Here is a 54,825-nt window from a genome sequence, read left to right as displayed (position 1 = left end):
TGAGCGAAGAAAGTTCCCCATGTAGCTTCCGATTCTGTATCTCCAATCTCCAGCCCTAATACCTCCCTGACTCCATCCTGACGGATACCTGTCGCAACGAGAACACCTCTAGAGCGAACTCTGCCATGCTCACGTACTTTCACATACATCGCATCGACAATGACGAAAGGATAGATGGCAGTAAGTGAGCGATGATTCCAGTCTTGAACGATCGGATCTAACGTTTTGCATAGCTCACTTACCGTAGATTTTGAAAAGGATGTGCCGCACAATTCTTCGGTGATTTTGGTGACTTTACGTGTGGATACCCCCTGCACCACCATTTCCATCAAAGAAAGGACAAGTGCTTGCTCACTTCGTTGATGCCGTTGAAATAACTCCGTAGAAAAACTTCCGTCTCTGTGTCGAGGAACCTGAAGCGTTAATTTTCCTAAACGAGTAGTTAATGTACGGGAATAAGAGCCGTTGCGCATGCCTGTACGTTCTTCATTTCGCTCATATTTTTCAGCACCTAGCTGATCTGCAGACTGCGCTTTTAATACTTGATTGAGTACTGTTTCCAACAAGGCAGCGATACCAGCATTCCTAGCATCTCCAATAAACAATTGGTGCAAAAGTTCTTCATTTAGTGTAATCTGATATTGAGTCATGATGAATCCCTCCATGGAATGTTGTCTCGACAACTTCATTCTAAAGGAAATAATTCATCATGGCTCTTCTTATTTTCTTCCAGATGCATTTTACACAATTATATGGACTTTACTGTTGGGGTCTAAGCTTTGTACGAATTATCGTATAAACAGACTGGGTAGAGGTTTGTAGTGAAGCTTGATACGAAAACAGTCATGCCTTCCTTTGTCAGGCAAAAAACTATAAACGAGCTTCGGCTTGGAATGACAGTTGGAACGTAAACTGTGAATGAGATATTGTAGTAGGACGGAAAAAACGCCACGTTTCTTTGTCCTACTTTTAGTTTAGCGACTTATTGAAAAGCCTATTTCCCTATATTCCAATTATTCATTCCAGACATATTTACGCAACGCTTTAGCTGCTCCGTCATTGTTATTCGTATCCGTTACATAATCTGCAAGCTCCTTCACTTCATCTGGCGAGTTCCCCATTGCGACTCCAAGACCAGCAAACTGTAACATAGATACATCATTAAAATAATTGCCTATGGCAATAACCTGTGAGCGATCGATTTGTTTTAATTTGGCATATGCCTCTAGCGCGTTTCCTTTTGAAGCTGTTTTGCTCTGAATGTCGAGGAATTGTTCTCCGCTTCGAATTAATTGTAGTTGTTCTGGCAGATCCCAGGTTGCCCATATTGCTTCTACTTCACTTATAATAGATTCTTCAGCAAATACCGTCATTTTGACTACTTGTTGTTCCAACCTATCTAAGTCGGAGCAGAGCACTGGACTTTCTTCGTAATCAATATACATCTGCGTAAGTTCAGGCGTCGTTGTTTCAATCATCATTTGCAGCGCAGTATTGACATCAAAGTTAATATCATGTTGCCGGCAATACGTAATAAATGGAAATAATTCCACAATCGAAAACCCATTTTCGTATAATACCTGCTTCGTTCCTGCTTCAATGACGACCGAGCCATTATGAACAATAGCACTGCCAGTTAATGACAGCTTATTTAATATCGGAATCGTACTAGTCGGACCTCGTCCTGTACATAGCACAACATCCGCTCCTGCCCCTAACAATGCTGCTATCGTAGACTGCATTTCCTCCGTTATTTCATGCTGATCATTGATTAACGTACCGTCGATATCTAATGCAATTAAATTATATTTTAATGTTTGTAATAGGTTTTGATTAGTCAAAGTCACTTCTCCCCTTCTTATGTCTTCGTAAGTGGCACTCCAATCGCTTGTAAATCTGCCAATTCTTGCTCCGTTAGCTCTCTATATGTTCCTTCCGGCAAGCTTTCATCTAAATGCAGCGTCCCCATCGTTATCCGCTTCAGATGTAACACCTTTTTTCCTACCGCCAAAAACATCCGTTTTACTTGGTGAAACTTCCCTTCATGTATCGTCAAATGGATCAAGGAGCATCGACCTTCCGCTGCTGTAAAACGATCTAATATAGTTAACTGAGCTGGTAATGTAACATATCCATCATCCAAAGTAACACCTTGCATAAAAGCCGTTTGATCTTCCTGATTAACTGTGCCAAGTACTATAGCTTCGTATGTTTTGGGTACCTGCTTTTTCGGAGATAACAACTGATGAGCAAGTTGTCCGTCATTAGTCAGTAATAATAAGCCTACAGTATCTTTATCTAATCTTCCAACTGGAAACGGAGCAAAATGCTTTTCACTATCAGCCAATAAATCAAGAACAGTCCGATCACGCACATCTTCGGTAGCCGAGACGACTCCTGCCGGTTTGTTCATTAACAAATAGATGTTTTCTTTGTAAAGCACTGGAGTTCCTCCAAACGCAATCGTGCTATTATCACTCCGGACAATTAAGCCGGGATCTTTTACAATCTCACCTGCTACAGTAATTAATCCTTGTTTCATTGCTTTTTTTATTTCACTACGCGTTCCAAACCCTGCATGAGCAAGTAATTTGTCGATTCGCATTTTTTCACTCATCATAACACCCCAACATTACACTTTATTAGTTTAATAGTTTATTAGTTTATCTATGACTATATCACGCTTCTACTGTTTTCAACAAAGTTGTAGTATAATAATGACGGAACACAAATCAAAATAAGAGAATACTATAATTATGCGGAGGTCGTAATTGTCAATGAAAAAAAAGTCTAACTCAAAAATGATTTATTTGTATCTAGGTATTATTGTCGTCTTAATTGCAGGAATCTTTGCTTTCACTAAATTAGAGCCAAAAAATAGTTTATACGATATGCCTACATCCAAATTAAACCCAGCAACTCGTGACCAGCTAAAAGATTCTAACTACCAGAATATCATATTACCAGCAGCACTGGACAAAAAAATTACAGATAAAGAAGATTTCTTCGTTTACTATTTTTCTCCAACTTGTGGGTATTGCCAACTAACTACACCTGAGTTGATGCCACTTGCGAAAGAGCTGAGTGTACCAATTCATCAATTAAATGTACTAGAATTTAGAAATTATCAAAGTAAAATGAGTATCGAGCATACACCTACGCTTGTTTATTATGAAGATGGTGTTGAAGTAGAACGTATGGAAGGTGGAATTAAAACTCCGGAAGCGCCAACTGGACATCCACTTGATGACTATAAACAATTTCTAACGAAACATCATGGTAGTAACTAATGAAAACAAAGTATTGGATCGTATATAGCTTTATGATGGTATTCGGTTTTGCGACGATACTGACCGCTTGTTCCACTGCTCAAGAGCAATTATCTTACAAAAAAGCACAATTAGTTGGAAGTGAAACGTGGCAAAGTACGAATAGTGTTGATATGCTCCCTTCCTTTTTGGATGAAAGTACCGAGTACAATCGCTCATTGTATGCAAATGTTGGTGCTCACGCCCATATTATGCAAGAGATGAATTGTTACTGTGGCTGTATGAAGGGAACAAAGTATGATGAGGCACATGATTCTTTGTTGCGCTGCTACTGGGCAAAAACACCAGATAATACGACGGAACAAGCCGAAATTGTTTGGACAGATCACAGTACAACATGTGGTATTTGTAAATTAGAATTGCAAAAGGTTATCGAAATGCAAGCAGACGGTAAAAGTGTGGAAGAAATTAAAACAACTATCGATCAGGAATATACCGGACAACACTAATTTCCAATACTATTTTAATTAAACAATAAAATGCAAATACAAAAAGACTAATAAGAGCTTGGTGGTTAACCACATTCTTATTAGCCTTTTTTCTTTTCATAACATTATTGCATTATTTCATTTGTGGTAATAGTTATTTGTTGCCCGATTGTTTTGCCTTCGCAATTTCTTCTTGAATCGTGGCTGCTAGCTGCCATAATCCTAAATAGTCAGATGCAGCATATAGTTCATTAAACCGTTGTTGATATTGCGCAGCATGACGTACTAAATGACGGGCATACAATTCATGAATGCCATTCAATATAGTCGCTACTACACTTGCTTCCTCTTCAAAATTAATTTGCGCATCTAATATTTCTCGTCGAATGCTTGCCATCTCTCGATCAAGCGCATAAGCCGCTTCTGCTGCTTTTTTCAAACGTAGACGTACATCATCTGGCAAACTTTCTTTAAATTTATAATTTAGAGAGTGCTCGATCGTCGCCCAAAAATTCATTGCGAGCGTTCTAATTTGAATTTCAGCTAGTACCTCTGTATAACCAAGCGCGGTTTGTACAGGATATTGTACGATAATATGATAGCTACGATAGCCACTTTCTTTGAAATTAGTAATATAGTCCTTTTCATAAACGAATGTAAAATCTTTTCTAGTTCGTATTAATTCAGCAACACGATGTATGTCATCTACAAATTGACACATAATTCTAATTCCTGCTATGTCTTCGATCCCGCTATCTAATTGATCCATCGGTATACTTAACCGTTTGGCTTTGTCCAATATGCTCGATATTCGTTTAACACGTCCAGTAACAAATTCAATCGGAGCATACGCTTCACGCATTTTCAATTCACTGCGCATCGTTTTAAACTTTACTTTTAATTCTTCTACCGCTTGCTCGTATGGCTGTAAAAAAAAATTCCAATCTCTACCGTCCATCCGGCCGCCTCCTGTATTAGCGATGATCTGCGCCCACTGCTTCAGCTATGTTACGGTAACCGTCTTTACGCAAACATTCTACTAAACCAGCTGTTAGTTCTTTCATAATCCCTGGTCCTTTGTATATTAACGCTGAGTAAATTTCAACTAAAGAAGCACCTGCACGAATTTTATCGTATGCATCTTGCGAAGAAAAAATGCCTCCTGAACCAATAATAGGTATTTTTCCTGCCGTTTGCTTGAACACTTCACGAATTACTTCAGTTGATCTTTCACGTAGAGGTACACCGCTCATTCCTCCAGTTTCTTTTGCATTGGCATGAGTAAGCCCATCGCGAGATAATGTAGTGTTAGTAGCAATTATACCCGAAACACCACTATTTTTAATCGTTTCTACCGTATTTGCCAATTGCTCATCCGTCATATCTGGAGCTATTTTCACCAATACCGGTTTCGTACGACTACCAAGCCGCTGACTTTGACTATTCATTTCAGTCGTAACAGCTGTAAGTAAATTCCGCAAGTCATCACCATGTTGTAGGTCTCTTAATCCTTGTGTATTCGGAGAACTAATGTTGACCACAAAAAAATCGCCATATCCATATAGCGCTCGAATACATGCTTCATAATCTTCATGTGCTAATTCATTCGCTGTGTCTTTGTTCTTTCCAATATTAATAGCTACAGGTATATGATGCAATTTACGTTTTTTCAAGTAGCCTGCCATCGCAGCAGTACCTTCGTTATTAAATCCCATTCTATTGATCAACGCTTCATCTTCAGGCAAGCGAAACAAACGAGGTTGTTCATTACCTGGCTGCCCCTCTGGTGTAACTGTTCCCACTTCTATAAAACCAAACCCGATGCTTGAAAATCCATCTGCACTCTTTCCGTTCTTATCAAGACCTGCTGCTAGTCCTACTGGATGAGGAAAAGATATGCCAAACACCTCTGTTTGCAGTTCTGGCATCGGTTTAATTCCATACATTGTATCCAGCATCCGAGTTACGCCCGGTACTTTTCCTGTCATTGCCAGTCCATCAACAACGAGATGATGCGCTTTTTCTGGATCCATTTTGAAAAATACAGGCTTTAATATAGTTCTATAAAGCAAGCCTCTCACTCCCGCACTAGTTATTTACTCCAACGAACAGTTTAACTTCTTTCTGAAAAAAAGAAAAGAGGTTTAGTCAGTAAATTTGTGTGAATACGATTGTGAGCAACTTGCGACAAACCGATAAAACGATTAAAATGCTCATATATGCAGCTATTAATAATATGATAAGAAAGGTTGATAGATGATGAGCGCAGCTAAACGGAAACCAGCTCCAATGAAAACTAAACCAAAAGAAGAAGTGAATAAAAAAGCAATTATATGGACGGTTTCGCTCGCAGCGGTACTTATTGTAATTATTGCACTACTTCTCATTTTAAGTTAATTATACCTGTTTAATTTAACCATTGATATAGCTGATCGCTGTTAGTTTCCTCTTGCTTCGGTGTTAACTTGAAACGATCATCCGATAACGCTGGAGCAAGTGGATCTAATTTAGGTAAACTACCATGTGCTATTTTGACAGATGTTCCAAGTGGAATAAGATCATATAGTTCCTCGATATCTTCATTGCTCAGACGTATACAACCTAACGATTCATCCGCACCGATACTATCCTCATTCCAAGTACCATGAATAGCAAATAATGTATCTGACAGCACCATGCCACGTGTTCCAAATATATCTGGCTGCTCCCCTGTAGGATGCTTCACTTTTTCACTAATTTCAAACTCACCTTCAGGTGTTCGCTCCCCACCAAGCCCTACCTCATAGCTCCGTATAATAATCTGTTGATAAACAACTGCCAAGCTATAATTTGTAGGATCAATTATAATTTCTAACGGTTGTTCTTTATCACCATCCCACCCGCTCGCATCTAGCAAAGTTGTCTTTTGAAAATCATTGTTATGAGGTCTAGCATTTTCTTTCTCTTTTACTTGAACTGGTTTCTTTTTTTCTGTTTTTTGCAGTTGCTGTAAAGTAGATGTGAAACTAGCGGCCATATGTGGGCTGTCTCCAGCTAATATATTTTCTGGATATGGTTTTACAAGATCATCTAGTTGCTCCGGCCACACATCGTTTCGGTTCTTGTATTGCATTATGGCACTAACTAACGTCCATTGATGCAGCTGATTCTGTTGCCATGTATTTAAACGATTACTCATTTGCTGGTTATCTGCTGGTTTACATTGACATAACGCTTCATTAAAAAATATAACTTCCCATGATCCATTTTGTTCCGCTTGCTGATTAATGACAAATTGCGGCTGCATCACATCTGGCCAAATGTGAAAGTTTTGTTTCTGCTCTAATGCTACTGCAACATACATAGCTGGCGTTTCAGAACTGGCAGTCGCGATAGACTTCATTGCATCGCCTACTAGATTGGGTTGTTCTTCAGACAACAGTAAAACGCCAAGCTCCCCAGTTTCTTCCTCTGCCACATCTGCCACTTGCGATACGACTAGTGATTGATCTCCTTCAGCTGCTAGCTGTTTAGAAGTTAGCTTTCCATCCTTCGACATAAGCAAAATCATCGTTAAAGGAATAATTAACATCCACAACCACTTTCTTTTTTGCGTTCGTTCGTGCTGTGTTTGTGATTGCTGTAGCTGCTCCATTTGTAATAACACTAGCGGATGATGTTCATCCTCAAATGCTTCATAAATATCACCAGCTTGCACAAAACAATAATTAGCCTTTTCATGTTTACCAGCATTGGCATAATGTTTTCCGAGTAAATACCATCCCATTTGGTTATCTGGATGTTGTTTAACAAATTTTTTTAAATGAGTAATATCTGGCTTCTCGTGCAATAATGTCCCTCCTTCACCCGAAAATAGGACAATCTACATTTGACCATTCTTCCTAGTCCATATTTATCTTCATTATATACAAAAATCCTTTTTTAGTTTCTCGTAAATGGTACGATAGACTGAAAAAAGGATACTTTCTATATCAACCTTCTTTATTAAACGGTTCATCTTCTATTTTTATGGAATCCGTCGGACAGCCATCGAGCGCATCGTACATATCTTCATGCAATTCTTCAGGAATTTCTGTATTACCGCGATTACAATCGTTCTTGTATACGACTTCAGCTACTCCCTCATCATCGTAATCATATATATCGGGTGCTGACGCTCCGCACGCTCCGCATGCAATACATGTGTCCTTCTCCACCCAAGTATATTTCGCCACACTATTTCCCTCCCAAGTTTACACCATATGGCACTAGCTTCACTCATCAATATATAACAAACTATCATCTTTTTGCAAGGACGTCCCACGAATCCTTTTGTTACGTATTAGTGTCGACGGATCATCACCTAACATACCAGCCGTTAATACAGCTGATTCGCCATACTTGTTACGAATTTGGTCCATCGCTTTGGTTAAAGCTTGTTTTTTGGGCTGTTCTTCGTACTGAAACAAATCTAATTGCTCTACTGCATGCGATGCACTAGTTAAGTTTTGCAGCGTAACACCAAGTAATCGGATGGGATCTCCTTCTTGCCAATTACGATCCAACAACTGACAAGCTTGATGATAGATTGTAAAAGTGTCTTCTGTTGCTGTAGATAACGTTTGTGAACGGGTAATCGTCGACATGTCCGGTTTTCTAATGGTAACTTGAACAGTAGATGCAAATAATTGTTGTTTACGAAGCCGTCTACCCGTTTGATCAGCCAGATTTAGTAATATGCGATGCACCTGTGTCCGTTTTGTTACATCTGCTGGTAACGTTGTCGTATGCCCTATAGATTTGTTCGGCTCTTGTTGATTGGTTACTTCTGTATGATCAATGCCATAAGCAGCAGATTTTAACCAACTGCCCATTACTCCAAATTGTTTAATCAGTAATTGTTCATCCGTCTTAGCTAACTGCTCGATCGTCATAATATTCATCTTAGCTAATTTCATCGCTGTTTTAGAGCCAACACCAAATAATTCACGACATGGTTTAGGCCATAATATACGTGGAACGTCTCGCAATCGAAGAACAGTTATTCCATTCGGTTTTTTCATATCCGATGCCATTTTTGCTAGTAACTTATTAGGCGCTAATCCTATTGAACATGGTAATGACCATTCCTCATGGATTCTTTGCTGCAATTCAGTAGCAATATCGAGTGGCGTACCGAATATTTTGGAGCCAGTAATATCTAAATAGCATTCATCAATAGATACTCGTTCGACAAGTGGAGTATATTGTTCAGCTATGTGCATAAACCCACGAGCATACTGACGATACAAATTAAAATCTGGAGCAATTAGTATTAATGAAGGATAGATTTTTAAAGCTTGACGAACATTCATCCCCGTCTTAATTCCCAAAGCTCTTGCTTCATAAGAACATGTAACGATAATACCTTTGCGAGCTTCTACACTACCAGATACAGCCGTTGCTTTCCCTGCATACTTGCCCGGCTCTTCAGCCGCATGAACTGAACAATAGAAAGCATTCATATCCAAATGGATAATTACTCGACCTTTTTCTGGATACATCGATTCAACGTGACGGCTTGGCTTTTTAGGTTCGCTCATGACGACTTCACCCCTTTTCAAATTACCAAACATACATTCTATTTTTACCATATATTTTGCTTTATCGATAGCTATATTTAAAAATATTAACGTAATGGTTACTTTTTCATGACTAACTTACGATTATCACTCTACTTTACTCGTGCAAAGTGATATAATAAGAAATTATTTGTGCTGTAGGTATAGTGAAGGAGGTTTTATAATGATGAATGATAACATCTTTATTTTGGACACTACTTTGCGTGATGGTACGCAAGGGGAAGGAATTAGTCTATCAGCGGATGACAAACTAAAAATAGCTCTCAAACTGGATGCTTTGGGAGTTCACTATATTGAAGGCGGCAATCCAGGTAGCAATAGTAAAGATATTGAATTTTTTCAACGAATTAAAGATTATAACTTAAATGCTAAAATTACTGCTTTTGGCAGTACACGTCGCAAAAATAGTAATGCAGAAACCGATGCTAATCTACTCAAAATCGTCACTTCCGGAGTGCAAGCTGCTACATTAGTCGGGAAATCATGGGATTTTCATGTACATACCGCCTTGCAAACAACACTGGAAGAAAATTTGGCGATGATCTATGACTCGATTGCTTTTCTAAAACAACATGAAATTGAAGCGATGTATGATGCGGAACACTTTTTTGACGGATTTAAAAATAATCAAGATTATGCACTCGCTGCACTACGTAAAGCACAAGACGCTGGCGCTAACTGGCTAGTACTTTGTGATACGAACGGTGGAACATTGCCTGACGAAATTCAAGAAATTGTTACCTATGTAAAAGAACAGCTACATGTGCCTATCGGTATTCATACGCATAATGATTGTGAACTAGCAGTCGCCAATACACTTGCTGCGATCAAAGCAGGGGCTAGACAAGTACAAGGAACGATTAATGGCTATGGAGAACGTTGTGGTAATGCCAATCTTTGTTCGATTATTCCAAACTTGCAATTAAAAATGAACTACAACTGTCTGCCTGAAAATAATTTAGCTGCTTTAACTAGTACCGCTCGTTATATTAGTGAAATTGCTAATGTTCATATGCCAGTGGGACAACCTTATGTTGGCAACGCTGCCTTTGCGCACAAAGGTGGTATTCACGTCTCAGCTATTTTAAAAGATGCAAAAACATATGAACATATTGCTCCAGAGTTAGTCGGCAATAAACAACGAATATTAGTTTCCGAGCTAGCAGGGCAAAGCAACATTATTTCCAAAGCAGTAGAAATGGGATTAGATATTAATACGAACAATGAAAAAACGAAAACTATTATCGAAAAAATAAAAGATTTGGAACATCAAGGGTATCAATTTGAAGGTGCTGATGCTTCACTAGAGTTATTGCTACGAGAAGCGTTTGAAGAAGTAAAAACATTGTTTACAATTGAATCTGTTAAAATGCATATCGAGAAAACAAATGGCAGTATGATTTCCGAAGCGATTGTCAAAATCAATATCGATGGACAACAAGTGTACACCGCAGCAGAAGGTAATGGACCGGTGAACGCACTGGACAATGCTCTACGCAAAGCTTTAGTTCAGTTCTATCCTAACATCGAAAAAATTCATTTATCCGATTACAAAGTACGTGTCATTGACGAGAAGGATGCCACGGCTGCCAAGGTACGAGTATTGGTGGAGTCAACAGGACTAAATAATACGTGGAGTACTGTTGGTGTCTCCAGCAACGTTATTGAAGCTAGTTGGGAAGCGTTAGTCGATAGTATACGTTACGCCTTGCTTCATATGGAAAAAGTAGATTTGAAAATCGAAACAACTGATCGTATAGGGCTTATTAATCATTAATTTAAAACTCCTGTTAGAAAGTAATGACTGGCCATTGCCAACCACTTTCTTAACAGGAGTTTTTTTCTTTTATTTTTCGAGCCACTTTTCAATTCTACGTTCCCAATCTTCGTATGTAATAACGCCAGGTATTCTTTCGCGAATAACACCATTGCTATCGACTAAAAAATTGGTCGGATAAGACTGTATTTTAAATAATTTCGTAATATCTCCTTCGCGATCAAACACGACAGGAAAAGTAAATTTATAATCTTCTACAAATTGACGCGCAGCTCTTTCTTTATCATTTTTCGTAGAATTAATACCATAAATAGTCATAACATCACCATACTTCTCATGAAGCTTCTGCAAGTCAGGCGCTTCTAACTCACACGGTCCACACCATGATGCCCAAAAGTTAAGAAAAATAAGTTTTTTCTCGCCACTTTTTATCCATACAGACTCTTCCTCCATATCAGGCAGCTGAAAAGGTACCATTTCGTGCCCTACTGTCGGACTAAATCCAGCATTAACCTTTAGAATAGAGCCATTTTCATCTGCTGCACGATTATATTCTACAACGGAAAACCCTGCTAATACGAATGCAGCAATAAATAACATCATTACCTTTCTCATCGATGTCCCCTCCTAATCCCATATATCGACCTCTACATGTCGGTGACCCGTGTTCCATCGTATCATGATCATCCACTTCGCTCAAGCAATCTAAGTTGATTTTCATGAAACCACCACTCCATTCCAAATAATATCTATAATCAGAACACAGCATATGCTATACTGTTCCCTCGTCCACTTAATTCATTCCAATGATATGTAACTAATGACACATTAATTACAAAGTAGCGAATCGTTTGACGACAGCCTTTCTAACTATTATCATTAGAGTTAGAAGACGCTTGTATAGAAGGCAGGTGAAGCAATGTCAGATGTACCACAAATGTATAAAATCGGAGAATTAGCTAATCTTGCTAATATAAACACCAGAACAATTGATTACTATACTACTATAGGTTTAATTGCACCAATTGAACGCTCAACAAGCAATTATCGCCTATATTCTGATGAAACTTTGGCTACGTTACATCGTATAGAACAATTGAAAAGAAACAAACTGACATTGGAAGAAATTAAAGCCATTTTACACAAACGAGATAGTGATCTGACAGAGGAGAGTGTTACACAGCGATTAAACGAATTAGAACTACAATTATCGAATATTGAACGAGAAGTAAAAGCGTTAGAACCAGTATTAAAACAAATGAAACCACGACAAGCGCGACAACTATTTACTAAGCTTACACCTCAAACAGCTGCTTGTATTGAAGCCTTAATGTTACTTATGAACAAAAACACTTTTATGTAACATCCAATAGTTAAAAATTACTAAAAATAATGTTAAGTATGAATAGGAGGTTTTCCAATGGGATTTCATCCAATTGATTTTTTAATCTTTATCGCTTTTGGTATTTCTATTTGGGCACAATTTCGTGTAAAAGGAACATTTAATCGCTGGGCTCAAGTCGAAGCCTCCAGTGGGCTAACCGGTTATCAAGCTGCGCGCCGGATGCTCGACAATAACGGATTGCACGATATACCTATCGAACCTGTTCCAGGCGCACTTAGCGACCATTACGACCCCGTTAGCCGTGTAGTAAGGTTATCAGAGCCTGTCTATTATGAACGCTCTATATCAGCAATCTCAGTCGCTTGTCACGAAGTCGGTCATGCGATCCAACATGCAGAATCTTATTCGATGCTTGTGCTTAGACATCGCATTTTCCCAGTCGTTAACTTTGCATCATCGATTGCCCCAATATTGCTAATTGCTGGATTTTTATTAAGTATGAATAATACATTAATCGGGCTAGGAATTATCTTTTTCTCCGTAGCCGTTGCCTTCCAGCTTATTACATTGCCTGTTGAATTTAACGCTAGTAGTAGAGCTCGCGATCTAATGGTTGCTGATGGCTTTATTACAAATAACGAAGAACGTGGAGTCGCTAAAGTATTAAACGCCGCAGCACTCACTTACGTTGCAGCAACACTTATTTCCTTATTGCAATTGTTTAAGTTTATTGCAATATTCCTTAATAATCGAGATTAAAAAAAACGGTATCGGATCTCATTTGCCTAACAGATTACACTGTTAGCAATGATCCAATACCGTTTTTCAATCTGTATTAACTGGCTCATCAAAATATTGAAGTAAAAAAGTATGGAATAGATTAGACACATGTGGCAACTTCTCGTGAGTTCGATGGATAAGCCCAATCGTCCGCGATACTTGTGGATAGCTTAGTGTCACCTTTACCGCTTGCAACGGTCCCGTATAGTGTAATGCCATCTCTGGTAATATACTAACTCCCATTCCAGCTGCAACGAGTCCACGTATCGTATCAGTTTCTTCTCCTTCAAAACCAATCTTCGGTACGAAGCCAGCTTCTTTGCATGCATTCATTACAATAGGTCTTAATGAATAGCCTTCACTAAACACAACGAATGTTTCTTCTGCAAGTTGTTGCAATTCAATTTCTGTTTCATTGGCAAGCCGATGATTAGGCGGCAATATGGCATACAATTGCTCTGTCAATATCACTTGTCCACTTACATCATCATGATCATTAGGAAAAGGAGAAATGAAAGCCAAATCGATATCTCCCTGCACTAATTCTCGAATAAGTAATGGGTACATTCCTTGCCGAAAACGAAACTTGACATTAGGATACTTTTTACGAAAAGCAGCTACAACTTGTGGAACGAGTGAAATACCAAGACTATGCGGAAATCCTAACCTGATTTCGCCACGTTCTGGGTCCAAAAACTCATGCACTTCTGTTACTGCTCGTTCCAAGTCTAACAATATCGCTTCTATTCGTTTTTTAAACAAATGTCCCGCTGGTGTAAGCTGAACATTACGCCCTTTTTGTACAAATAGATTAACGCCAAGCTCTTGTTCTAGCTGATGAATTTGACGACTTACCGCAGACTGAGCAACATGTAATTCCTCTGCCGCCTGCGTTACATGTTCTTTCTGTGCTACTTTAACAAAATAATGAAGCTGACGAAGTTCCATTGCGGATTCAATCTCTCCTGTATAAGCATATTTATATTATTTGTTACGAAGCTTCGACATCCTCAATCGATCAAACAAACTGTATAACAAAAACCCAGCTATTGCTCCACCAACATGTCCCCAAAAGTCAATACGTGTAATGATAATGGAATATACTACACCAAATCCTAGTATAATATAAATTGTTTTGATTGAGCTGACATCAAGCATCGTTTTCCGGAACAATGCTATAAATAGAAACGCACCATACACACCATATATCGCTCCAGATGCCCCTACTGCCACTCGTAACACTTGCGGATCGCCAAACCATGTCGTAGCCGCTGCACTTGCTAAGCCCCCGCCTATACCGCTTAAAAAATAAAAAATCAGATAGCGAGAAGTTTTAAGTAAATGCTCAAGTGGCGGAGCAAACACGATCAAAGCAAACATATTATAAAGCAGATGATCGAATCCACTGTGCATAAACATAGCAGTAAAAAAACGCCACGGCTCTAGCATACCATAAGGTGCTACTTCTGGATTCGAGATCAACCCGCCAAACTCTTTCAAATGGGTGGGATCATTCGTATTGCCTTGTAAAGCTAGAACGATAAAGTAAATCACATTAATGACTACGAGTAATGTCGTACCTGGGTATTGACGTACATACGATCGAAAACTTTCATATCTTAAAAATATCATCTGTTTCCTCCTTCTGGCTATCCAGTTATTGGACAACAATTGCAGTTTATGATTATAATGAATGTCGTACAACAAATACTTTTAATCAAGGAGGATTTATTCATGGCTCAAGAACGTACAGGTGTTGCAACTTTTAAAGGCAACCCATTAACATTAGTTGGACCAGAGCTGCAAGTAGGCGATCAAGCTCCTGATTTTACTTTACACTCATCTTTATTAGATACTGCATCATTAAGCAATTTTGATGGTAAAGTAAAATTAATCAGTGTTATCCCATCTATCGATACAGGTGTGTGTGACTTGCAAACACGCCGTTTTAACGAAGTGGCAAGCGAACTAGGAGACAATGCAGCCGTACTTACTGTAAGTGTGGACACACCTTTCGCACAAGCTCGTTGGTGTGGTGCAGCCGGTGCAGAAAAAGTTACGATGCTGTCCGATTACAGAAACCAAAACTTCTCTTACGCTTACGGCGTTTATATCAAAGAATTTGGACTAGCTATGCGTTCAATCTTTGTAATCGACCAAAACAACAAGGTACAATACGTAGAATATGTAGCCGAAATGTCGGAGCATCCTAACTACGATCAAGCAATTGCTGCAGCAAAAGCACTTCTCTAAAACGTTGTGACGGCAAACAAAGCGAGCAAGGGATACCTTTGCTCGCTTTTATTTATTTAGCTTTTAACTTTATAAGAGGCTAGTTTTTTATCAAGCGCGCGATACAAATCGAGTATCACTCTATAATTAGATCCCAAATCACCTAAAGAGCCACGGGAAGCAGAATAAATATCGACTGCTGATGTAAGCGGGTTAACACCAATTACGGAAACTGTAATATCCATCGTCCTACCAAACATAGTCCTTTTTTCTAACACAATTTCCCCAACAGATTGTACCTCATGCAATAATTTATATCCTTGCATTTTTTTTATAACAGAAATCACTTCATCCCAAGCCTTGTCCTTTGAAAGTTTATAAAAATGTGATTTCAACAATGGATCTTTGGCTTTGTCGCCAGTTTGTTCATGACTTCGAATTACTCCGACCAATGTCCGCTTCAACAACTTTCGCTCTCCCCCTCTAGCTTCTGTATACGTTACTTTATATGATAACATGATTTGTCCTATGAAAAAAGAGCATTCGCAGTAATTAACCGCTGAAAGCTCTAGTTTAAATGATTATAAATTGAAAACCCGCCAATGCCGTCCGACTCCAAAGTTTCTGAACCCGCTCTCGCAGGTGGGTGTCCGCAGAAATAAGTTTGTGATCCTCACGAGTGAGGCGTGACATCGTTATTCCAATATTAGACTCCCGTGAAACAGCCATTGGTTCAAAACAGCGTAAAGCCGCAACGCACACAGCAGGAGTTTCAATTACTGTATTGTTATTATAGACCGTAACATCATAAAAGTAAACGTCAAACGTCTATCCTAATAATGTTATTTATTAAAATCGTGTTTATCATCTTCTTTTCTTGTCTCTTCTGGCAATGATTTAACACTATTTTCTTGCTCATATTCATCTTTAATTACATCATCCGGATCTATTTCTACAATATCATCATCTTCTTCTGCCAGTTTAGCGTACTTTTCAGCTTTCTCTGCTACTTTTGCATAAGCTAAATTGAAATTCCAAAAAGCTAAAAAAGCTACAATGCTTCCCATAAAAAATGGAATCAAAAATTGAAATTTAAAAAAGCTTAAGTAAATAACAAATCCACACATTATAGCAGTAGATAACGAACGTAGCGGTGTTCCAATTGTAAATAAAATAGACCGTTTCAATAATTGAAATGTTTTTATTTCAAAATGAACAATTACCGAGAAAAAGTTAAACAAAGAAATAAAAATCAAAACAAGAAAAGCAATAAACACATATGCTAACAATGCCAGCTTTTCTTTGTAGACGATAAAATCAACAATCATAATAAAGATAAGTAGGGTGTAAATAATTCCGCCAATCATACTTTGCTTGTAATTTTCTTTGTAACCTCGGAAAAAGGTTTTAAATAACGGTACATCAACTTCACCTTGCACCCATTTACGGGCTACAGTAAACATCGCTGAAGTAGCGGGAAACAGTGTAAACGGTGCCACAATCCCCATTACCATCGATACAAATTTCATATTATCGAGTATTTGTTGTTCAGTTCCTTCAATAGGTACAATTAACCCTAAAGCTGCAAGCGCAAACGGGAAAGAACAAATAATCCACAGTAAGTTGATCGCTGATAGGCGCATAATCCATTCTGAAATTCGATAAAAACCACCCATGATTCCTCTTGGTTCCATTGCTGATGCCTCCATTAACGTCTTTTTAATTATGTATTGCTACAGATATGAGAAAAAGCAGCCCAAATCGAATTCTGCTAGACTATAGTCTAATCACAAATGCCTAAACAGAATATGATGTATGGTGTAATATATTATACGCTTTTTTAGAGGAGGTTTACAAATGAGCAGAAAACATGTACAACATCCTGTTGATGCCCATCAACACCAACACCAACACCAACACCAACACCAAATTAATAACAATAACAGCTTCAATTCAACTGCTGCAGTCTTAGTTCTTTTTATATTGCTGTACATTATTTTAGTTACATTCTGTTTCTAAATTAAAATGGAGAAGAACGGTTTGCCGCAAGGCATCACGGTCTTCTCCGTCTTTGTTAATTATTGTCTGGTGATTTTACACGGCTACGTCTGTCATTGCTGTAGCTGCGATTTTCATTGTTTCGTTTGGAGCTATAGCTACTTGATCCGCTTCTATCCTTATCACGGTAGCTTTTTTCACCACTGCTTTTGTTAGCACTACTGCCACGATTATCGTCACGTCTATAATTCCCACCACCACTGCGTCCACCTGTTGATGAACTGCGGTTAAATGGGCGTCCTGTGGAACGAATATCCGGTTTACGTTTTTTAGCACGAAGCGGCTCTTCTGGTGTTAGCTCAATTGTTACTTCCTTACGATCACCAGTAAGCAATTTAACTGCAGCAGCTAATAAAGATACAGAATCATACTCTTCCAACAATTGGATAGAGATTGCTTTGTATTCCGTAAAATCATCACTTTCCACTACTTCAAGTAAACGCTCAGCCGTTATACGTTGTTTACCTTCAATTGCCTCCGACAAACTTGGAAGCGGCTTACGAGCCATACGCTGACGCGTCACTCGCTCTATAAAATGCAAATGATCCATTTCACGTGGAGTAACGAACGACCATGCCTTACCTTCTTTACCAGCACGTCCTGTTCTACCAATACGGTGTACATAACTTTCTGGATCTTGCGGTAAGTCAAAATTAATAACATGGGATACGCCGGATACATCAAGCCCACGTGCTGCTACATCCGTAGCTACGAGCACATCAATGCTACCGTCACGGAATTTTCTCATCACGCTATCACGTTGATTTTGTGATAAGTCACCATGTAATCCTTCTGCTGAATAACCACGCTTTTGCAATGCTTCACTAAGTTCGTCTACACGACGTTTAGTCCGACCAAAAATAATAGCAAGGTCAGGCGATTCCATATCTAAAAGACGACTAAGTGCTTCGAATTTTTGACGCTCATGAACTTCAATATACGCTTGATCAATCGATGGTGCCGTTACTTGTTTTGGAATAACCGACACATGCTCTGGATTTCTCAAAAATTGTTGTGCTAAACGTTGAATGTTTTGTGGCATTGTTGCAGAGAACAACATCGTTTGGCGTTCTGCGGGTACCAGCTTCAAAATAGACTGGATGTCTTCCATAAAGCCCATATCCAGCATTTCATCTGCTTCATCTAGTACTACCGTTTGAACATCTTCCAGACGAATCGTTTTACGATTAATATGGTCAAGTAATCTTCCTGGAGTACCAATAATAATTTGAGGTTTTTTCTTTAAAGCTCGAATTTGTCGTCCAATCTCTTGTCCGCCGTATATCGGCAACGAACGAAGTCCTTTGTATCGAGTCAACTTCCCGATCTCTTCTGCTACTTGAATAGCAAGCTCACGGGTAGGTGTCATAATTAATGCAACAATTCGATCTTCACTAGTCGGTATTTTGTTTATAAGCGGAATTCCGAATGCCGCTGTTTTTCCTGTACCTGTTTGGGCCTGTCCAATCAAATCTTTACCTTCAAGAGCTATTGGAATAGCCTGGCTCTGAATGGGGGTTGATTCCTCAAACCCAAGGTCCGTAATCGCTTGAAGCACTTTTGGCTCCAAGTTAAATTCTGCAAATGTTTTCAAACTTGTCTCAAACTCCTTCTATCTTCAGCCTACTTAAGAATATCTAAATCATTATAACACATAAGTAATTAGTATTACTAGTTGGCCAAAAAAACATTCATTTTTATTATCATTAGCCGACAACTTTTTTTTTGCAGCGAATACTGCTATAATAGCAGTTAATGAGCGCTATTGTTTCATTCCCTAATCTTTACCCTGTTAGCTTGCAAGTGATTTTATCATTTGAAGAAAGGGTGATGTTTCATGGATATGGAAACTGTTAAATTATCGCAAATTGTTGAAAAATTAGCACCTGAGTTAAGCCCTTTTTTAACGTCAATGGAAATGAACATGGACATTGTTTTAAGGGACGGAATAGATTTGCTCAGACCAGCAGATGTAATGGAAATAGTAGAATTTAGTATTTGCAACAAGCAAAAGAATGGCTTATTACACTAAAGCCTCCACAATGATCACAAACAAGCTGGTCGTAATTGACTAGCTTGTTTTTGTATTGACATCACTTGACAGAGCTGCTGTGTTTGCTCTTTTTTATTTCGATACATACACAGCAGCTTCAAACCGCCCTACCTTCAGCAAAGAACCATTTTTAGTTACTGAATTATTGTGAAAGTCGCATCGCCAATTCATATAATTCCATATTAAATGCGCGTTTTGTATGCACTACTTTATCAATATCTGTAGTTACTAATTGACCATTAACAACGCCACAAGCTTTGCCTGAATCACCATTCATTAATTGACGAACAGCAAAGTCACCTAATCTACTTGCTAAAATCCGATCAACCGCTGTTGGCGTTCCACCACGTTGAATATGACCAAGTACCGTAACTCGCGGCTCTATTCCACTCTTTTCGTGAATAACTCTGGCAACATCGTCACCTTTTCCCGCACCTTCTGCAACTACGATAATACTATGACGTTTGCCAGTAGCAAAATTAACTCGCATTCTTTCAGACACTTCGTTAAGATCAAATGGCACTTCGGGAACAAGTATAGTTTCTGCACCACTCGCAAGCCCAGCATGAAGTGCAATATCGCCACAGTGGCGCCCCATAACTTCTACAACAGAAGATCTTTCATGAGAAGACATCGTATCACGTATTTTATTAATAGCATCTACTACAATACTTACAGCTGTATCAAAGCCAATTGTAGCATCCGTATAGGCAATATCATTATCGATAGTACCTGGAAGACCCATAGCTTTAATACCAAGTTTACTTAGTTTATTCGCTCCTTGATAAGAACCGTCCCCACCAATAACGACAAGCCCATCAATACCTCTTGCTCTCAGCATTTCTGCTGCTTGGCTTTGCCCTTCAGCTGTTTCGAATTCTTTGCAACGGGCTGTTTGTAATATCGTTCCACCACGTTGAATAATATCACCGACACTGCGTAAATCCATTGGGCGCAAATCGTCATTCAATAATCCTTGATATCCCCGTTGTACGCCAAAAACTTCCAAACCATAATAATGCGCACTACGTACTACAGCGCGAACGGCTGCATTCATTCCTTGTGAATCGCCTCCGCTTGTCAGCACCGCAATTGATTTGACTGCAGACATATTAAATTCCTCCATCACCAAATATTATAATCGTCTCCATCGAATCCACTTACTATTGATGAAAAAGAACAAACGAGATAGCGTGCTGTTTTTCATAAGTTGTCTCGATATTTGACGAACGTTTGACTGCTCATGCACTTTTGGATCAGACAAATATAGTGCTAATAAGCCGTCAATAATTAAACGATGAAATTTTGCAGCTGGCAAACGCTCCGCACTTTTTCTTGCTTGCCGTAATATAAATTCCAATCGATCAACTAATTCGATCGAGCTGGGATAATAACTGCAAAAGTTCAAATCGCCACCCAACATATCTTCTTCCATGTCAATACAATAATCTAGTAGAATATGTAGACTACAGATATAGGGAAAATAAGCCTGCTTGTATAATGCGACTTGTTCCTTCGTTAACTGTTCGTCCGTAGCTGCCAAAAAAAGTACAAACATGGCCAGCGTAGATCCAGCGGCAGCAGCAAATTCATGCCATTGTAACTGAGGATAGTTAGTGCGATGTAGTTCCCACCAATCAAGTAATCTCTCTTCTCGCAAATGAGGAGCTATATGCTTGTACACTTGCAGTTCACTGTACAACTTAACCAACTGTTGCACTTCACTTTGCACATAAGAATATGCTGGTAAGTTACTAAGCTGCTGTTGACAAGTTATAACTAAAAACTTCAAATATCCAGCATCATTTTGTTCTGTTCGTTTGGCATAGTAATTGTCAAGCTCCATTCCAGGTGTCACTGCTGTATACATCGCTTGATGTAGCAATGCGAAATCATCAGCATCCATGGAGGTGCTGCGATCACACAAATTATCTAAATAATCACTAATAGTTTGCAGTGCCACAATAAGAGGAACTAGTACAGGCATATAAGCCGGATGGGCAGCAGCATATACGCTCCCTCCTTGACAATGAAATTTTTTAGTGGATATGCTGTCAAGAGCCTGTTTTCGCAATTCTCTATCTGGGATTTGTTTTGCTCGTTCCGTAATTCGCTGCAACTGTTCATTCACTTGAGGCAATATATATTTATAAACGCGGTGCATCAGACCGAGCGTACTTTGTGGAATGACACCACTTTTCGCTGTTATCGGCAACGATGACACCTCCTTTTTCTTATATCCCTCTTCGCATACTTAACACAATTACACCATTACACCATTACACATATTACCTCATACCGCTCACCAAACTAAAATGCTCCACTGTTTAATGTACCATTTCACTAAAAATATATCTACCTAGATTATAAGTTGACGTTTTAAGATATCGTTAATTGTACATTTCTCTGCTTTTTATGGCAATATGTGCGAACCTTATTGAATTAATGATGCGAATAAAATATACTATCACATATTATCTATTTTGAAGTGGAGTCGATACATTAGCTATGAAATTATTCACAACTTTTATGAATTTATTTAGAACTATGTACCAACAGAAACGGTTACCGCTATTTTCCACACCAGTTATTTCTATTTTTCTATCGCTAGCTGTCTTACTTGCAGGTTGTAGTATCGATACTAGCAATGAAAATAATACACCTCTTACCAGTTTTACCGAAGTAGCGAAGTATATACGTGAACATCAACAGTTACCCGTAAATTTCATAACAAAAGATGAAGCACGTAAACTCGGCTGGGAACCACAAAAGCAAAATTTACATCAAGTTGCACCCGGTAAAAGTATTGGTGGCGATCGTTTTGGAAACAGAGAAGGATTATTGCCAAAGCAAAAAAATCGAATCTGGTACGAAGCAGACATTAATTATAAATCTGGCGCACGAGGGGCAGACAGAATCGTTTATTCTAACGATGGGCTAATTTATATGACGGAGGATCATTACAAAACCTTCACCGATATATCTCAGAAAGGGCCATGATGCACATGAATACTATTGCATTGTACGAAACAGATTTAACAAATTATATGACTATCCAGCAATGGCTAAAACAATCGCTGCAATTTCCTGAGTGGTATGGAGAAAACTTGGATGCTCTATATGATATGCTGACAGGCTGGCTACCGCTACCTCTAACAATCGTTTGGTACGCGACAGAAAATCCACAGCTAAATAATGATTCTTCTACAGATTTACAACACCAATTATTACTGTGCCGAGAAGTGTTTGCTGAAGCTGCTACAGATACCGATTCACTACTTATATTTGAATATAGACCGTAAGTCTAGACAAAAAAAGCGATACTGGAAATGGTACCATTTCCAGTATCGCTTTTATATGTTTATTGTTGTTATTACACTCTTACTACGTTAGATGCTTGCGCACCACGGTTACCTTCAGTTATATCAAACTCAACCGCTTGACCTTCATCTAGAGATTTAAATCCATCTCCTTGAATTGCTGAGAAATGGACAAATACATCTTCTCCACCTTCTGCTTGAATAAACCCGTAACCTTTTTCTGCATTAAACCATTTAACTGTACCTTTCAAATGTACAACCTCCTAAAATATAAACCATTGACTATCAAAGTCATTATGATTGTTATTCTCTACTTATATGTAGGGAATGACCATATTATACCTGCAACACCAGATGAATGCAATCTAATTTGTAATTATCACAGTATTTCACACATCCACCAATGGATAAATAGAAATTTCTAATGCTTTTATGCTGGGGCATTGCTTACACCGATTAATATCGTTATGATAATATTACTACTACATTATGAATAAAGGCGGAGTAATTATGTTTAAGAAACATCTGATTTATAAAACAGATAATTACAATATGTTATCGATTGAAGTACAAGGAAAAACGATTATTGCACGCGAAATTTCCGATCAATGGGGCGAAGATTGTCACACTTTTTTAAGTCGTCCAGCTCTACATGATTGGGCAAATCGCCGATTTAACTTGTCTGATTATGCACATGATGAAGAACTTTACCACTCTATTATGAATGCGATAAAAGAGGTGTAAGGAGATGTCACATGCAGCCAGTATGATAGTAATGATTATCGCTTCATTTTGTCTAGCAGGAGTCATTTTGCTAAAGCGTGAATCGATACCTGATAAAGCTAGAAAACCTCTTGCATTAACTGCTATCGGTTTAATTCTTTTTTCCTTTTTTCTAATTGTCTATTCATTAGTCACTCTAGGATAGGCATAAACTAAATAAACAATCGCAATCCCAAAACCATGAGTATACTTTTTGTTTCTCCAGGAGAAAATAACCAAAATAAAACTTGGAGGCACAATAATGACGAAATGGTTAGCCGGATTGCTTAGCATTACTTTGCTATCAACCAGTAGTTTACATAATGTTCAAACGTCTCAGTTAAACAGCACAGTTACTGTAGCATCTGATCAAACACATTCTGATATTTTAAGGAGGAGTACAATGAGTAAGTTGCCAAAACGTACAGAAACAGCGGTCGAAACTCGCTGGCGGTTAGAAGATTTATATGAAAATGAACAAATGTGGGAAAAAGAATATGAAGCAGCAATCAAATTAATTCAATCTGCTGATCAGTTTCAAGGAAAGCTCTCCAGTGAAGAAAAGTTAAAAGCTTGTTTTGAGCTAGAAGACAAATTGTCCTTATACGTAGAACGTTTATACGTGTATTCTAATATGCGCCACCACGAAGATACGGCAGAGCCGAAATATCAATCATTATCCGAAAAGGCAAAAAAGCTTAGCGTGCAAGCAAGTGAAGCTCTTTCCTTTATTACACCAGAAATTTTAAGCTTATCCGACGAACAATTAGAACAATTTATTCAAGCAAAATCACTGGCAGATTATCGTCTTACACTAGAGGAAATGCGTAGACAGAAAGCGCACATTTTATCTAAACAAGAAGAAGCTTTACTTGCTCAAGTTGGCAACATTAGTTCCTCTCCAAGCACCATCTTTAGTATGTTGAACAATGCTGACTTAAAATTTCCAAAAGTTAAAAATGAACAAGGCGAAGAAGTGGAACTTTCACATGGGCGTTATATCCAATTTTTAGAAAGCACCAATCGTGATGTACGGAAAAATGCCTTTGAGGCAATGTACGGAACATATGGCAATTTAAAAAACACGATTGCAGCTACTTTAAATGCCAATGTGACGAAAAATGTATTTTATGCTAACGCTCGAAAATTTGATTCACCACTAGAAATGGCGCTTTACGGCGATAATATTCCAAAAGAAGTGTACACGAATTTGATCGGAACGATACACGATCATTTGCCACTCATGTATCGCTACATGGACCTACGAAAAAAATTACTACAAGTCGATGAGTTACATATGTATGACTTATTTGCACCACTTGTAGATGAATTCGATATGAAGATTACTTACAATCAAGCGAAAGAAACAGTAGCTGCTAGTTTAAAACCATTAGGTGAAGATTATTTGCAAGCACTGCAAGAAGGTTTTGATAAAGGCTGGATCGATGTTTACGAAAACGAAGGAAAACGTAGTGGCGCTTACAGTTGGGGAGCATATGGCACCCACCCTTACGTTTTACTTAATCATAAAGATAACTTGAATAGTATGTTTACACTTACGCATGAAATGGGTCACGCTTTGCACACGTATTATGCGGATGAGACACAAAAATATCGTGATGCACAATACACTATTTTTCTAGCTGAAGTAGCCTCCACGTTGAACGAAGCGTTGTTAATGGACTACTTGCTTAATAAATCGACAGATGTAAAAGAAAAAATGTATTTGTTAACTTATTACGCAGATCAGTTCCGAACTACTGTATTTAGACAAACGATGTTTGCAGAATTCGAACTACTTATTCATGACAAAGCACAACAAGGCGAAGCATTAACTCCGCAGTTGTTGAGTGACATATATTACGATCTAAACGTTAAATACTACGGACCAAATGTCGTCGTAGATAAAGATATTGCCATGGAGTGGGCACGTATTCCTCACTTCTACACCAGTTTCTATGTTTACAAATACGCGACTGGATTCGCTGCTGCCACTAGTTTCTCTAAACAAATTTTGGACGAAGGTACGCCAGCTGTTGACAGATACCTCAACTTCTTGAAAAGCGGTGGCAATGACTTCTCCATCAACATATTGAAAAACGCAGGAGTAGACATGTCCTCACCTGAACCAATTAAACAAGCAATGAGTGTATTTGAACAACTAATCGAACAAATGGAACAACTTACTAGTCAATTGTAATTCCATTTCATTTACTAGTAATCCCTAAAAATAAAAAGTTGGGCGAGAAAACGTAAGGTTGGCGTTGCACCTCAAAGGTTAGATTTTGTACTTTAACTTTTGGGGTGCAGCACCGTTTTACGTCCAATTTTTTTGTGTAGCTACTTTTGCAGGAACATCGTTCAAAATTCGCAAATATATACGATATGTCATACAACGACGTCCTCCCCAGACATAAAAAAGGACTTGACCTCTGATCATGACCCCTTTGTACGATTTTTCATATAAAGCTTCCACTCCACCCGTCTTTTCATGAACTTTTATACGTTTTTTCGTATAAAACTTCCTCTACAACAACCCGTACATTGTCCATTTATACGAATTTTCGTATAAAGCCGTCTCTACAACCCGCTCCACATGTCCGTTTATAAGATTTTTCGTACAAACTTTCTACTGTTGCGTCATGCCATCTGCACAATCACTTGGATGATGTAACACAACAAGCATCGCACCCATAGCAAAGTCAAAGGGCGTTCAAAGTCAGTTTTCATTGACTATAAACGCCCACTACTTGTTTGTGTACTTTTTCTAACACTCTAAACAGATAAACTATGTTTTTATCCAAGCCATAGTCCAGCAGCTACAACAAGCAAACACGCCGCCACCAAAGATGAAATCATGTTGACACGATCGTTATTCATAAAGTTGAATCCTCTTATCCGAACAGTAGTTAACTGGCAATGAGATGTTCGTTCTGTTTCGGTATGACACTTTGGACAACGATACATGGCTTGCACTGTAGCACCTAGATAAGAATCGACCATAGCTCCAATAAACCCTGCCAAAGCTGCAAATATAACTAGCCAAATCGATGGTAGCCAAATGTAAGCTACTACTGCAATAAAAGCTGCTCCGGAAAATGCTGCAACGCTTCCTAATATAGTAATTCCTCCGCTTGTACCCGGCTCCACTCGTTTACCAGTAACGATAGATCGCGGTTTGGAACGGCTTAATGCTCCAAGCTCTGTCGCCCAAGTATCGGCAGTAACTGCCGCCATCACCCCGATATAACCATATAACCAAAAAGGATGTGACCAAATCGCAGCTAGTATGCAAAAGATTAATCCTATACCGCCATTCGCCCAAACTTGTCCCGCATCTCGTCTACCTGTTTTTTCATACTTTTGTTCAGCAGCTGCTTTCGTACGATTCTTTTTTTTCCACACCGACCAAAACGATGAACTTATGAAAAAGGAAAGTAGTAAAGCAATCCAGATCGGCTCACCGAACAGTACAAAACTAGCTCCCATCACAAACGCTGCCCATGCTCCAGATATAGAAAGCGCTCGAATACGATATGCCGCCGCAGCAGCAAGACCGCCACCGACAACTCCAAACAACAATCGTATCCACCATTCGTCTATTACGCCAACCATGATGACACCTCTTTATATCAGTCTAACTACATTACTTGCGATAATTTTCAAGCAATCATTTCGATAGTTTCGATAGTTTCGATCATTTCGAACTCTTACTCATTTCGCTACTTTTGACCATTTTCTACCTTCGATCATTTCCATCATTTCGATCACTTCGATTTTTTCATAATTTTACCATTCGAATCGACTTTTGCATTTACAGAAATACTTTGTAGTTTTTCAAATAGTTGTTGTGCCATTTCTTCTTCCATAGGGACGGGCTGCGCCATCTTAACTTCCATCGGATGGAATTGTAGTTGACAATCTCCTGCTTTACTGCAAACTGCATCTAATACACCTGTTTCTGCTTCTGCGTCCTTCGGATATGAGGAGAAAATAAAATTGCCCAAGCTATAAGCGATCCACTTTCCTTTGTACTCTTCAAAACCTTGCAAAATATGAGGGTGATGACCAATGACTAAATCTGCACCAGCATCGATATAGGCTTTCCCCAAAGAAAGCTGTTTATCGCTCAATGTGGTCACTCGTTCTTCTCCCCAATGAATAAGTACAACAACGACATCCGCTGCCTGCTTGGCGTCTTCTACCGCTTGTGTCGCCCGTTCAACATCATATGTCTCGGCAATACCTGCTCGATTATCTGTTACTTTAAATTCTGCGTAAGGAATGACGTGGCTTAGAGAAACAAAGGCTATAGAAACACCGTTCACTTCTTTAATAACTGGTTTATATGCTTCCGTACTATTATTACCTGTACCAGCATGAGCAAGTCCCGCTTTGTCCAAATGAGCTATCGTATCGAGCAAACCTTCTTTACCTTGGTCATATGCATGATTATTAGCTAAACTCACCATATCAAATCCGGCATCCAACAACGGCTGAATGACATTCGGCGAGCCTTTATATACGTACTTTTGATCTATTGGCTTACCTGCTTTTGTAATTGGCATCTCCAAATTTCCAACCGTAATATCAGGCTCACTCAAATAAAGTAATGCTGGTTCAAATAAGTAATCATAACCATATTGATCTACAATTGGCTGGATATAATCAGAAATTAATATATCACCAACGAATGCCATCCCTACCGTTCCAGCTTCGTTTCCATTTTTACCATCTACAGTAGCAGTATCATCAACATTTTTCCCATTTACAGCAGTAGTATCAACACTATTTTTACCATTTACAGTTGGAGTGTTATCATCTTTTTCCGCATCTACAACATCATTCGGTAATTGTTCAGACGCATCCGTTGTTTGTTCGTCATCCCCATTTTTTCCGTTTGTTTCGCTATTTTCCTCTGAGACCGTCTTTCCTTCTTCTTTGTCTCCACTTTCAGCAATTTCAACATCGTCTTCAAGTAACTCCTTAGTCTGCGTTTCTTCTTGTTGTTGCTCACTAATTAATTTTACTGGACTAAAGACACCTGTTTTCCACATAGCAAATCCGATAATAAATAAACTACACACAATAATGGCATTGAATATAATAATACTTTTCTTGCTGTTTTCGGCCTGTTGTTTATGTACTTTTTTTGGTTTATGACGTTCTGATCTAGGTTCCATTTATTCCTCCATTTCTCTCCATACAAAAAAAGAGAATCTAGTTATTGTACTATGTACAATCAGACTCTCTCATTATACCTACTATTCGCTAAAATGCGAAGATGTTTGTATCAAATTTTGCCACTATTTCCCGTTTATTCTTTCGTTATTTTAATTCCATCACTGATTCTGCTAAAGTTTCCATATAAAGCGGATCGCTATTTAGCATCGTAATTCGTTCTAATGTTATCCCCAATTTTTTAGCTTCTGCTTGTGCTTCGATATCAATATCGTACATTATTTCTAAATGATCAGAAACGAAACCAATTGGTGCTACTAATATAGCCGTTACACCTTCATCACGAAGTGTCGCCATCGTTTCTAACAAGTCAGGACCAAGCCATGGTTCGTGTGTTTGACCAGCACTTTGCCATGTGAACTGCCAATTTTTCACGTTTGCTGCTTGGGCAATTGCTTCTGACGATTGTAACAATTGTTGTTCATATGGATCATCAAGCTCTCTAATTCGAACTGGCAAACTATGTGCGCTAAACAGCACCATCGTTTTGTCCATTTCGGCACTGCGCTTTTCTAATCGCTCCACTCCTGCCACTACCCGCTCTGTTATTGCTTGAAGCCATTTGGGATGCATATGATACTGTTTTACACCGCTCATCGTAATACCTGCTTGCTCTGCTGCTACAGCTGCTCGTTCCAAGTAACTACCAATACTCATCGTAGAATAATGAGGGGCAAGTACGATAGCTACCGCTTCTGTAATACCTGCCTTTGCCATAGCAGCTACCCCATCTTCTATATAGGGACGTGCATGTTTAAGCCCTTGAAAGCATTGATAACGACCGGGGGCTAATTGCTCCAATTTATCTTGCAAACTTGCCACTTGAAGATTCGTATGTTCACGAAGCGGAAACACACCACCGACAATTGCTTCATAGCGCATCGTTAAATCATTCAATTGCTCGTCTGACGGCTTTCTTCCTCGTCTAATGTGCGTATAGTAAGTTTCGATATCATCTAATGATTCCGGTGTGCCATAAGACATCACTAGTACACCGATTTTTCCTTGCATGGCTGTCATCACGACTTGCCCCCTTGCGCTTTAGCAATCGCTTTTTCTGAATATTCATGAACAAAAGCAGTTAATTCCGCCAACTTTTCTAAAGACGCTTCCGGAAATAAGCCATGTCCCAAGTTGAATATATGTCCAGGCTGCTCTATTCCTTGATCAATAATTTCTGCCGCATAATGTTTAATCATTTTCATTGGAGCTGTTAACAGTGTAGGATCTAAATTACCTTGTACAGCAAACTTGTCTCCTAATCGCTTTCGACCTTCCGCTATAGAAATGCGCCAGTCTAACCCAATAACATCTGCTTTCACATTGGAAAGATGCGGTAACAGTTCAGCTGAACTAACACCCGGAAAATATATTTTTGGCTGTGGTAAATCTGACAATTCGGAAAAAATACGTTCAATGGTCGGTAACACATATTGTTTAAAATCTGCCGGAGATAATGCGCCCGCCCAACTATCAAATATTTGAAATGCTTTTCCACCATTCGCAATATGCGCGCGTGTATATGTAATAACCATATCACCAAGCTTGTCCATCAATTTATGCCAAACTGCTGGTTCATTATACATAAGTGCTTTCGTTCGCAAATAATTTTTCGATGGTCTACCCTCTATTAAATAACTAGCAATTGTAAACGGTGCACCCGCAAATGTAATTAAAGGAACCTGTAATTCTTTATCTAATATGCGAATAGTTTCTAACACATGTCCTAGATCACCTTCAACATCTATCGGACGTAAGCGATCAATATCCGCAACAGTTCGGAGAGGTTGATCAATAACTGGACCAATACCAGCTACAATATCAAAATCAACACCGATCGAAGCAACCGGATTCATAATGTCAGAATACAGAATAGCTGCATCCACATTTAACTTTTTAATCGGCATCATCGTAACTTCTGCCGCCAGCTCAGGCTGTTGACAAATTTCTAGTAACGAGTACTTTTCTTTAATTTTACGATAATCCGGATCATACCGCCCTGCTTGTCGCATATACCAAACTGGCAAACGGTCTACTTGTTCTTTGCGACAAGCACGCAGAAAACGATCATTATAAGTCATTACTGCTCCTCATTTCTATGTATGATAGATGTTACATATTAGTCTAGTATTCATTATGCCCCTTTTCTAGCACACTAACAACCGTCCCGCTTGATTTCCTATGACAATAGTTTGACAATCATGATTTTTACAAAATGTGTTATACTATAACTATGGAACAATGGAGAAAAAATCTGATCGTACTTTGGTTTGGCCAGTTTTTAGTGATGGCAGGCATGACGATGATCATCCCGTTTATGCCGCTTTATTTGCAATATGATTTAGGAATGACCGATACAGAGCAAGTGGCACTTTGGGCGGGTATCATTTTTGCCGGAAACTTTGTTACTGCATTTATTTTCCAGCCTATATGGGGGAAATATGCCGACCGTTACGGGCGAAAGCTTATGATTATCCGTTCCGGATTTGGAATGGCTATCGTCATATTTTTAATGGGTTTTGCTACTGCACCATGGCATTTGCTCGTACTTCGGTTGCTGAATGGAACAATTTCCGGTTTCAATCCAGCTTCAATCGCACTCATTTCAGCTACTACACCCAAAGACAAAATCGGTTTTGCCATGGGTTCCGTTCAATCCGGCGCAATCGCAGGAACGATATTGGGACCTTTAATCGGTGGCGTACTAGCAGACATGGTTGGATTTAGACCAATCTTTTATTTGACCGGTGCTTTACTACTCGCTGCTACGTTGTTAGCGTTATTCGTCGTCAAAGAAGATTTTGACCGGAAACAAGCTGCCAATTCTAAATCAGAATCAGTAATCGATGGGTTAAAAGAACTTAGCCGTATCCCACAACTACTTGCTTTGTTTGGCGTTACTTTACTGATTCAATTTGCAAATATGAGCCCGATGTCGTTAATCCCTTTATTCGTGCAAGAATTACATCATTCCGCCACCAATATAGCCTTCTGGGCTGGATTTGTTGGTTCGGCAACGGGATTATCTAATCTAATTGCTTCACCGGTGCTCGGACGATTAAGTGATCGGATCGGTGCCGAAAGAATACTGGCTGTATCGCTACTCGGAGCAGCTCTTGCGTTTATCCCACAAGCTTATGCCGGGACCGTCGGGCAATTGTTAATTGCACGTTTTGGGCTAGGATTATTTTTGGGTGGGCTAATTCCAACTGTAAATACACTCATCCGCAAGTATACACCTGATGGTATGGAAAGCCGCGCGTACAGTTTTAACAGTAGCACCCTCGCACTTGGAAACATGATTGCTCCTATTGCAGGTGGTGCTGTATCAGGCTCCATCGGAATAAGAGGGCTATTCCTTATATCTTCGGTACTCATGTTATTAAATGGTGTTTGGGTATGGTATACATTACTACGAGGCAAACGGCATTTACAGCAGCCTAAAAAACAGCCAGAAAATAATCAATCTCGTGGATCATAAAGCAAAGCATAGTCTACTTACTATTTATTTTTCATCATAATATGGATTTTCCACATAACAAAATGACGTAACTCACTATGTTACGCCATTTTGTTGCATTACGTTTAGTTATTTTTCTCCAAGTGCACTACTTCGTTTAGATGAGCATTATCTTCCTTATCCCCTGTTATCGTATGGAACAATTGTTTTACTAATTTCCGGATGTTTCCCATTTCCCAATATTCTGCTGTTTCTGCATGTACTTTAATTAATATTAAATTAGGATCATCATTTGTCGTTTGCAACATTTTCTCGTACGCTGCATTCCAAAATTGTGCTATCTTCGCTCGATCATTGACTATTTCTGCTGTCCCTCGTATAGATACATAGGATTTGCCAACATAGTTGACATTGACATGCGGATTTTGCTTAAGTTCATCATATTTATCCGTATCTTTCATTGTAATAAACCAAAGATCACCGTCAAATTCAACGGCTTGTGTTTGCATTGGTCGAGATACTAGCCCTTGCGCAGACACTGTAGTTAACATGGCAACGTCAATGCCTTTAATCAATTTTCTAACTGTCGCCAACGCTTCTTCATCTGTTGTTACTTGTTGATGAGTCATATGCTTCCCTCACTTTGTATAGTTTCCAATATCGTTTACTAGTGAAGGGCATCATATACATCTATTTTTTGACGATTGCGATAGTAAGTCCATCATATCCCGGCAAACTGGTGCTTAACAGTCGTGGATCAGATGCTATACGCTCGTTGAATTGTCGCATCGCCTGTACTGCTGGTCCTTGCTTAGACTCATCCAGTACTCTTCCCCGTAAAAAAATATTATCAGCTACAATTATCGCACCGGGACGAGCTAATTTTAATGCAACATCCAAATAAAACGGATATCCTTCTTTGTCCGCATCAATAAAGAAAAAGTCGAATTGCTCATCTTCCAGCAATAACTGCTGTAAACTATCTCTAGCATCCCCCACCATATAAGTTACTTGCTGATCAAAACCAGTTAAAGACATATGACGAGATGCTAAATCAGCATTTGTTTGGTGCAGCTCAAGCGACACTAACTGACCACTTGTCGAGGTAAAACCGCGCGCTAAACAAATGCCACTATATCCACCTAACGCCCCAATTTCCAATACACGCTGCGCATTATTTAACTGTACTAACATCGTTAATAAGCGACCATAACCAATGGGCACTGATATATCTCGCAAACCAGCAGCTACAATTCCCGCTCGTACCATTTTTAATTGCTCGTCCTCTTTATATAATTGCGCTATGTATAATTCTTCTCTCTCTTGTTGTTCCAATTCATCCACCCCGCTGCATTTAATATTTAACATTTGTACAAATGCGTACATTCTAATATACTTAATTGTAAGTTTTTATAACAACGATAACAACTTATTTTAATAATAGAAGCGAGTGAATGCAAATGACGCAACTACAACTAATTGCAACTGCACCGATGGGGCTTGAAGCAGTTGTCGCTAGAGAGTTACAACAACTAGGTTATACTGAACAACGGGTCGAAAATGGACGAGTACATTTCAAAGGAACCTTTATCGATATTTGTCGTGCCAACCTATGGCTCCGTTCTGCTGGACGAGTATTAATTAATATGGGACAATTTCCTGCTACCACTTTTGAACAATTGTTTGAAGGGGTTAAAGCGATGGACTGGCCAATGTGGATTCCAGAAGATGGAGAGTTTCCAGTTAACGGTCGTTCCCAAAAATCACAACTATCCAGTGTACCAGCCTGCCAAAGTATTGTAAAAAAAGCAATTGTCGAGAAATTAAAAGAACATTATCACACCGATTGGTTTAGCGAAGATGGCGCACGTTTTGTAATTGAAGTATCACTATTACATGATGAAGCGTTAATTACGATTGATACATCTGGATTTGGATTACATAAACGGGGATATCGTACGCATGCTACCATTGCTCCATTACGTGAAACGATGGCAGCAGCCATTGTACAGCTAAGCCGTTGGCAGCCTGATCGACCGCTATACGATCCTTTTTGTGGCTCTGGCACTATATTGATCGAAGCTGCAATGATCGCCTGGAATATCGCTCCTGGATTACGCCGTGAATTCGATAGCGAAATATGGCCTATCATTTCTGCTGATTTATGGAATAAGGCACGTGAAGAAGCTTACGATGCGGTGGATGATTCCATTCCATTGCAAATCTCTGGATCAGACATCGATCCGCACGCCATAGATGTTGCCCAAGCAGCGGTTAGCAAAGCCGGCTTGAACAAAGAAATCTCATTAAAAGCTCTATCTGTCTCCAAAGCAAAACCAGAAGGAGATTACGGTGTTATTATTACCAACCCACCTTATGGTGAGCGACTTGGCGATGAGCAAGAAGCCGAATTAGCTATACGAGACTTCGGAAGAACGGTGCTTTATTATCCTAATTGGTCTTACTTTGTATTCAGCCCTTCCAAATCTATTGAGACATATATGGGCAAGCCTGCAAATAAAAAAAGAAAACTATACAATGGTCGAATTCAATGTGACTTGTACCAGTTCTTTGGACCACTTCCACCTCGTTAAAAATAATAACAATTAATTATCGTCTCCTTGCATATGTTGTACAAAGGAGGCGATTTTTTTTATGGAGCAACAACTTGAGCGCTATCATGCCATCAAAATGCAGCAAAAAGAACTTGATTCAGAATTACAGCAATTACGAACAGAAATATTAGCATACTGTGAACAGCAACAAGTAAGTGAATATAATAGTGGTGCTTACAAAGCAAAAGTAGTCACACAAACAAAAAAAGAATATGACGAACAAAAATTGTATGCTGCCTTACCCGATGAAGCGCTTTGGCGAATGATTTCAAAACCGGATAACAGTAAAATAAGCTCACTTATTACACTTGGTGTACTGAATGAACCGATGCTTCAGCATACGCTAAACACGAAACAAACGACGTTATTGTATGTGGATAAACTATAACCGTTAACCAACACTAGAACGTGTCTGAAAACTGATCACATTTTCTATTCAAAAATGGAATACATGTATATGAGTGTGAAAAGTAGATCTTAAGGTGGTTTTTTGCTTTTCCAAGTGTTATAACCATTGACTCTCGGTCGTTCGGACGTAGCTTTTATCGCATGAGGTCTTAAAGTCTAATGTGAACATTTGTATAGGGGAGTACAGTAGAGGTTTATACGATAATACGTACAAACATTCAAATAAGTACTGGAGGAGTTCAGGTTTATACGAAAAAACGTACAAGTTTACCGCTTCATTCATTGATCTGAAACATGACCTAGTAATAGTAACAAGTGGCTACGAATAATTGATACGCCAGTCATTTTCTCCATTCATAACATAAAATTATTTAGTTTTCAGATACGTTCTAATAGGTTGTACCTCTATGCTCCGCTTCTTGCGCCAGCCATTGCAATATATCATCGATTGTTTGGACAGCGACAACTTGCAATTGCGGAGCTGCTTTTTTCGCTACTTCTGCACCAGCTAGCGGTACAAAAAACACTTCTGCGTTCGTCCGACTGACCGCATATGCCTTCTGTCTTATTCCCCCGACCATTCCGATAGAACCATCCTGCTCAATCGTTCCTGTACCTGCTACTTTTATTTGCTGAATTATCCCGCCAGAGGTTAACTGATCAATTAGCGCTAACGTTAACATTGCCCCATGCGATGGACCACCAATATGGGCAATGTAATCGGTATATTCCACATGCTTAGTAACATCGTATTCGTAAGCAGTGTCAATCGCTATCCCAATAACAGCTTTTGCCGGTTCATCACTAGCAGCGGTTGCACGGATAGCTACCGTTTCGATCTGCTCCCCATCTCTTTGTACCGTCAGTTGAATCGTTTGTTCCGGTTGTATCTGTTGCATTTGTAAAAATAAATCAGAGATGGTCATGATCGGTTCATCGTTAATCGCGACAATAATATCTCCAGCTCGCAATACACCATCAGCGGGACTATTCCATTCTATTGCCACGACATGAACGCCAAGAGGTGTCACCCCTTGTCCTTCGCCTACATATTTAAGTGCAATTGCCGCTGCTAATTGATCGGTTGTTTGTTTCATTTCGATCACTTCAGCAAACTGCTCCGTAATCGGAGGCTCACTTGCTGGTCTTTTGTACCATTCATACGCTGGTAATAGCCGCGCTGTCACATAATCAAGTAAAACAGCAGGACGATCGAACACAAGTACACCATCGATAGTTCCACTTGCCGTTCCACCTTCTATTTTTGCATAACTATTCATATCAATCGTAAATCCCGGATATATAACATTGAATGGAACAGGAATAGCGACTATTGAAAATACCGCAAAAGTAACCCCTAATTGTGTGAGACGACGGGTTTTCATTCGCTTTGCTGCCGAAAATGTAAGCACTACCAATTCTATCGCTACGAGCGCACAAACAATCAGTAATAGTAACCACACCAAATAATTAGAGTAATACTGTACTGCAATACAAATTAACGCTATAAACGCAAAAGTGATAATGACAAGCAGCCGTATATTTTGAAATAATTTCTGCTGCTTTGCATGATACAGCTGGTACACTGCCGCTACGATCCAACACGCTGGAATAAGTACTAAACTATAATAAAGTTGATCAACCCACACAATGAAATAGTGTGATGACGTCTGGATGTACGGGGCAGGCAACCATAAATATTCCACAAATAATATAGCTGCAACGATAATTAAAAAACCTGAAAGATAACTATAATAGGCAAAAGACTTTGCTTTTATCGCTTCCTCATGCTGTGTAGTTACATGCCCTACTGCCATCTCACTACTTCACTCCTTGATTACAACTAATCCGTTTTTTTATTCAAAAATTGATATTTCCTGCGCATCCGCTGTGCAAACCATTCCGCCAATGCCATCGTTACTGCGATATCATCCACCGGCAGCCCTGGCAATATATCTGGTAATATCCAATATAATAATACTGGTATAGTAAAAATAAGCTTGTCCAACAATGCAACTTCCTTACTTTTCATCACTTGAAAAATAAGGAGTAGCGTACTTTTCCAATGTCTTAACGATAATAGTTTACCCATTTGGCATCATCCTTCATTGCTACATATATAACTACATATATCACTAATCTAATCCTTAGATTAATCGAAGTATAACACAACTATTATCGCAAATCGATAGCAGCTGCTTCCACTATATTTCACTATTATAGAAGGATATATTCTAACAATAATGGTTGTATTTTCGCATAAATTTGTTCAAAGTGTTCAAACGGCAACGGCGTTCTGCCATATCCCGCTTCGATCGTAAATCCGGGTTTGCGATACTGTTTAATAAACCAATCTTTGTATCCTGCGTCGCTTCCAGTTAATTTAATTGCTTTATACCCACTAACCCTTTTTAATCTTGCTGCAATATGTTGTGCTTCTGGTGGTTCATAATTACGATAATTCCAATAAATCTCTTCACCTTGCGTATGAAGTGCTGCCACCTGCTTAAATCTTAATGTCTCTGTAAATTGCGCCATAGCAGCTGCTTCTGGTTCACTTAGTGGATACGGTCCGGGATAGTCACTAGCAGCTGGTTCAAACACACCTCTGCGAGCACACTCTTCATCCCAATACGCCGGAAACTGATCATTTAGATCAACACCACGAATGTTCGATTTCCAATTTGAAAAATCCGCAGAACCGCCATTATTATGAACGAGTTGATGATACATCGGATGACTTTCATGAATACCACACTGCACAAGCTCCGCTCCATCTGGATTCACCATAGGAACTGCCCATACCGTCACTTCTTCACGCAAATAAGCTACTTGATGATCTTCCAGCCCCCATACATCAATACCTCCGTAAGTAGCGCTCAGCTCATTCATAAATCGCATAAGCAATGCAGATGTTATCCATTCATTCCCATGGAAAGCAGCATTAATATGTATTTTTTGCTCTCCTTCTCCGCAACGCAATGCAAGCAACGGCTTCCCCATGACGCTATGACCAATAACGTGTGCCGTAACAAACGGATACTGATAAGATAACTGACTACAACTAGCCGCTACATCTTCATTTAAAAATAATGTTTCCTGCACTTTTCTCCCACCTCTCTTCCCTCCTCCCTAATTTATGAAAGTAACAAGTTGTCCTATACACAGTATTTTTTCAACAAAAAAACGACTACACACCATAAGAAGGAATGAGTCGTTTCGCAGTAATTTCATTAACTTATATTAGGCACTTGCCATATAACTGGAGTCAGTTCAATTTGTTCGCCCAACCATTGTTGCGCAATGAATTTAAACATTTTCGGATCTCCACTACAAAAGAAGTGATGGACAGGTATGTGTTCGCTTTTAGCTAGTTTTTGTTGATCTTGCAAAATAGCACTTACTTCGCGTGCAGTTTCTTCCGCTGAGTTAATCAGATTAACCTCTTCGCCCATTACTTCCGAAATCGTTTCGGATAAATAAGGATAATGAGTACAGCCCAAAATTAAACAATCAATCGGATAACTTCTCATATGCTCGATAGCGCTACGCACTACTTCGTAAGTTTCTACAGATCGAAAATTACCTTTTTCAACTAAAGGAACGAATTGTGGACACGCTTCACTAACGACTTGCACATGTGGTGATAATAATCTTAGCGCATCTTCATACGCTCTACTTTTAATCGTACCTTCTGTGCCTATAACACCAACACATCCCGTTTTCGTTCTTCCTATTGCTGCCCGAGCACCGGGATTAATAACACCTACGACAGGTATATCTACTCGAGCACGGATATCAAGCAACGAAACAGCAGTTGCTGTATTACATGCGATGACGATCATTTTGGGATCATACTGTACTAAATAATCTACAACTTCTCTAGTAAACTGTCTAACTTCTTCCGGAGTTCGTGGGCCGTATGGTGCTCTTGCCGTATCTCCAAAATAAATTACTTTTTCTCTTGGTAATTGCCGCAGTACTTCCTTAACAACTGTGAGGCCGCCTACGCCGGAATCCAGTATCGCTATCGGTTGTTGCACAAGCACACCGCTTTCTTAAACGTAATATTATTTCTTAAACATTTCACTATATAATCTATGATTAATATTGGTAAAACGTAACTTCATCTTATCGTATATAACGTCTTGTTTCAACAGCTTTACAATGAATTTCAAAAGACGTTTGCATTCCTTTCGACAATTATCGCAACTGATCTCAATGTTGTTTGTCTAACTCTACTTGTTCACTTTCGGTCTCTTGCCCTTCCAAATCAACACCAGCTTGCCTGATCCGATTATTTTGCCACAGTTGCCATGCTAGTACAGCTATTTCTGCCCATTGCAGTGATTCATCAATATGCTTTTGTTTCTTGTGAGAAGTAAGTTCGACATATCGACTAGTCGTTGTTGATAATAACTCCGATAAGTAATTGGCAGCTTTCGTCATCTGCTGTACAGCATCAGTCGTTTGCTCAGCAGCAGTAAAAATCTTTTTACTACTTTTTAACTGTTCATTAATTCTATCTACTGCTTCTTTCGTTGGTTGCAATATTAATTCAATCTCCGCTTGCGTTGCTTGTACCTGCATCCCTAACCCTGCTACCGTTTGTTGAATTTTTATCCAATGCTTTAGAGCGATATGCAAAATAGTCAGTAAGCCAATCGTTAGTACGATGAATGTCAGCGCAATAATAATAAGACTCCCTTGCTCCATTATTATCTCACTTCCTTTACCATTTTGTTCGGCCAATCGACTATTTTTCCATAGCCAAACGCCCAGTTTAATATTAGTATAAGCACATAACACTTGTCTTGACACTAAAAGTTATCATCCAGCTCGCTTCCATTTTTGAAACACAAAAAAGCAGTTAACCGATAAGTTATCAGTTGACTGCTCGAGCCAAACAAGCTTTATTATTTACTACTGTATGCTGACTTTACTAAAGTTCACGTTCTATGTACTGCTCTACAGCTTGTTTAAACTGCAACAATATTTCTGGTAATCGGTCCGAGAGCGGATGTAACTCCGCTCGTGGCCATGCAAAGTATTGCTGTACTAAAGGTTTTCGAAGTAGTACCAATTCCATTAATCCATCATGTATTGCTTCCGGATATACGCCTTCTTCTCCAATAATATCTACAATGTCTTCATAGCTACTAGCATCGCGCATAATAAAGCCATCAATTATATAATTACCAACATCGGTTACAATTTCTGCCGCCAAATGAAGTGCCCGCTCCTGCGCGAAACTTTGTAATGTATCGCCTTGCCAATTAGTAGTAAGCTGCTTCAACACTGTAACAATATTTTCCACCATAGCTAGTCGAACAGCTATTTGCTCCACATTAACAAAATACATAACATACGCTCCTGCTCTAATTATCTTTTTGTTTTTTTCTTGCTTTTCGTTTCAATGCTGCCACCATAATTATACTACCAAATATAATAACTAATAAATAAGTGAGCATTTCATACACATCACGCATGGTAAACACTTCCTCTCGAACCTGGATAACCTGAAAACTACCTACAGCTCATAATCCACACTTATGGATGATTCTCGTACTTGCTGCATATGTTTAATCACTTCTTGGTGCACCGGATGAACTTGATACTTGTCCATATCCGCCATTGAATCAAATTTCGTAATTAATGCAATGTCATAGGAACGTTCAGAGTGCAATACATCTATCCCAACCTCGATATACTTCAACTCTTCAATTTTCCCTTCCATATTACGCAAAACCTGTGCTGTTTCTTCTACTTTGGCAGCGCTATTATCTTTTAGCTTAAATAGTACGATATGAGTTAACATGAATAGACCTCCTATTATTCGGATAAAATTACTCCTTTGGTCACATAATAACCTACATAGCAGTTATATCGCAAACATTTCTGCAAAGGAGCTATACTTATGCGTTATAAAGCCACTTTAATAACAACCCTTTTTGCTATTTTATTATGCGCCTTTAACTACACCGGTTATGATCCACACAACTTATTTTTTTTTATGTTTAGCATACCCGTTTGGCTTGTTAATCTTTTTGCCGATATTCACCAAGTAAGCGTATTGTTAATGTACATCCTCACTATTATAACATGGGCGTTACTCGGATTCGCTATTGACTTTTTAGTTGCCAAACAACGTAAACAACAATCGTCCAAGTAATGCAGCGAAAAAGACCACGTATGTATGGGATAGTATCGATAGTACATGTTACTAAACCTAATCATACGAATGGTCTTTTTCTATTGCGTCTATATTTTCAATCTATTTGTTGGTGACTATCTTCGATTAAACTTTGTACAGTGTCAAAACTAATAAGTAAAATCGGATAGTCTGTCGTATCCTGTTTTTGCTTGGCTTGCTGTAATGTATAGCGTGGACTAGCGACAGATGCTTCTTCATCGTAAAATAGTAACAATCCATCCGTTCGACGAAGTAATAATTGATCACGTGCTTTAAACTGCCATGGTCCTTCATAAGCACGATTACTTGTACTAGTGTAATAATCCGCTTGCGATATCATTTGTGCTAAAAACTGTTTTCTATCTTCTTTCCAATCCGCAGCATAATCGTTAAAAGCCGCAATAATGGCTACTTGCAAATGAGGATAGTCTACTTTCAGCTCATACGCTACTTCACACGCCCATAAATCAGTACCATATTGTCCACAAGTAATGATCCACTCTAGTCCATCATCCAGTAGTGAAAACAGGTGCTGCTTAATCGCTTGTTTTATATAGGGGATCGCTTGATGTTTATCATTGTAAATTTGTAATTCATGCGCGCGATAACCAGTAACCCATACACTTTTCATTGACGGACAACACCTCTTTCTTTTCCCATTACACGATAGATATTATCGATTATCAATTTTCTCGGGATATAAATCATGATTTTGCAAACGATAATCTGCCATTTGTTCAAATTTTGTCCCAGGTTGTCCATAGTTACAATACGGATCAATCGAAATTCCACCACGAGGCGTAAATTTACCCCACACTTCAATATAACGCGGTTGCATCAATGCAATTAAGTCATTCATAATAATGTTCATACAATCTTCATGAAAATCTCCATGATTACGAAAACTAAATAAATAAAGTTTTAATGATTTACTTTCCACCATTAGTTTATCAGGAATATAAGAAATATATATCGTAGCGAAATCTGGTTGCCCTGTCATCGGGCATAAACTTGTAAATTCTGGACAATTAAATTTAACGAAATAATCACGATTCGGATGTTTGTTTGGAAATGACTCTAATATTTCTGGTGCATAACTAAATGTATACGTCGTTCCTTGATTACCTAACAAAGTAATATTTTCTAACTCTTCCGCTGTTCTTCCTTCGGTATGCATAATCATCGCTTCCTTTGTATGAAATAAATAACTGCATTATTATCACTTAAACGCCTTGCTTATTTCCCCATAGCCATGTATGCAATTGTGGCAGAACATATACACCACGTAGCACATCATCATTCATCACTTGCTCAACGAGCCATTCGTATCGTTCTAATAAATACATTAACAATTGTTTCGTATCTTGTTCCTCTATGTGATCATTACCAACTTGAACATAAAACGGTACGTTGTCATATCTCTGATGAACTTGCTTCGCATACGTAAAATCTAACTCATCCATAATGACTACTTTCAAACAAAACTGACGGTTGTTTTCAGTCAATGTCGTTACTATTTCATCCAACACTTCCCAATCTGTCTCCATCGTTGAACTCGGTGGTTTCGGTGAAATAGTTAACTCATCAATTTCCAAAAACCACGGCTGATAACGACTGCCTTGCGTTTCTAACGCAACTGTCCATTGTTGTTCATGACATACTTGAATCAATGGCGTAAGCTGAGCAAGTAGTGCTGGATTGCCACCAGAAATCGTAACATGGTTAAACCGTTCGCCACCAAGCGAAATCAACTCATCGACGATTTGACTAGCTGTCATCATCCTAATTCGATCTTTTCCACTTCCATCCCATGTAAAAGCAGAATCGCACCACACACAGCGATAATCACATCCTGCCGTCCTTACAAACATCGTTTTGCGACCAATTACCATCCCTTCCCCTTGTACCGTCGGTCCAAATATTTCGAGAACAGGAAGCTTTTTTTCTTGTTCCCTCATACTTGTTCCTCCTGCTGCCAATTGAGCAATTTTTTCGGTCGATAAATACAGTAGCTACTAGGCGTTTCACGCAAATATATTTGCAAACATTGGGGTCGATGATGTAACGTGTCCAAATGTGCTTGGACAATATCATATATCGTTCTAGCAACGACTTCCGTTGTTGGAAAGTAAGCTGCATCTATATTATTAAAATATTTCGTTTGATCGTTCAGCATTTGATGATCAAATTGCTCATGGATTAGCTTTTTTAGAAAGGTAAAATTAATAAGGAATCCACTAGCGTCTAGTTCATTACCACCAATAGTCACATTAACAAAATACGTATGTCCATGTACTTGCTGGCACTTTCCAGCCTCTTGGTGCGGAATATAATGTGCAGCTGAAAAATGAAAATCTTTGTTTAATTCGTAAGTATATGGATGAGGTGGAATAGCATAAATCTGTTGTAACATTTAACTTGTCACCTCTTTTATTACCGCTGTAACGCCGTCATTCGTCTGCTTAGCCATTCGCATATGCAAATATTGCTGTAGACCGTTGTTGCGCAGCTTACATGCCGGACATTCGCCACAACCACTCGCCATAACACCGTTGTAACACGTTAATGTTTGATCACGCACATATTCAAACACTTCCAGCTCATCTGCTAATCGCCAAACGTCCGCTTTATTTAACCACATTAATGGAGTATCTATAACAAATGTTGTATCCATCGCTAAGTTTAACGTTACATTCAATGACTTAATAAATACATCGCGACAATCCGGATATCCGCTAAAATCCGTTTCACTTACACCAGTAACAATATGTCTAGCACCGATTTGTTTAGCCAGTACAGCAGCAAAACTAAAAAACAACATATTTCTTCCTTCTACAAAAGTGGAAGGGGGCTGATCTGAATGCTCTGTAATTGCGACATCTGATCTCGTTAACGCACTAGGTGCTAATTGATTTAATAAAGCTAAATCCAGTACGTGATGTTTTACATTACACTCAGCCGCAATAGCTGCCGCTACTTCCAACTCTGCTGCATGTCGTTGCCCATAATTAAAAGTCACTGCCTCTACTTCTTTAAACTGACGTATTGCCCAAAACAAACATGTCGTGCTATCTTGTCCACCACTAAAAACTACTAATGCTTTTTGCTCGTTCAACTTCATCACTTTCCTTCCTAAGATGGGAGGAGGTATCTACTTCACCGCTATATAAAACAATAACGGCGTGTAACTATCCTATCGAAGGATAGTTACACGCCGAACACAAAACAACGATGCCTAAAATAGACAAACGTATCGTTTAGTTTTTTATAGAGGGAGTTCGCGAACCTCTCCTGACTAATTAGCCAGACTTTTTATATAATTGTACCCCCGTACTATAACATACTCCTATATAAGCGTCTAGTTTGCAGCTGGAAGGCTCTTTATTTGCGTTACGCTAAAAATCCCGTATACTAGAGTATAGGGGATAAATATATGGTAAACTACATCTTTGCATTGGCACGATAAGTCTTATCATATACATACTACTAAATTCGTAATAACTATCGGGGTGACAATGTGGAAGATATGAATAAATACTATGAAATAATGGGACTCCCTGCTGCTTCTAGTAAAGATGAAGTCGAGAAACGGTATGACTTATTATTAAAACGAGAGCGTGAGCGACAAAAGACGGAACAACGATTAGGCCAATATCTTACAGCTACGGAACAAATGGAACATGCAGAAGCTGCTGCACAGTTTGCAGAAATTACGAATGCATTCAATCGTATATTAGATTATGAAAATCAAGTATATGCTGAGAAATTTAATGAACAAGAATATGGTAAGTACAGAAAATTGTCAACTACAGCTCAAAAGTTCGATCATTTTTGGCGCTATTACAAAGTTCACACGATAAGTGCCATTCTAGCAGTTGTATTAATTGTATACGGTGTAATAGCTTTCATCGATAAGCAAGAAGAAAAACGTTATTTGGCAAGTTTACCGCCTGTAGATGTAAGCGTTACTTTTTTGGGTAATTTTGCCACAAAAGATAATGACAGCAATTATGTTCCTATTAATGAAGCGTTTCTATCGTTATCATCAAATTGGCAACGATTCGATGCTGATATTGTTTACGTTCCACCTGATGAAATGAGTCAAGTCGCTTATTTACAACGAGCACTTGTTGTCGTTGCTTCAGAATTTGAAGATGTCTATGTGATGGACGAGTTTATGCTACAGTGGTTCGGTGGACAAGGTGGACTTGTTGATCTCGAGACTATTCCTAACCTGAAGCCATTATTAAAAGAAGAAAATAGCAAAAAATTTGCAACGGAAGAAGATCCAACGATGCGTACTTATGCCATTAAGATGGACCCGAAATTGATGATGGAAAAATTCCCAATTTTGGGACGAGATTTTTATATCGGGGTGCGAGTTAACGCTGAACGAAAAGACAATGCATTTTTACTTTTAGAGCAACTGCTAAAGCTTAATGAGAAGCGGTAACTTTCCAGATCAATAGCAAAAAACCAAGCTTATGATGACATACTTCATGTATGCATATTAAGCTTGGTTTTTGTTATAACTAACGGTGCAACAACAGTTAAGCTAGATTAAACGCCACTTTCAGGTCATCTATTCGTTGTTCGTCAATATGAACGATATCCCCTAATGCTTGTGCGGCTAAAATCGATTTCGCACTATATTCCGCAACTTCTAAGCGGTCGAATGTATTCAGCAAACTTTGACCCGTTACGATAATACAATTGTTTTCTACTAATGCTATTGGCGTGCACTCCGTAAATACAGCTGCTGCTTTCTCTGGTTCATTATACACCGCATCAAACGGAAGTTTCGGCGTACCTCTGAGCAGAATATAACTCTCTGGAATAGTTTTGGAATCAAATACTTTATCCGTTACCGCAAAAGACATAATGTTCGGTGGATGCGCAATAATTATCGAATCAATATGCGGATGCTGATCATAGATCGCTTGATGGAGCAATATTGATTTACTTGGTCGCTTCCCTTGCTCTACTTGACCATCGATTACTTTCACTAACTGATCAGGCTCCAAATAGTTACGATCAATACCAAATGGTGTAATAATAAAGTCGTTTTTGTTTATTCGTTGTGAAAATGTCCCTTGCGTACTAGTGAATAATTTTTGCGAATAAGAACGTTTAATAAGACGGCACATTTCCTCTCTTATTTCTAGTTCCCCTTGATTATATGGCTCTACTGGAAATATATCCACTTTTAACTCTCGTTTATTTCGTACAAGTTCAAATTGTTCATCAGTCAATAATTTTACTTCACCAACTCTAGATGCTTCAATTTCTAATCTTGCACAAAAATCAAGGGTTTCAAAAATTTGAAATGCTTCAAATAAATTTGCCCCACCAACAACTACACCGTGATTTTCCAACATAACAGAATTAATGCCTCGCGCAAATACATCTGCGATATTTTGCCCTAGCTGTATACTTCCAGGTAAAGCATACGGTGCAATACCAATTTCGCCACAAATTTGTCGTTCATTCGGCAACAATCTTGTATCGGGTACTTTTCTAACAATACTAAATGCTACAAGTGCTGGTGGATGAGCATGAACAATCGCTCCTAAATCTGGTCTGGATTTATAAATAAGTTGATGAAATGGAAACTCGCTGGATGGTTTATGCTTTCCCACATGTTGTCCATTTTGTTTGACACAAACCATATCTTCAATAGTTAGCGAGCCTTTGTCGACACCTGCGGGCGTTATCCAAATATCACCATTTTGATCACGAATCGATAAATTCCCCCCCGATGTCGTTGTTAATCCGTGTTGGTAAATTCGCTCCATTAATAAAAGTAATTGCTCTGCTGGATGTAAATGCTCGACACTTATTCGTGTTCTCATCAATAATCTCCCTTTCTAGTTGCACAGTAGTATTCTCCCCAATACCACCTTTAACCAAATAAAGACTTACATTAATTATCCAACTAACAATGCATAAACAACACCTGGTCCATGTACGCCAATCGTCAAGTCGTTCTCAATATCCGAAGAGCGACTTGGTCCTGATATAAAGTGAATACCAGCAGGTAATTGCTCTCTCTCTAACTCATCAAATTGGTTTAACACTTCCCCAAGTCGTGTATGCAAGCGATCGATTGGTACTATAAAATACATAACAGTAGGCAATAAACTAGCAGAACGACCTTTGTTCGCTGCTGACAATGTCACAATCGATCCGGTATAAGCAACTGCATAATCTGCCACTACAATGCCGACGTCTGCTTGTGCCGCTTCTTTTATCCACTGCTTTTCCTGATCCGTATTCCAAATACTAATTTGTGCTTCCGGTAATTTGTCTGCTAACCGCTTATTTAGCTCCGATTCAAGTAAATAAGCGTCGTTATGTTGCACAATATATTTTGCCCCTAATTCTTCACAATGCTGTACAATAAACTCATTCGCTTGCTCCAGCGTACTGAATTTAGCTGTATGTCCCCCAACAGACTGAAAAGTCTTCATAAACTGCTCTTCTTTTTCCGTCTGTGTCCAATTAAATTGCTCCCAAAACGAAGGCGCACCACGATATGGTTGTTCCGGTTTTTCCGTCATTCGAGGATGCCCCAAACGCCCCGCTATATGATTCATAAATTGTGCTTGCTTAGCTTTAGATTGCTGTTCCATTCGAGCAAGCCATGCTGCATGTTGTTCACTCATCTAGCTGCTGCCTCCTTTCCATGTTCAACCTATTATTTTTTGTTATCTTTTTTACGTTTTTGGACTAATGCTTCCATCCGATCTCGTTTAACCGTACTTAATTCTCGCAACTCTTCTTTTAATTGCTGATCAAGATTCGGCCAAGAAGAACGAAACGATTTTTTTGGTATACTTGGTGTTACGCGATAACTATTCCAACCTTTTAATGGTCCTAATTTGGTACGAATAAAACCATCTCGAACGACTAGCTTTTGCCCAATCTGTCCTAAACGAACAACACCACCCATTCTGCCAGAGCTATTCATAATTTTCGCAAAACCTTGCATACCAAGTGACTCTAACTTATTGCCATGTCCTGCTTCCACTTTTCTTCTACGCAAATAAACGAGCATATCGTGCAATGGTATTTTTACCGGGCAAGCTTCATAACAAGCACCACATAAACTAGACGCACCAGCAATATCATCCCACTCTTCCACTTTACTATTGAGAGAAGGAGTTAATACCGCACCGATAGGTCCACTATACGTACCGCCGTAGGCATGACCACCAATATGTCGATAGACAGGGCAAGCGTTAAGACATGCTCCACAGCGAATACAATTGAGCAGTTCTTGAAATTCAGGATCACCTAGCTGCAAGGAACGACCGTTATCTACAATAATAATGTGCATTTCTTCTGGTCCATCTAGATCATCCGAACGTCTTGGTCCTGTAATACCGGACATATACATCGTTAATTTCTGCCCTGTAGCAGAACGAGGGAGCAAAGTTGCCATCACTTCCAAATCTGTCCATGAAGGAATGATTCGTTCCATTCCCATCAATGTTATTTGTGTTTTGGGAACTGTACTTACCATCCGTGCATTACCTTCATTTTCAAATAAAACCATCGATCCGCTCTCTGCAATGGCGAAATTACAACCTGTCATACCGATATCAGCTTCGAGAAAATTTTCACGTAGTTTTTTACGTACAAAACCAGCAAGTGCCGTTGTTTCTGCTGGCAATTCATAACCAGCTTCCTTACTTAATAGCTCTGCAATTTGATAACGGTTTTTATGAATTGCTGGAATAACGATGTGCGAAGGCATCTCGCCAGCAAGCTGAATAATATATTCACCCAAATCCGTTTCGATTGCTTCCACATCTATCGAAGCTAGCGCTTGATTCAAATGCAACTCTTCTGTTACCATCGACTTTGATTTGACGACAGAGCGCGCTCCAGAATGCTTCGCTATATCTAGCGTTAGCTCGACTGCTTCAGCAGCGGTGGATGCAAAATGAACGTGAACACCATTCGCCCGTGCATTGTTTACAAACAGATCCAAATAGTAGTCCAAATGAGCAATCGTATGCAATCTAATCTGTCTACCTTGCTCGCGCCATAATTCCCAGTTGCCATGTTCTGTCGTAGCCTGCTGTTTACCATTGCGTAATCGCTCGGTTGTGAACTTTACCGCTTTTCGTAAAAATTCATCATGAAGTGCTAATTCCGCTCGTTCTCGTACCGTTTTTTTGACTGCTTGTTGTGCACTCATTATTGCTTCACTCCTTCATATAGCAGCTCCGCCAAATGCATTACTCTTACTTCTTTATTGCGATAATGCAAATTTCCACTAATATTCATCAAACAAGCCATATCGAGCCCTACTAATACTTCAGCTTCGCTTTCTAACACATGATCTGCTTTTTCGGTAACCATCGCACCTGAAATATGCGCCATTTTGATGGCAAAAGTACCACCAAACCCACAGCAATCTTCAGCAAATGGTAACGGCACTAACTCTAATCCAGCCACGTTATTCATCAACTGAATAGGTTCATCTTTTACACCCAATATACGAGTTCCGTGACAAGATGGATGATAGGTTACTTTGTGTGGAAAATTAGCGCCCAAATCCGTTACACCGAGTACATTCACCATAAACTGTGTAAATTCATATGTTTTTTCTTTTAATTGATGTACCTTCTCTAACATCGCTGGCTCTTTTTCGAACAACTTCGGATAATGATGAATCATTCCTGTACATGAGCCAGACGGTGCGATAACAAAATCGCTATCTTCAAATGCCCGTATAATCGTCTCTGCTGATTCACGTGCTTCCTGCCAATATCCACTGTTGTATGCCGGTTGACCACAGCATGTTTGAATCGTCGGAAATTGAAGCTCGATTCCTTCTCGTGCCAGCAGTCGTGCCATTGCTTCCCCTACTTTTGGAAACATAACGTCGCTAATACAAGTAATAAATAATGAGACCTTCATCGTCATCCCCCTAGCATAATTCGCTGCCAGGCCGATAGCAATACAGGCGCTGCGCTTCTTATTGGAAGCCAGCGCCTGTTTATTTGCACGGTCTGTTACACGATTGTTACTGTCATACCATTTTCTTTTAATTGCTGTTGATGGATATCTAATAGTCGTTGATCCGTAATAATATGGTCGATCGCTGTCACATCTGCCACATGCGTAAAAGATTGAACACCAAACTTACTAGCATCAGCTAACAAAACAACTTCATCTGCCATACCTACCATCCGGTACTTAATTCTCGCTTGTAACTCATTGGATTCACTAATTCCACGTGTCAGGTGAACGCCTTTGCAGGAAAAAAATAATTTGTCCACATGATATGCATCCAATGATCGTTCCGCTAACGGTCCAACGTACGATAACGAACGAGCGGCTAAAATACCACCAGTAGATATTACTTCTATCTTCTCTTTATGACTAAGTTCCAAAGCAACTTTGATAGAGTTAGTTAACACTGTTATCGGAATATCTGGCATCGATGCCGCCATATACCAAGCAGTCGAACTGGCATCGAGCAATATCCGATCTTTCGTTTGAATCAGCTTAATCGCTTGCTCAGCAATTCTTCGCTTTTCATCCGCGTACATAATTTCACGTTCAGAATAAGGAATTTCCGGTTGTTCCTCTTTGACACTAACCGCTCCACCATGCGTTCTCCGCAAGGAGCCGATTTGTTCCAAACGATCCAAATCTCTTCGGATCGTTTCTTCCGTTACTTGGCATAGCTCGCTTAATTCCGATACACGGATACTGCCTCGCTCGGTTACTAATTGCACAATATAATCATAACGTTCGGCAACTAACATAGTTCATTCCTCGCTTCATTGAAGTTGGTTCGTGCAAGGCAACGATAAGTTAGCCCTTTTGACACTTACTGTCCCGTTATTAGTTTATACTGTTCAAAAGCAGTATTCCACTCTTCTGTTTGCTTTGACTCATATATATCAATAGGAAAAGAACGTTTGATTACTTCTCTTGCTTCCCAAACATCCTTTAATTTCCCGGCAGAAATCCATTGTACAACCATGTTGCCAATCGCACTTCCTTCAACAGGTCCTGCCTTGATTGGTTTACCAATTGCATTAGCCGTCCATTGACAAAGCAGCGTGTTTTGAATACCACCACCAACAATATGGAGCCCATCGTACACTTCACCTGTTAACTGCTCAATTTGTTCCAGTGCAATCCGGTATTTAAAAGCTAAACTTTCCATAATTACCCGGGCAATGCTACCGACATCATCGGTCGTTTGTTGATTCGTTTGTTGCAAATAAACATTAATTTGGGCTGGCATATTACCAGGATGCATAAATAGTTCGTCGTCCACATCGATAAAACGAGCAAATGGCTCTGCTTGTTCTGCCAATTTCACTAACTCTGGGAATGAATACGTTTGACCAGCTTTTTCCCAAGCTCGACGACTTTCTTGAATAATCCATAGCCCCATAATATTTTTAAGCAATCGATAAGTGCCGTACGCTCCGCCTTCATTGGTAAAGTTCAATTGTTGTGACAGTTCATTAATAACCGGCGTTTGCACTTCCGTCCCTATCAACGACCACGTACCACTACTTAAATAAGCAAATGACTTTTCTTCTGCTGGTACAGCAACTACTGCCGATCCTGTATCATGTTCTGCTACAGCAATGACTGGAATCGGATCAATCGTTAGTTCCTCGCACACTTCTGCACTAAGCTGACCCACGTACGTACCAGGCTGAACAACGTTACCTAACATTTCTTTCTCTATATCAATCGCTTCTAATAAATGGTCATCCCAGTCTCCAACAATCGGGTTAAACAACTGCGATGTAGTCGCCATTGAAAATTCATTGTGCATCTCGTTCGTTAAAAAGTATCGTAGCAATGCTGGAGTCATCAATATATGTTTAGCGCCTTGCAACAAATGCGATTGATTCGTTTTTAAAGAAGCTAGTTGATAGAGTGTATTGATGCCCATCATTTGAATGCCCGTACGTCCAAAAATCGTTTCAGCAGATAGCTTTTCGATTAATTGCTCCATCACACCAACGGTATGAGTATCGCGATAATGATATGGATTACCTAACAACTTTCCTTGCTCATTCAATGTACCGAAATCTACACCCCAAGAATCGATCCCCATACTATCTAGCACAATACCACGGTTTTTCGCTTTAATTAATGCTTGCTTTAGCTCATGTAACAAACGTAATATATCCCAATGTAACTCGCCGCCGACTTGAACAGGATCGTTAGAAAAGCGATGCAACTCTTCCAATTCGATTTTTCCGTCCACCAACTGTCCAAGCACTGCCCTGCCACTACTTGCGCCAAGATCAAATGCTAGAACATAGGTCACCAGCTCGCACCACCTTTACCTCTAACTAAAATGTTTTTGCCATAGCTGCTATTTAGATAAGCTTGCATTGGATCAGCAGGTAGCCCTTGCTCTTCGCGAATTGCCACTAACAATGGTGTTACGTCAAATTCAAATGGACGACGTACCGCATGCTCTGCTGCTAATACATCATTTCTATTCGCCGCTTCCGCTACTTCTTCATGATTGATAAGTAACGCTTTGGCAAATTGTGTTTGTACATTTAATACAGAACGTAGCATTGCTGGAATTTTCGCTTCAATATTATGAGATTGATCGATCATATAAGCAATTTGCTCTACATTTTGACGAATAGCCGCATCTTGCGCACGTGCTGCATCCAAAATTTGATAGAAAATTAAATATAGTTCATATGGATTAACAGTACCAACGATCAAATCGTCATCCGCATATTTACGACTATTAAAGTGGAATCCACCAAGTCGCTTTTCATCTAATAAATAAGCAACGATATGCTCAATGTTAGCACCTTGCAAGTGATGCCCTGTATCTACCAATACTTCTGCTTGCGGTCCAAGTTTTTGTGCCAAATTATAAGCCATTCCCCAGTCCGCTATATCTGTATGATAGAAAGCCGGTTCAAAACATTTATATTCAATCAACATACGCATTTCTGGTGTCATAGCTTGATACATCGTCGTCAATGATTCTAGCATCCACGTTTTACGCTGTCTAATATGTCCTTGACCTGGATAGTTCGTACCATCGGCAAACCATAGGCTTAAATCACGAGAACCGGTTTCTTTAGCAATGTCTACACACTCTAGCAAATGCGCTGTTGCTTTTTGACGTACTTTAGCATCGGCATTCGTTACACTGCCAAGCATATATTCGTCTTCTTGAAATAAGTTGGGATTAACTGCGCCAATCGAAAGACCTAAACTTTCCGCATGACTACGTAACTTCCCATAATCCTCTACTTTATCCCACGGAATGTGAATTGCTACTGATGGAGCAAGCCCCGTAACTGCATGCACTTGTGCCGCATCTTCAAACTTTTCGAAAGGTGTGCGAGGTACTCCTTCTTTTTGAAACACTTTGAAACGCGTACCAGAATCACCATATCCCCATGACGGCGTTTCAATTTTTAGTGATTTCAACTTTTCCTTTACTACGTTCAAATCTATTCCCCGTGCTTGTTGTTGTTCCTCAAATAGTGCATAAGCGCGATCCACCATGAGCTAAGCCCTCCCATATTTAAATTAATTACATTTTATTTGATAGAAATAAGGCTCAAAACCTAAATCAGTGCTTGACCTGTGCTGATGTTAATTGGGTAGCGCGGCACGGAAGACCGTTTTGTACGATTTTTCGTACAGAGAATGGTCATTTCCAGGCAATGATAACTAATTTATACGATAAATCGTACAAAATTTCGCTGTTTGAATGCCGCGCCTTGCTTTATGTACGATTTTTCGTACAATCGGCATCAATTGGAATCAATTTGGAGGCAACTTGTGTGAAAAATCGTATAAATCGCTTCTTACTTCCTGTAATTGTCCGAGCCGTGAGAGACTATCTGCACGTTCACACGTCAAGTACTGATTTTGAGGTAGAGCCTGAAATAAATTTCAGTTCCACTTACTAAGTAACATTCATCATGCCTTATATCTATTTCATTGGATAAGCCATCGGCGTCATTAATGCATTTTCAGCTTGGGTTGCATCCAAACGACTATCTATTACTCGATATACGATTAACGAGTAAATGCTGCCGGAACGCCACCATCGATCGTTAACATACAACCCGTTGTTTTATCAGAACGAGAAGATGCGAAGAACGCAACGCCTTCCGCAATATCGCTAGGATAAATATTAACTTGTAGCGTCGTTCTTTTACGGTAGTACTCTTCTAATTGATCTGG

General features: G+C 39.2%; 61 protein-coding genes, 1 other RNA gene and 1 riboswitch (1 of these 63 cut by a window edge). Of the genes, 18 read left to right on the top strand and 44 right to left on the bottom strand.

Annotation, left to right across the window (positions count from 1 at the left end):
- From ACFSTH_RS10475 to ACFSTH_RS10465, 3 genes are all read right to left on the bottom strand, one after another.
- Positions 1 to 650: IS256 family transposase (locus tag ACFSTH_RS10475; protein ID WP_377793659.1), on the bottom strand; the 650-nt coding region annotated here is incomplete at its 3' end.
- Between the two features lie 363 nt (positions 651 to 1,013).
- Positions 1,014 to 1,841, bottom strand: a complete 828-nt coding sequence (locus ACFSTH_RS10470) for a Cof-type HAD-IIB family hydrolase (protein WP_377774292.1) — start codon at positions 1,839 to 1,841, stop codon at positions 1,014 to 1,016.
- Between the two features lie 17 nt (positions 1,842 to 1,858).
- Entirely contained in the window at positions 1,859 to 2,617 is a 759-nt protein-coding gene (locus ACFSTH_RS10465; protein WP_377774488.1) for a pseudouridine synthase, read from the bottom strand.
- A gap of 160 nt (positions 2,618 to 2,777) precedes the next feature.
- On the opposite strand from ACFSTH_RS10465, the gene ACFSTH_RS10460 reads away from it, so the two are divergent.
- Together ACFSTH_RS10460 and ACFSTH_RS10455 are read left to right on the top strand one after the other, a co-directional pair.
- A complete protein-coding gene (locus ACFSTH_RS10460) occupies positions 2,778 to 3,290 on the top strand; it encodes a thioredoxin family protein (RefSeq protein ID WP_377774294.1) in 513 nt (170 codons plus the stop codon).
- On the top strand, positions 3,290 to 3,778 hold the full coding sequence (locus tag ACFSTH_RS10455; protein ID WP_377774296.1) for a PCYCGC motif-containing (lipo)protein: 489 nt from the start codon (positions 3,290 to 3,292) through the stop codon (positions 3,776 to 3,778). Before ACFSTH_RS10460 ends, ACFSTH_RS10455 begins: the two co-directional genes overlap by 1 nt.
- A gap of 133 nt (positions 3,779 to 3,911) precedes the next feature.
- On the opposite strand, the gene ACFSTH_RS10450 is transcribed toward ACFSTH_RS10455, so the two are convergent.
- The gene (locus tag ACFSTH_RS10450; RefSeq protein ID WP_377774298.1) at positions 3,912 to 4,715 is read right to left on the bottom strand and encodes a GTP pyrophosphokinase; all 804 of its coding nucleotides are present in this window, start codon (positions 4,713 to 4,715) and stop codon (positions 3,912 to 3,914) included.
- Between the two features lie 16 nt (positions 4,716 to 4,731).
- On the bottom strand, positions 4,732 to 5,829 hold the full coding sequence (locus tag ACFSTH_RS10445) for a quinone-dependent dihydroorotate dehydrogenase (RefSeq protein ID WP_377774300.1): 1,098 nt from the start codon (positions 5,827 to 5,829) through the stop codon (positions 4,732 to 4,734).
- A gap of 184 nt (positions 5,830 to 6,013) precedes the next feature.
- Here ACFSTH_RS10445 and ACFSTH_RS10440 point away from each other — a divergent pair, with 184 nt between their 5' ends.
- A complete protein-coding gene (locus tag ACFSTH_RS10440) occupies positions 6,014 to 6,154 on the top strand; it encodes a hypothetical protein (RefSeq protein WP_377774302.1) in 141 nt (46 codons plus the stop codon).
- A 10-nt stretch (positions 6,155 to 6,164) separates the two neighbouring features.
- On the opposite strand, the gene ACFSTH_RS10435 is transcribed toward ACFSTH_RS10440, so the two are convergent.
- The 3 genes from ACFSTH_RS10435 to ACFSTH_RS10425 form a co-directional block, all read right to left on the bottom strand.
- Positions 6,165 to 7,586, bottom strand: coding sequence for a L,D-transpeptidase family protein (locus ACFSTH_RS10435; RefSeq protein ID WP_377774304.1), 1,422 nt, complete (start codon positions 7,584 to 7,586; stop codon positions 6,165 to 6,167).
- A gap of 142 nt (positions 7,587 to 7,728) precedes the next feature.
- Positions 7,729 to 7,971, bottom strand: a complete 243-nt coding sequence (locus ACFSTH_RS10430) for a ferredoxin (RefSeq protein WP_377774306.1) — start codon at positions 7,969 to 7,971, stop codon at positions 7,729 to 7,731.
- Positions 7,972 to 8,010: 39 nt separating this feature from the next.
- Entirely contained in the window at positions 8,011 to 9,318 is a 1,308-nt protein-coding gene (locus tag ACFSTH_RS10425; protein WP_377774308.1) for a DNA polymerase IV, read from the bottom strand.
- 205 nt (positions 9,319 to 9,523) lie between these two features.
- On the opposite strand from ACFSTH_RS10425, the gene cimA reads away from it, so the two are divergent.
- A complete protein-coding gene (gene cimA, locus ACFSTH_RS10420) occupies positions 9,524 to 11,134 on the top strand; it encodes a citramalate synthase (RefSeq protein ID WP_377774490.1) in 1,611 nt (536 codons plus the stop codon).
- Positions 11,135 to 11,203: 69 nt separating this feature from the next.
- On the opposite strand, the gene ACFSTH_RS10415 is transcribed toward cimA, so the two are convergent.
- A complete protein-coding gene (locus ACFSTH_RS10415; protein ID WP_377774310.1) occupies positions 11,204 to 11,749 on the bottom strand; it encodes a TlpA family protein disulfide reductase in 546 nt (181 codons plus the stop codon).
- 304 nt (positions 11,750 to 12,053) lie between these two features.
- On the opposite strand from ACFSTH_RS10415, the gene ACFSTH_RS10410 reads away from it, so the two are divergent.
- Positions 12,054 to 12,497, top strand: coding sequence for a MerR family transcriptional regulator (locus ACFSTH_RS10410; protein ID WP_377774312.1), 444 nt, complete (start codon positions 12,054 to 12,056; stop codon positions 12,495 to 12,497).
- 57 nt (positions 12,498 to 12,554) lie between these two features.
- Entirely contained in the window at positions 12,555 to 13,238 is a 684-nt protein-coding gene (locus ACFSTH_RS10405; RefSeq protein ID WP_377774314.1) for a zinc metallopeptidase, read from the top strand.
- Positions 13,239 to 13,304: 66 nt separating this feature from the next.
- Here ACFSTH_RS10405 and ACFSTH_RS10400 read toward each other — a convergent pair whose 3' ends face one another.
- Positions 13,305 to 14,207 (bottom strand): LysR family transcriptional regulator, encoded by a 903-nt coding sequence (locus tag ACFSTH_RS10400; RefSeq protein ID WP_377774316.1) that lies wholly within the window; start codon positions 14,205 to 14,207, stop codon positions 13,305 to 13,307.
- A 36-nt stretch (positions 14,208 to 14,243) separates the two neighbouring features.
- Positions 14,244 to 14,891 carry a rhomboid family intramembrane serine protease gene (locus tag ACFSTH_RS10395; protein WP_377774318.1) on the bottom strand — a complete coding sequence of 216 codons (648 nt, stop codon included), beginning with the start codon at positions 14,889 to 14,891 and terminating at the stop codon, positions 14,244 to 14,246.
- 102 nt (positions 14,892 to 14,993) lie between these two features.
- On the opposite strand from ACFSTH_RS10395, the gene tpx reads away from it, so the two are divergent.
- Positions 14,994 to 15,512 carry a thiol peroxidase gene (gene tpx / locus ACFSTH_RS10390; RefSeq protein ID WP_377774320.1) on the top strand — a complete coding sequence of 173 codons (519 nt, stop codon included), beginning with the start codon at positions 14,994 to 14,996 and terminating at the stop codon, positions 15,510 to 15,512.
- Between the two features lie 56 nt (positions 15,513 to 15,568).
- Here the strand turns inward: tpx and ACFSTH_RS10385 are convergent, their stop codons facing one another.
- From ACFSTH_RS10385 to ACFSTH_RS10370, 4 genes are all read right to left on the bottom strand, one after another.
- Positions 15,569 to 15,958 (bottom strand): DUF1499 domain-containing protein, encoded by a 390-nt coding sequence (locus ACFSTH_RS10385; protein ID WP_377774492.1) that lies wholly within the window; start codon positions 15,956 to 15,958, stop codon positions 15,569 to 15,571.
- A 122-nt stretch (positions 15,959 to 16,080) separates the two neighbouring features.
- Positions 16,081 to 16,264, bottom strand: a non-coding RNA gene (gene ssrS, locus ACFSTH_RS10380) — 6S RNA.
- 69 nt (positions 16,265 to 16,333) lie between these two features.
- Complete coding sequence (locus tag ACFSTH_RS10375; protein WP_377774322.1) at positions 16,334 to 17,185, bottom strand: YesL family protein; 852 nt, start codon at positions 17,183 to 17,185, stop codon at positions 16,334 to 16,336.
- Positions 17,186 to 17,565: 380 nt separating this feature from the next.
- Entirely contained in the window at positions 17,566 to 19,143 is a 1,578-nt protein-coding gene (locus ACFSTH_RS10370; RefSeq protein WP_377774324.1) for a DEAD/DEAH box helicase, read from the bottom strand.
- A 243-nt stretch (positions 19,144 to 19,386) separates the two neighbouring features.
- On the opposite strand from ACFSTH_RS10370, the gene ACFSTH_RS10365 reads away from it, so the two are divergent.
- Positions 19,387 to 19,581 carry a hypothetical protein gene (locus ACFSTH_RS10365; RefSeq protein WP_377774326.1) on the top strand — a complete coding sequence of 65 codons (195 nt, stop codon included), beginning with the start codon at positions 19,387 to 19,389 and terminating at the stop codon, positions 19,579 to 19,581.
- A 163-nt stretch (positions 19,582 to 19,744) separates the two neighbouring features.
- On the opposite strand, the gene pfkA is transcribed toward ACFSTH_RS10365, so the two are convergent.
- The gene (gene pfkA / locus ACFSTH_RS10360) at positions 19,745 to 20,713 is read right to left on the bottom strand and encodes a 6-phosphofructokinase (protein ID WP_377774328.1); all 969 of its coding nucleotides are present in this window, start codon (positions 20,711 to 20,713) and stop codon (positions 19,745 to 19,747) included.
- A 24-nt stretch (positions 20,714 to 20,737) separates the two neighbouring features.
- Positions 20,738 to 21,766 (bottom strand): tetraprenyl-beta-curcumene synthase family protein, encoded by a 1,029-nt coding sequence (locus ACFSTH_RS10355; RefSeq protein WP_377774494.1) that lies wholly within the window; start codon positions 21,764 to 21,766, stop codon positions 20,738 to 20,740.
- Between the two features lie 383 nt (positions 21,767 to 22,149).
- Here ACFSTH_RS10355 and ACFSTH_RS10350 point away from each other — a divergent pair, with 383 nt between their 5' ends.
- Both ACFSTH_RS10350 and ACFSTH_RS10345 read left to right on the top strand, forming a co-directional pair.
- The gene (locus ACFSTH_RS10350; protein ID WP_377774496.1) at positions 22,150 to 22,602 is read left to right on the top strand and encodes a ribonuclease domain-containing protein; all 453 of its coding nucleotides are present in this window, start codon (positions 22,150 to 22,152) and stop codon (positions 22,600 to 22,602) included.
- 5 nt (positions 22,603 to 22,607) lie between these two features.
- Positions 22,608 to 22,904, top strand: coding sequence for a barstar family protein (locus ACFSTH_RS10345; RefSeq protein ID WP_377774330.1), 297 nt, complete (start codon positions 22,608 to 22,610; stop codon positions 22,902 to 22,904).
- Positions 22,905 to 22,975: 71 nt separating this feature from the next.
- On the opposite strand, the gene ACFSTH_RS10340 is transcribed toward ACFSTH_RS10345, so the two are convergent.
- Entirely contained in the window at positions 22,976 to 23,173 is a 198-nt protein-coding gene (locus ACFSTH_RS10340) for a cold shock domain-containing protein (RefSeq protein WP_377774332.1), read from the bottom strand.
- Positions 23,174 to 23,432: 259 nt separating this feature from the next.
- On the opposite strand from ACFSTH_RS10340, the gene ACFSTH_RS10335 reads away from it, so the two are divergent.
- From ACFSTH_RS10335 to pepF, 3 genes are all read left to right on the top strand, one after another.
- Positions 23,433 to 23,666, top strand: a complete 234-nt coding sequence (locus ACFSTH_RS10335; RefSeq protein ID WP_377774334.1) for a hypothetical protein — start codon at positions 23,433 to 23,435, stop codon at positions 23,664 to 23,666.
- Positions 23,667 to 23,670: 4 nt separating this feature from the next.
- Positions 23,671 to 23,850: a hypothetical protein gene (locus ACFSTH_RS10330; RefSeq protein ID WP_377774336.1), complete on the top strand. Its 180-nt coding sequence runs from the start codon at positions 23,671 to 23,673 to the stop codon at positions 23,848 to 23,850.
- Positions 23,851 to 24,087: 237 nt separating this feature from the next.
- Positions 24,088 to 25,884: an oligoendopeptidase F gene (gene pepF / locus ACFSTH_RS10325; RefSeq protein ID WP_377774498.1), complete on the top strand. Its 1,797-nt coding sequence runs from the start codon at positions 24,088 to 24,090 to the stop codon at positions 25,882 to 25,884.
- Between the two features lie 596 nt (positions 25,885 to 26,480).
- Here the strand turns inward: pepF and ACFSTH_RS10320 are convergent.
- The 4 genes from ACFSTH_RS10320 to hemE all read right to left on the bottom strand — a co-directional run bounded on the left by ACFSTH_RS10320 (position 26,481) and on the right by hemE (position 31,006).
- Entirely contained in the window at positions 26,481 to 27,299 is an 819-nt protein-coding gene (locus tag ACFSTH_RS10320; RefSeq protein ID WP_377774338.1) for a DUF92 domain-containing protein, read from the bottom strand.
- Between the two features lie 152 nt (positions 27,300 to 27,451).
- On the bottom strand, positions 27,452 to 28,867 hold the full coding sequence (locus ACFSTH_RS10315; RefSeq protein WP_377774340.1) for a CapA family protein: 1,416 nt from the start codon (positions 28,865 to 28,867) through the stop codon (positions 27,452 to 27,454).
- Between the two features lie 145 nt (positions 28,868 to 29,012).
- Positions 29,013 to 29,936, bottom strand: coding sequence for a ferrochelatase (gene hemH, locus ACFSTH_RS10310; RefSeq protein ID WP_377774500.1), 924 nt, complete (start codon positions 29,934 to 29,936; stop codon positions 29,013 to 29,015).
- 8 nt (positions 29,937 to 29,944) lie between these two features.
- A complete protein-coding gene (hemE, locus tag ACFSTH_RS10305) occupies positions 29,945 to 31,006 on the bottom strand; it encodes a uroporphyrinogen decarboxylase (protein WP_377774342.1) in 1,062 nt (353 codons plus the stop codon).
- Positions 31,007 to 31,158: 152 nt separating this feature from the next.
- Here hemE and ACFSTH_RS10300 point away from each other — a divergent pair, with 152 nt between their 5' ends.
- On the top strand, positions 31,159 to 32,406 hold the full coding sequence (locus ACFSTH_RS10300; RefSeq protein WP_377774344.1) for an MFS transporter: 1,248 nt from the start codon (positions 31,159 to 31,161) through the stop codon (positions 32,404 to 32,406).
- A 104-nt stretch (positions 32,407 to 32,510) separates the two neighbouring features.
- On the opposite strand, the gene ACFSTH_RS10295 is transcribed toward ACFSTH_RS10300, so the two are convergent.
- Positions 32,511 to 33,014: a pyridoxamine 5'-phosphate oxidase family protein gene (locus ACFSTH_RS10295; protein ID WP_377774346.1), complete on the bottom strand. Its 504-nt coding sequence runs from the start codon at positions 33,012 to 33,014 to the stop codon at positions 32,511 to 32,513.
- 61 nt (positions 33,015 to 33,075) lie between these two features.
- On the bottom strand, positions 33,076 to 33,753 hold the full coding sequence (locus tag ACFSTH_RS10290) for an O-methyltransferase (RefSeq protein WP_377774348.1): 678 nt from the start codon (positions 33,751 to 33,753) through the stop codon (positions 33,076 to 33,078).
- Positions 33,754 to 33,845: 92 nt separating this feature from the next.
- On the opposite strand from ACFSTH_RS10290, the gene ACFSTH_RS10285 reads away from it, so the two are divergent.
- Complete coding sequence (locus tag ACFSTH_RS10285) at positions 33,846 to 34,979, top strand: THUMP domain-containing class I SAM-dependent RNA methyltransferase (RefSeq protein ID WP_377774502.1); 1,134 nt, start codon at positions 33,846 to 33,848, stop codon at positions 34,977 to 34,979.
- 61 nt (positions 34,980 to 35,040) lie between these two features.
- Positions 35,041 to 35,388, top strand: coding sequence for a hypothetical protein (locus tag ACFSTH_RS10280; protein ID WP_377774350.1), 348 nt, complete (start codon positions 35,041 to 35,043; stop codon positions 35,386 to 35,388).
- A 409-nt stretch (positions 35,389 to 35,797) separates the two neighbouring features.
- Here ACFSTH_RS10280 and ACFSTH_RS10275 read toward each other — a convergent pair whose 3' ends face one another.
- The 7 genes from ACFSTH_RS10275 to ACFSTH_RS10245 form a co-directional block, all read right to left on the bottom strand.
- Entirely contained in the window at positions 35,798 to 37,225 is a 1,428-nt protein-coding gene (locus ACFSTH_RS10275; RefSeq protein ID WP_377774352.1) for a PDZ domain-containing protein, read from the bottom strand.
- Positions 37,226 to 37,251: 26 nt separating this feature from the next.
- Positions 37,252 to 37,500: a hypothetical protein gene (locus ACFSTH_RS10270; RefSeq protein ID WP_377774354.1), complete on the bottom strand. Its 249-nt coding sequence runs from the start codon at positions 37,498 to 37,500 to the stop codon at positions 37,252 to 37,254.
- A gap of 125 nt (positions 37,501 to 37,625) precedes the next feature.
- Positions 37,626 to 38,513: a M14 family metallopeptidase gene (locus tag ACFSTH_RS10265; RefSeq protein ID WP_377774356.1), complete on the bottom strand. Its 888-nt coding sequence runs from the start codon at positions 38,511 to 38,513 to the stop codon at positions 37,626 to 37,628.
- A 128-nt stretch (positions 38,514 to 38,641) separates the two neighbouring features.
- Positions 38,642 to 39,451, bottom strand: a complete 810-nt coding sequence (racE, locus tag ACFSTH_RS10260) for a glutamate racemase (protein WP_377774358.1) — start codon at positions 39,449 to 39,451, stop codon at positions 38,642 to 38,644.
- A 175-nt stretch (positions 39,452 to 39,626) separates the two neighbouring features.
- The gene (locus ACFSTH_RS10255) at positions 39,627 to 40,229 is read right to left on the bottom strand and encodes a DUF948 domain-containing protein (protein ID WP_377774360.1); all 603 of its coding nucleotides are present in this window, start codon (positions 40,227 to 40,229) and stop codon (positions 39,627 to 39,629) included.
- Positions 40,230 to 40,350: 121 nt separating this feature from the next.
- Positions 40,351 to 40,770, bottom strand: coding sequence for a DUF86 domain-containing protein (locus ACFSTH_RS10250; protein WP_377774362.1), 420 nt, complete (start codon positions 40,768 to 40,770; stop codon positions 40,351 to 40,353).
- Between the two features lie 168 nt (positions 40,771 to 40,938).
- A complete protein-coding gene (locus ACFSTH_RS10245; RefSeq protein WP_377774364.1) occupies positions 40,939 to 41,226 on the bottom strand; it encodes a Dabb family protein in 288 nt (95 codons plus the stop codon).
- Positions 41,227 to 41,325: 99 nt separating this feature from the next.
- On the opposite strand from ACFSTH_RS10245, the gene ACFSTH_RS10240 reads away from it, so the two are divergent.
- Positions 41,326 to 41,580, top strand: a complete 255-nt coding sequence (locus tag ACFSTH_RS10240) for a hypothetical protein (protein ID WP_377774366.1) — start codon at positions 41,326 to 41,328, stop codon at positions 41,578 to 41,580.
- A 97-nt stretch (positions 41,581 to 41,677) separates the two neighbouring features.
- On the opposite strand, the gene ACFSTH_RS10235 is transcribed toward ACFSTH_RS10240, so the two are convergent.
- The 5 genes from ACFSTH_RS10235 to queC are packed head-to-tail and all read right to left on the bottom strand — an operon-like array spanning position 41,678 to position 44,722.
- Positions 41,678 to 42,232 (bottom strand): DUF1273 domain-containing protein, encoded by a 555-nt coding sequence (locus ACFSTH_RS10235; protein WP_377774368.1) that lies wholly within the window; start codon positions 42,230 to 42,232, stop codon positions 41,678 to 41,680.
- Between the two features lie 42 nt (positions 42,233 to 42,274).
- Positions 42,275 to 42,778 carry a preQ(1) synthase gene (gene queF, locus ACFSTH_RS10230; RefSeq protein WP_377774370.1) on the bottom strand — a complete coding sequence of 168 codons (504 nt, stop codon included), beginning with the start codon at positions 42,776 to 42,778 and terminating at the stop codon, positions 42,275 to 42,277.
- Between the two features lie 46 nt (positions 42,779 to 42,824).
- Positions 42,825 to 43,559, bottom strand: coding sequence for a 7-carboxy-7-deazaguanine synthase QueE (gene queE, locus ACFSTH_RS10225; RefSeq protein WP_377774372.1), 735 nt, complete (start codon positions 43,557 to 43,559; stop codon positions 42,825 to 42,827).
- Positions 43,556 to 44,014 (bottom strand): 6-carboxytetrahydropterin synthase QueD, encoded by a 459-nt coding sequence (gene queD, locus ACFSTH_RS10220; protein WP_377774374.1) that lies wholly within the window; start codon positions 44,012 to 44,014, stop codon positions 43,556 to 43,558. Before queD ends, queE begins: the two co-directional genes overlap by 4 nt.
- Positions 44,015 to 44,722: a 7-cyano-7-deazaguanine synthase QueC gene (queC, locus tag ACFSTH_RS10215; protein WP_377774376.1), complete on the bottom strand. Its 708-nt coding sequence runs from the start codon at positions 44,720 to 44,722 to the stop codon at positions 44,015 to 44,017.
- A 130-nt stretch (positions 44,723 to 44,852) separates the two neighbouring features.
- Positions 44,853 to 44,896: riboswitch (PreQ1 riboswitch) on the bottom strand.
- A 222-nt stretch (positions 44,897 to 45,118) separates the two neighbouring features.
- Between queC and ACFSTH_RS10210 the strand changes: the two genes are divergently transcribed.
- The gene (locus tag ACFSTH_RS10210; RefSeq protein ID WP_377774378.1) at positions 45,119 to 46,054 is read left to right on the top strand and encodes a hypothetical protein; all 936 of its coding nucleotides are present in this window, start codon (positions 45,119 to 45,121) and stop codon (positions 46,052 to 46,054) included.
- Positions 46,055 to 46,151: 97 nt separating this feature from the next.
- Here the strand turns inward: ACFSTH_RS10210 and ACFSTH_RS10205 are convergent, their stop codons facing one another.
- From ACFSTH_RS10205 to ACFSTH_RS10170, 8 genes are all read right to left on the bottom strand, one after another.
- Positions 46,152 to 47,453: a class II aldolase/adducin family protein gene (locus tag ACFSTH_RS10205; protein WP_377774380.1), complete on the bottom strand. Its 1,302-nt coding sequence runs from the start codon at positions 47,451 to 47,453 to the stop codon at positions 46,152 to 46,154.
- Between the two features lie 75 nt (positions 47,454 to 47,528).
- Positions 47,529 to 48,266, bottom strand: a complete 738-nt coding sequence (locus tag ACFSTH_RS10200; protein WP_377774382.1) for a LutC/YkgG family protein — start codon at positions 48,264 to 48,266, stop codon at positions 47,529 to 47,531.
- Positions 48,267 to 48,298: 32 nt separating this feature from the next.
- Positions 48,299 to 49,807 carry a LutB/LldF family L-lactate oxidation iron-sulfur protein gene (locus tag ACFSTH_RS10195; RefSeq protein ID WP_377774384.1) on the bottom strand — a complete coding sequence of 503 codons (1,509 nt, stop codon included), beginning with the start codon at positions 49,805 to 49,807 and terminating at the stop codon, positions 48,299 to 48,301.
- Positions 49,807 to 50,532, bottom strand: a complete 726-nt coding sequence (locus ACFSTH_RS10190; protein ID WP_377774386.1) for a (Fe-S)-binding protein — start codon at positions 50,530 to 50,532, stop codon at positions 49,807 to 49,809. Before ACFSTH_RS10190 ends, ACFSTH_RS10195 begins: the two co-directional genes overlap by 1 nt.
- 95 nt (positions 50,533 to 50,627) lie before the next feature.
- The gene (locus ACFSTH_RS10185; protein WP_377774388.1) at positions 50,628 to 51,386 is read right to left on the bottom strand and encodes a DeoR/GlpR family DNA-binding transcription regulator; all 759 of its coding nucleotides are present in this window, start codon (positions 51,384 to 51,386) and stop codon (positions 50,628 to 50,630) included.
- A gap of 65 nt (positions 51,387 to 51,451) precedes the next feature.
- Positions 51,452 to 52,921 carry a rhamnulokinase gene (locus ACFSTH_RS10180; protein WP_377774390.1) on the bottom strand — a complete coding sequence of 490 codons (1,470 nt, stop codon included), beginning with the start codon at positions 52,919 to 52,921 and terminating at the stop codon, positions 51,452 to 51,454.
- Complete coding sequence (gene rhaI / locus ACFSTH_RS10175) at positions 52,918 to 54,138, bottom strand: L-rhamnose isomerase (RefSeq protein WP_377774392.1); 1,221 nt, start codon at positions 54,136 to 54,138, stop codon at positions 52,918 to 52,920. Before rhaI ends, ACFSTH_RS10180 begins: the two co-directional genes overlap by 4 nt.
- Before the next feature lie 519 nt (positions 54,139 to 54,657).
- Positions 54,658 to 54,825 carry the final stretch of a bifunctional aldolase/short-chain dehydrogenase gene (locus ACFSTH_RS10170; protein ID WP_377774394.1) on the bottom strand. The gene runs 1,902 nt beyond the window's last position, so the window shows 168 of its 2,070 coding nt (coding positions 1,903–2,070); its start codon lies off the right edge, out of view; its stop codon occupies positions 54,658 to 54,660.

This window comes from Paenibacillus yanchengensis (genome assembly GCF_042684845.1).
GTDB lineage: Bacteria > Bacillota > Bacilli > Paenibacillales > Paenibacillaceae > Pristimantibacillus > Pristimantibacillus yanchengensis.
This window is presented reverse-complemented; position numbering and strand designations above follow the sequence as displayed.

Bases quoted from the DNA above. Each gene is read 5' to 3' on its own strand.
- ACFSTH_RS10465 (WP_377774488.1), bottom strand. From the start codon at position 2,617: ATGAGTGAAAAAATGCGAATCGACAAATTACTTGCTCATGCAGGGTTT.
- ACFSTH_RS10460 (WP_377774294.1), top strand. From the start codon at position 2,778: ATGAAAAAAAAGTCTAACTCAAAAATGATTTATTTGTATCTAGGTATT.
- ACFSTH_RS10455 (WP_377774296.1), top strand. From the start codon at position 3,290: ATGAAAACAAAGTATTGGATCGTATATAGCTTTATGATGGTATTCGGT.
- ACFSTH_RS10450 (WP_377774298.1), bottom strand. From the start codon at position 4,715: ATGGACGGTAGAGATTGGAATTTTTTTTTACAGCCATACGAGCAAGCG.
- ACFSTH_RS10440 (WP_377774302.1), top strand. From the start codon at position 6,014: ATGATGAGCGCAGCTAAACGGAAACCAGCTCCAATGAAAACTAAACCA.
- ACFSTH_RS10425 (WP_377774308.1), bottom strand. From the start codon at position 9,318: ATGAGCGAACCTAAAAAGCCAAGCCGTCACGTTGAATCGATGTATCCA.
- cimA (WP_377774490.1), top strand. From the start codon at position 9,524: ATGAATGATAACATCTTTATTTTGGACACTACTTTGCGTGATGGTACG.
- ACFSTH_RS10415 (WP_377774310.1), bottom strand. From the start codon at position 11,749: ATGAGAAAGGTAATGATGTTATTTATTGCTGCATTCGTATTAGCAGGG.
- ACFSTH_RS10410 (WP_377774312.1), top strand. From the start codon at position 12,054: ATGTCAGATGTACCACAAATGTATAAAATCGGAGAATTAGCTAATCTT.
- ACFSTH_RS10405 (WP_377774314.1), top strand. From the start codon at position 12,555: ATGGGATTTCATCCAATTGATTTTTTAATCTTTATCGCTTTTGGTATT.
- ACFSTH_RS10400 (WP_377774316.1), bottom strand. From the start codon at position 14,207: ATGGAACTTCGTCAGCTTCATTATTTTGTTAAAGTAGCACAGAAAGAA.
- ACFSTH_RS10395 (WP_377774318.1), bottom strand. From the start codon at position 14,891: ATGATATTTTTAAGATATGAAAGTTTTCGATCGTATGTACGTCAATAC.
- tpx (WP_377774320.1), top strand. From the start codon at position 14,994: ATGGCTCAAGAACGTACAGGTGTTGCAACTTTTAAAGGCAACCCATTA.
- ACFSTH_RS10375 (WP_377774322.1), bottom strand. From the start codon at position 17,185: ATGGAACCAAGAGGAATCATGGGTGGTTTTTATCGAATTTCAGAATGG.
- ACFSTH_RS10365 (WP_377774326.1), top strand. From the start codon at position 19,387: ATGGATATGGAAACTGTTAAATTATCGCAAATTGTTGAAAAATTAGCA.
- pfkA (WP_377774328.1), bottom strand. From the start codon at position 20,713: ATGTCTGCAGTCAAATCAATTGCGGTGCTGACAAGCGGAGGCGATTCA.
- ACFSTH_RS10355 (WP_377774494.1), bottom strand. From the start codon at position 21,766: ATGCACCGCGTTTATAAATATATATTGCCTCAAGTGAATGAACAGTTG.
- ACFSTH_RS10350 (WP_377774496.1), top strand. From the start codon at position 22,150: ATGTACCAACAGAAACGGTTACCGCTATTTTCCACACCAGTTATTTCT.
- ACFSTH_RS10345 (WP_377774330.1), top strand. From the start codon at position 22,608: ATGAATACTATTGCATTGTACGAAACAGATTTAACAAATTATATGACT.
- ACFSTH_RS10335 (WP_377774334.1), top strand. From the start codon at position 23,433: ATGTTTAAGAAACATCTGATTTATAAAACAGATAATTACAATATGTTA.
- ACFSTH_RS10330 (WP_377774336.1), top strand. From the start codon at position 23,671: ATGTCACATGCAGCCAGTATGATAGTAATGATTATCGCTTCATTTTGT.
- pepF (WP_377774498.1), top strand. From the start codon at position 24,088: ATGAGTAAGTTGCCAAAACGTACAGAAACAGCGGTCGAAACTCGCTGG.
- ACFSTH_RS10320 (WP_377774338.1), bottom strand. From the start codon at position 27,299: ATGGTTGGCGTAATAGACGAATGGTGGATACGATTGTTGTTTGGAGTT.
- ACFSTH_RS10315 (WP_377774340.1), bottom strand. From the start codon at position 28,867: ATGGAACCTAGATCAGAACGTCATAAACCAAAAAAAGTACATAAACAA.
- hemH (WP_377774500.1), bottom strand. From the start codon at position 29,936: ATGCAAGGAAAAATCGGTGTACTAGTGATGTCTTATGGCACACCGGAA.
- hemE (WP_377774342.1), bottom strand. From the start codon at position 31,006: ATGACTTATAATGATCGTTTTCTGCGTGCTTGTCGCAAAGAACAAGTA.
- ACFSTH_RS10300 (WP_377774344.1), top strand. From the start codon at position 31,159: ATGGAACAATGGAGAAAAAATCTGATCGTACTTTGGTTTGGCCAGTTT.
- ACFSTH_RS10295 (WP_377774346.1), bottom strand. From the start codon at position 33,014: ATGACTCATCAACAAGTAACAACAGATGAAGAAGCGTTGGCGACAGTT.
- ACFSTH_RS10290 (WP_377774348.1), bottom strand. From the start codon at position 33,753: ATGTTAAATATTAAATGCAGCGGGGTGGATGAATTGGAACAACAAGAG.
- ACFSTH_RS10285 (WP_377774502.1), top strand. From the start codon at position 33,846: ATGACGCAACTACAACTAATTGCAACTGCACCGATGGGGCTTGAAGCA.
- ACFSTH_RS10280 (WP_377774350.1), top strand. From the start codon at position 35,041: ATGGAGCAACAACTTGAGCGCTATCATGCCATCAAAATGCAGCAAAAA.
- ACFSTH_RS10275 (WP_377774352.1), bottom strand. From the start codon at position 37,225: ATGGCAGTAGGGCATGTAACTACACAGCATGAGGAAGCGATAAAAGCA.
- ACFSTH_RS10270 (WP_377774354.1), bottom strand. From the start codon at position 37,500: ATGGGTAAACTATTATCGTTAAGACATTGGAAAAGTACGCTACTCCTT.
- ACFSTH_RS10250 (WP_377774362.1), bottom strand. From the start codon at position 40,770: ATGTATTTTGTTAATGTGGAGCAAATAGCTGTTCGACTAGCTATGGTG.
- ACFSTH_RS10245 (WP_377774364.1), bottom strand. From the start codon at position 41,226: ATGTTAACTCATATCGTACTATTTAAGCTAAAAGATAATAGCGCTGCC.
- ACFSTH_RS10240 (WP_377774366.1), top strand. From the start codon at position 41,326: ATGCGTTATAAAGCCACTTTAATAACAACCCTTTTTGCTATTTTATTA.
- ACFSTH_RS10235 (WP_377774368.1), bottom strand. From the start codon at position 42,232: ATGAAAAGTGTATGGGTTACTGGTTATCGCGCGCATGAATTACAAATT.
- queF (WP_377774370.1), bottom strand. From the start codon at position 42,778: ATGCATACCGAAGGAAGAACAGCGGAAGAGTTAGAAAATATTACTTTG.
- queE (WP_377774372.1), bottom strand. From the start codon at position 43,559: ATGAGGGAACAAGAAAAAAAGCTTCCTGTTCTCGAAATATTTGGACCG.
- queD (WP_377774374.1), bottom strand. From the start codon at position 44,014: ATGTTACAACAGATTTATGCTATTCCACCTCATCCATATACTTACGAA.
- queC (WP_377774376.1), bottom strand. From the start codon at position 44,722: ATGAAGTTGAACGAGCAAAAAGCATTAGTAGTTTTTAGTGGTGGACAA.
- ACFSTH_RS10205 (WP_377774380.1), bottom strand. From the start codon at position 47,453: ATGAGAACACGAATAAGTGTCGAGCATTTACATCCAGCAGAGCAATTA.
- ACFSTH_RS10200 (WP_377774382.1), bottom strand. From the start codon at position 48,266: ATGAGTGAACAACATGCAGCATGGCTTGCTCGAATGGAACAGCAATCT.
- ACFSTH_RS10195 (WP_377774384.1), bottom strand. From the start codon at position 49,807: ATGAGTGCACAACAAGCAGTCAAAAAAACGGTACGAGAACGAGCGGAA.
- ACFSTH_RS10190 (WP_377774386.1), bottom strand. From the start codon at position 50,532: ATGAAGGTCTCATTATTTATTACTTGTATTAGCGACGTTATGTTTCCA.
- ACFSTH_RS10185 (WP_377774388.1), bottom strand. From the start codon at position 51,386: ATGTTAGTTGCCGAACGTTATGATTATATTGTGCAATTAGTAACCGAG.
- rhaI (WP_377774392.1), bottom strand. From the start codon at position 54,138: ATGGTGGATCGCGCTTATGCACTATTTGAGGAACAACAACAAGCACGG.